Source organism: Paenibacillus sp. L3-i20 (genome assembly GCF_022180385.2).
GTDB lineage: Bacteria > Bacillota > Bacilli > Paenibacillales > Paenibacillaceae > Pristimantibacillus.
This window is the reverse complement of sequence record NZ_BQME02000002.1, coordinates 2,072,501-2,130,171: the sequence shown is the minus strand read 5'-3', so window position 1 is coordinate 2,130,171 and position 57,671 is coordinate 2,072,501. Positions and strand designations below refer to the sequence as shown.

The 57,671-nt window shown below is 41.4% G+C and carries 52 protein-coding genes, 1 pseudogene and 1 riboswitch (2 of these 54 running past the window's edge); of the genes and pseudogenes, 38 read left to right on the top strand and 15 right to left on the bottom strand.

The features are described 5' to 3' along the window. The 4 genes in view from MFF31_RS23615 to MFF31_RS23600 are tightly spaced (at most 50 nt apart) and all read left to right on the top strand, a layout consistent with a single transcriptional unit that may run on beyond the window. Window positions 1-476 carry the 3' end of a sulfate ABC transporter substrate-binding protein gene (locus MFF31_RS23615; RefSeq protein WP_238191544.1) on the top strand. 646 nt of this gene lie to the left of the window's left edge, so 476 of the gene's 1,122 nt are visible here — the last part of the coding sequence; its start codon lies off the left edge, out of view; the stop codon is at window positions 474-476. Between the two features lie 30 nt (window positions 477-506). After that, complete coding sequence (gene cysT / locus MFF31_RS23610; protein WP_238191542.1) at window positions 507-1,340, top strand: sulfate ABC transporter permease subunit CysT; 834 nt, start codon at window positions 507-509, stop codon at window positions 1,338-1,340. Between the two features lie 50 nt (window positions 1,341-1,390). Next, window positions 1,391-2,269: a sulfate ABC transporter permease subunit CysW gene (gene cysW / locus MFF31_RS23605; protein WP_238191540.1), complete on the top strand. Its 879-nt coding sequence runs from the start codon at window positions 1,391-1,393 to the stop codon at window positions 2,267-2,269. A gap of 34 nt (window positions 2,270-2,303) precedes the next feature. After that, the gene (locus MFF31_RS23600; RefSeq protein ID WP_238191539.1) at window positions 2,304-2,555 is read left to right on the top strand and encodes a YezD family protein; all 252 of its coding nucleotides are present in this window, start codon (window positions 2,304-2,306) and stop codon (window positions 2,553-2,555) included. Between the two features lie 72 nt (window positions 2,556-2,627). On the opposite strand, the gene MFF31_RS23595 is transcribed toward MFF31_RS23600, so the two are convergent. Further along, window positions 2,628-2,774 carry a YqzM family protein gene (locus tag MFF31_RS23595; RefSeq protein WP_238191537.1) on the bottom strand — a complete coding sequence of 49 codons (147 nt, stop codon included), beginning with the start codon at window positions 2,772-2,774 and terminating at the stop codon, window positions 2,628-2,630. Window positions 2,775-2,968: 194 nt separating this feature from the next. Between MFF31_RS23595 and uvrC the strand changes: the two genes are divergently transcribed. Then, on the top strand, window positions 2,969-4,816 hold the full coding sequence (uvrC, locus tag MFF31_RS23590) for an excinuclease ABC subunit UvrC (protein ID WP_238191536.1): 1,848 nt from the start codon (window positions 2,969-2,971) through the stop codon (window positions 4,814-4,816). On the opposite strand, the gene MFF31_RS23585 is transcribed toward uvrC, so the two are convergent. Then, complete coding sequence (locus MFF31_RS23585) at window positions 4,785-6,416, bottom strand: CPBP family intramembrane glutamic endopeptidase (protein ID WP_238191534.1); 1,632 nt, start codon at window positions 6,414-6,416, stop codon at window positions 4,785-4,787. The two genes, uvrC and MFF31_RS23585, sit on opposite strands and share 32 nt — an antisense overlap. 139 nt (window positions 6,417-6,555) lie before the next feature. Next, window positions 6,556-7,443 (bottom strand): LysR family transcriptional regulator, encoded by an 888-nt coding sequence (locus MFF31_RS23580; RefSeq protein WP_238191533.1) that lies wholly within the window; start codon window positions 7,441-7,443, stop codon window positions 6,556-6,558. A gap of 201 nt (window positions 7,444-7,644) precedes the next feature. On the opposite strand from MFF31_RS23580, the gene MFF31_RS23575 reads away from it, so the two are divergent. Genes MFF31_RS23575 through sdhB form a run of 3 tightly spaced genes read left to right on the top strand, consistent with a single transcriptional unit; the run spans window position 7,645 to window position 10,866 of the window. Further along, complete coding sequence (locus MFF31_RS23575; protein ID WP_238191531.1) at window positions 7,645-8,316, top strand: succinate dehydrogenase cytochrome b558 subunit; 672 nt, start codon at window positions 7,645-7,647, stop codon at window positions 8,314-8,316. A 25-nt stretch (window positions 8,317-8,341) separates the two neighbouring features. Then, entirely contained in the window at window positions 8,342-10,099 is a 1,758-nt protein-coding gene (gene sdhA / locus MFF31_RS23570) for a succinate dehydrogenase flavoprotein subunit (protein WP_238191529.1), read from the top strand. A gap of 2 nt (window positions 10,100-10,101) precedes the next feature. Further along, entirely contained in the window at window positions 10,102-10,866 is a 765-nt protein-coding gene (gene sdhB, locus MFF31_RS23565) for a succinate dehydrogenase iron-sulfur subunit (protein WP_238191527.1), read from the top strand. A gap of 457 nt (window positions 10,867-11,323) precedes the next feature. Here the strand turns inward: sdhB and MFF31_RS23560 are convergent, their stop codons facing one another. The 5 genes from MFF31_RS23560 to corA form a co-directional block, all read right to left on the bottom strand. Next, the gene (locus tag MFF31_RS23560) at window positions 11,324-11,641 is read right to left on the bottom strand and encodes a winged helix-turn-helix transcriptional regulator (RefSeq protein WP_282570577.1); all 318 of its coding nucleotides are present in this window, start codon (window positions 11,639-11,641) and stop codon (window positions 11,324-11,326) included. Window positions 11,642-11,728: 87 nt separating this feature from the next. Next, window positions 11,729-11,920, bottom strand: a complete 192-nt coding sequence (locus MFF31_RS23555; protein ID WP_238191525.1) for a hypothetical protein — start codon at window positions 11,918-11,920, stop codon at window positions 11,729-11,731. Window positions 11,921-12,144: 224 nt separating this feature from the next. Beyond that, window positions 12,145-12,954 (bottom strand): histidinol-phosphatase, encoded by an 810-nt coding sequence (locus MFF31_RS23550; RefSeq protein WP_238191523.1) that lies wholly within the window; start codon window positions 12,952-12,954, stop codon window positions 12,145-12,147. A gap of 11 nt (window positions 12,955-12,965) precedes the next feature. Then, window positions 12,966-13,868, bottom strand: a complete 903-nt coding sequence (locus MFF31_RS23545; protein ID WP_238191521.1) for a LysR family transcriptional regulator — start codon at window positions 13,866-13,868, stop codon at window positions 12,966-12,968. Between the two features lie 95 nt (window positions 13,869-13,963). Then, entirely contained in the window at window positions 13,964-14,899 is a 936-nt protein-coding gene (gene corA / locus MFF31_RS23540; protein WP_238191519.1) for a magnesium/cobalt transporter CorA, read from the bottom strand. A gap of 387 nt (window positions 14,900-15,286) precedes the next feature. After that, a riboswitch (SAM riboswitch) is annotated at window positions 15,287-15,394 on the top strand. Between the two features lie 116 nt (window positions 15,395-15,510). Between corA and metA the strand changes: the two genes are divergently transcribed. The 19 genes from metA to serC all read left to right on the top strand — a co-directional run bounded on the left by metA (window position 15,511) and on the right by serC (window position 38,000). Further along, window positions 15,511-16,428, top strand: coding sequence for a homoserine O-acetyltransferase MetA (gene metA, locus MFF31_RS23535; protein ID WP_238191517.1), 918 nt, complete (start codon window positions 15,511-15,513; stop codon window positions 16,426-16,428). 28 nt (window positions 16,429-16,456) lie between these two features. After that, a complete protein-coding gene (locus MFF31_RS23530; protein WP_238191516.1) occupies window positions 16,457-17,611 on the top strand; it encodes a PLP-dependent transferase in 1,155 nt (384 codons plus the stop codon). Between the two features lie 208 nt (window positions 17,612-17,819). Beyond that, the gene (mqnC, locus tag MFF31_RS23525) at window positions 17,820-18,956 is read left to right on the top strand and encodes a cyclic dehypoxanthinyl futalosine synthase (protein WP_238191514.1); all 1,137 of its coding nucleotides are present in this window, start codon (window positions 17,820-17,822) and stop codon (window positions 18,954-18,956) included. Window positions 18,957-19,141: 185 nt separating this feature from the next. After that, the gene (locus MFF31_RS23520; protein ID WP_238191512.1) at window positions 19,142-20,077 is read left to right on the top strand and encodes a putative sporulation protein YtxC; all 936 of its coding nucleotides are present in this window, start codon (window positions 19,142-19,144) and stop codon (window positions 20,075-20,077) included. Between the two features lie 406 nt (window positions 20,078-20,483). Next, window positions 20,484-22,412, top strand: a complete 1,929-nt coding sequence (gene thrS / locus MFF31_RS23515; RefSeq protein ID WP_238191508.1) for a threonine--tRNA ligase — start codon at window positions 20,484-20,486, stop codon at window positions 22,410-22,412. Between the two features lie 71 nt (window positions 22,413-22,483). Next, window positions 22,484-23,029: a 3D domain-containing protein gene (locus MFF31_RS23510; RefSeq protein ID WP_282570576.1), complete on the top strand. Its 546-nt coding sequence runs from the start codon at window positions 22,484-22,486 to the stop codon at window positions 23,027-23,029. Between the two features lie 59 nt (window positions 23,030-23,088). After that, complete coding sequence (locus MFF31_RS23505) at window positions 23,089-23,262, top strand: hypothetical protein (RefSeq protein WP_238191507.1); 174 nt, start codon at window positions 23,089-23,091, stop codon at window positions 23,260-23,262. A gap of 223 nt (window positions 23,263-23,485) precedes the next feature. After that, window positions 23,486-24,502 carry a cell wall-active antibiotics response protein LiaF gene (liaF, locus tag MFF31_RS23500; RefSeq protein WP_238191505.1) on the top strand — a complete coding sequence of 339 codons (1,017 nt, stop codon included), beginning with the start codon at window positions 23,486-23,488 and terminating at the stop codon, window positions 24,500-24,502. Between the two features lie 7 nt (window positions 24,503-24,509). Continuing rightward, the gene (locus MFF31_RS23495; RefSeq protein WP_238191503.1) at window positions 24,510-25,544 is read left to right on the top strand and encodes a sensor histidine kinase; all 1,035 of its coding nucleotides are present in this window, start codon (window positions 24,510-24,512) and stop codon (window positions 25,542-25,544) included. Then, window positions 25,541-26,206, top strand: coding sequence for a response regulator (locus MFF31_RS23490; protein WP_238191501.1), 666 nt, complete (start codon window positions 25,541-25,543; stop codon window positions 26,204-26,206). Before MFF31_RS23495 ends, MFF31_RS23490 begins: the two co-directional genes overlap by 4 nt. Before the next feature lie 68 nt (window positions 26,207-26,274). After that, entirely contained in the window at window positions 26,275-26,688 is a 414-nt protein-coding gene (locus MFF31_RS23485; RefSeq protein WP_238191499.1) for a YugN family protein, read from the top strand. Window positions 26,689-26,965: 277 nt separating this feature from the next. Continuing rightward, on the top strand, window positions 26,966-28,525 hold the full coding sequence (locus tag MFF31_RS23480) for an IS1182 family transposase (protein WP_238187063.1): 1,560 nt from the start codon (window positions 26,966-26,968) through the stop codon (window positions 28,523-28,525). A 299-nt stretch (window positions 28,526-28,824) separates the two neighbouring features. Next, window positions 28,825-30,417 carry a S1C family serine protease gene (locus MFF31_RS23475; protein WP_248565560.1) on the top strand — a complete coding sequence of 531 codons (1,593 nt, stop codon included), beginning with the start codon at window positions 28,825-28,827 and terminating at the stop codon, window positions 30,415-30,417. 81 nt (window positions 30,418-30,498) lie between these two features. Continuing rightward, window positions 30,499-31,191 carry a response regulator transcription factor gene (locus tag MFF31_RS23470; RefSeq protein WP_238191496.1) on the top strand — a complete coding sequence of 231 codons (693 nt, stop codon included), beginning with the start codon at window positions 30,499-30,501 and terminating at the stop codon, window positions 31,189-31,191. 3 nt (window positions 31,192-31,194) lie between these two features. Continuing rightward, window positions 31,195-32,703, top strand: a complete 1,509-nt coding sequence (locus MFF31_RS23465) for a sensor histidine kinase (protein WP_238191495.1) — start codon at window positions 31,195-31,197, stop codon at window positions 32,701-32,703. Window positions 32,704-32,744: 41 nt separating this feature from the next. Continuing rightward, entirely contained in the window at window positions 32,745-33,722 is a 978-nt protein-coding gene (locus MFF31_RS23460) for a 4-hydroxy-3-methylbut-2-enyl diphosphate reductase (RefSeq protein WP_238191494.1), read from the top strand. Window positions 33,723-33,973: 251 nt separating this feature from the next. Continuing rightward, on the top strand, window positions 33,974-35,038 hold the full coding sequence (gene aroF, locus MFF31_RS23455; RefSeq protein WP_238191493.1) for a 3-deoxy-7-phosphoheptulonate synthase: 1,065 nt from the start codon (window positions 33,974-33,976) through the stop codon (window positions 35,036-35,038). Window positions 35,039-35,286: 248 nt separating this feature from the next. Next, entirely contained in the window at window positions 35,287-36,711 is a 1,425-nt protein-coding gene (glnA, locus tag MFF31_RS23450; protein WP_238191492.1) for a type I glutamate--ammonia ligase, read from the top strand. A gap of 203 nt (window positions 36,712-36,914) precedes the next feature. After that, the gene (gene serC, locus MFF31_RS23445; RefSeq protein ID WP_238191491.1) at window positions 36,915-38,000 is read left to right on the top strand and encodes a 3-phosphoserine/phosphohydroxythreonine transaminase; all 1,086 of its coding nucleotides are present in this window, start codon (window positions 36,915-36,917) and stop codon (window positions 37,998-38,000) included. 116 nt (window positions 38,001-38,116) lie between these two features. Here serC and MFF31_RS23440 read toward each other — a convergent pair whose 3' ends face one another. Continuing rightward, window positions 38,117-38,833, bottom strand: coding sequence for a response regulator transcription factor (locus MFF31_RS23440; RefSeq protein WP_238191489.1), 717 nt, complete (start codon window positions 38,831-38,833; stop codon window positions 38,117-38,119). 118 nt (window positions 38,834-38,951) lie between these two features. On the opposite strand from MFF31_RS23440, the gene trmL reads away from it, so the two are divergent. From trmL to MFF31_RS23425, 3 genes are all read left to right on the top strand, one after another. After that, a complete protein-coding gene (gene trmL / locus MFF31_RS23435) occupies window positions 38,952-39,416 on the top strand; it encodes a tRNA (uridine(34)/cytosine(34)/5-carboxymethylaminomethyluridine(34)-2'-O)-methyltransferase TrmL (RefSeq protein WP_238191487.1) in 465 nt (154 codons plus the stop codon). 118 nt (window positions 39,417-39,534) lie between these two features. Next, the gene (locus MFF31_RS23430) at window positions 39,535-39,783 is read left to right on the top strand and encodes an AbrB/MazE/SpoVT family DNA-binding domain-containing protein (protein ID WP_197936557.1); all 249 of its coding nucleotides are present in this window, start codon (window positions 39,535-39,537) and stop codon (window positions 39,781-39,783) included. A gap of 386 nt (window positions 39,784-40,169) precedes the next feature. Then, a complete protein-coding gene (locus tag MFF31_RS23425) occupies window positions 40,170-41,366 on the top strand; it encodes an aminotransferase-like domain-containing protein (RefSeq protein ID WP_238191485.1) in 1,197 nt (398 codons plus the stop codon). Here MFF31_RS23425 and MFF31_RS23420 read toward each other — a convergent pair. Further along, window positions 41,350-42,096, bottom strand: a complete 747-nt coding sequence (locus tag MFF31_RS23420; RefSeq protein WP_309296695.1) for a DUF2161 family putative PD-(D/E)XK-type phosphodiesterase — start codon at window positions 42,094-42,096, stop codon at window positions 41,350-41,352. The two genes, MFF31_RS23425 and MFF31_RS23420, sit on opposite strands and share 17 nt — an antisense overlap. Window positions 42,097-42,317: 221 nt before the next feature. On the opposite strand from MFF31_RS23420, the gene MFF31_RS23415 reads away from it, so the two are divergent. The 3 genes from MFF31_RS23415 (at window position 42,318) to MFF31_RS23400 (ending at window position 45,991) form a co-directional block, all read left to right on the top strand. Further along, complete coding sequence (locus MFF31_RS23415) at window positions 42,318-44,213, top strand: PrkA family serine protein kinase (protein WP_238191483.1); 1,896 nt, start codon at window positions 42,318-42,320, stop codon at window positions 44,211-44,213. A 151-nt stretch (window positions 44,214-44,364) separates the two neighbouring features. Continuing rightward, complete coding sequence (locus MFF31_RS25270) at window positions 44,365-45,372, top strand: globin-coupled sensor protein (RefSeq protein ID WP_282570574.1); 1,008 nt, start codon at window positions 44,365-44,367, stop codon at window positions 45,370-45,372. A 73-nt stretch (window positions 45,373-45,445) separates the two neighbouring features. Further along, window positions 45,446-45,991, top strand: a complete 546-nt coding sequence (locus MFF31_RS23400) for a YhcN/YlaJ family sporulation lipoprotein (protein ID WP_238191482.1) — start codon at window positions 45,446-45,448, stop codon at window positions 45,989-45,991. Between the two features lie 89 nt (window positions 45,992-46,080). Here the strand turns inward: MFF31_RS23400 and MFF31_RS23395 are convergent, their stop codons facing one another. Continuing rightward, window positions 46,081-46,572, bottom strand: a complete 492-nt coding sequence (locus tag MFF31_RS23395; protein ID WP_238191480.1) for a WGxxGxxG family protein — start codon at window positions 46,570-46,572, stop codon at window positions 46,081-46,083. Between the two features lie 212 nt (window positions 46,573-46,784). Continuing rightward, window positions 46,785-47,416 (bottom strand): annotated as a pseudogene (locus MFF31_RS23390) (SpoVR family protein); the annotation flags it as partial. A 192-nt stretch (window positions 47,417-47,608) separates the two neighbouring features. Here MFF31_RS23390 and MFF31_RS23385 point away from each other — a divergent pair. Continuing rightward, entirely contained in the window at window positions 47,609-48,172 is a 564-nt protein-coding gene (locus MFF31_RS23385; protein WP_238191478.1) for a Uma2 family endonuclease, read from the top strand. 72 nt (window positions 48,173-48,244) lie between these two features. Here the strand turns inward: MFF31_RS23385 and MFF31_RS23380 are convergent, their stop codons facing one another. Beyond that, window positions 48,245-49,696 (bottom strand): SpoVR family protein, encoded by a 1,452-nt coding sequence (locus tag MFF31_RS23380; RefSeq protein WP_238191476.1) that lies wholly within the window; start codon window positions 49,694-49,696, stop codon window positions 48,245-48,247. Window positions 49,697-49,861: 165 nt separating this feature from the next. Here MFF31_RS23380 and MFF31_RS23375 point away from each other — a divergent pair, with 165 nt between their 5' ends. Then, window positions 49,862-51,169: an ATP-binding protein gene (locus tag MFF31_RS23375; RefSeq protein WP_248565559.1), complete on the top strand. Its 1,308-nt coding sequence runs from the start codon at window positions 49,862-49,864 to the stop codon at window positions 51,167-51,169. 2 nt (window positions 51,170-51,171) lie between these two features. Here the strand turns inward: MFF31_RS23375 and MFF31_RS23370 are convergent, their stop codons facing one another. Next, a complete protein-coding gene (locus MFF31_RS23370) occupies window positions 51,172-52,086 on the bottom strand; it encodes a GGDEF domain-containing protein (protein ID WP_238191473.1) in 915 nt (304 codons plus the stop codon). Window positions 52,087-52,382: 296 nt separating this feature from the next. On the opposite strand from MFF31_RS23370, the gene MFF31_RS23365 reads away from it, so the two are divergent. From MFF31_RS23365 to MFF31_RS23355, 3 genes are all read left to right on the top strand, one after another. After that, window positions 52,383-54,110 carry an ABC transporter ATP-binding protein gene (locus MFF31_RS23365; RefSeq protein WP_238191470.1) on the top strand — a complete coding sequence of 576 codons (1,728 nt, stop codon included), beginning with the start codon at window positions 52,383-52,385 and terminating at the stop codon, window positions 54,108-54,110. Then, on the top strand, window positions 54,103-55,947 hold the full coding sequence (locus MFF31_RS23360; protein WP_238191468.1) for an ABC transporter ATP-binding protein: 1,845 nt from the start codon (window positions 54,103-54,105) through the stop codon (window positions 55,945-55,947). Before MFF31_RS23365 ends, MFF31_RS23360 begins: the two co-directional genes overlap by 8 nt. Window positions 55,948-56,039: 92 nt before the next feature. Further along, entirely contained in the window at window positions 56,040-57,104 is a 1,065-nt protein-coding gene (locus MFF31_RS23355; protein WP_238191466.1) for an S-layer homology domain-containing protein, read from the top strand. A gap of 110 nt (window positions 57,105-57,214) precedes the next feature. Here MFF31_RS23355 and glsA read toward each other — a convergent pair whose 3' ends face one another. After that, a protein-coding gene (gene glsA / locus MFF31_RS23350; protein ID WP_238191464.1) for a glutaminase A crosses the window boundary here: on the bottom strand, window positions 57,215-57,671 show its end. It continues 500 nt past the right edge of the window; the window shows 457 of its 957 coding nt (coding positions 501-957); its start codon lies off the right edge, out of view; the stop codon is at window positions 57,215-57,217.

Here is a 57,671-nt window from a genome sequence, read left to right as displayed (position 1 = left end):
AAGATTTTGTAACAAAGTTATTCAAAAATGTACCGGTGCTTGATACTGGCGCACGCGGATCAACAACAACATTTGTTGAGCGTGAAATTGGTGATGTATTGCTTGCATGGGAAAATGAAGCTTACCTTTCGATTAACGAGCTAGGACCAGACAAATTTGATATCGTGTACCCTTCGCTTAGTATTTTGGCTGAGCCTCCAGTAGCAGTCGTTGATAAAGTTGTTGATGAGCGTGGAACGCGTGAAGTAGCAGAAGCTTATTTGAAATATTTGTACTCTGATGAAGGTCAAAAAATTGCCGGAAAAAATTACTATAGACCTACGAATGCAACTATTGCAGCCGAATTCAAAGATCAATTCCCTGCACTAGAGCTGCTTAGCATCGATAAGGATTTTGGCGGCTGGAAAGAAGCTCAAACGAAGCATTTTGCAGAAGGTGGAGTATTTGACCAAATTTATACACCAGGAGCCAAATAATAGATTTCGATAGAGCGGAGCTGACTTCTCATGAAAGGTTCCAAAAACCGTAGAGTGCTGCCGGGATTTGGATTGTCGCTAGGATTTACGTTGTTTTACTTAAGCTTAATCATCCTCATCCCGCTTGCAGCTATCTTTTTCAAAACATTTGAACTGACATGGGCAGAGTTCTGGAGTGCGATTACGAACCCAAGGGTTCTGGCTTCGTACCGGGTTAGCTTCAGTACTGCATTGTGGGCGGGGTTAATTAACGCAGTATTTGGTCTGCTAGTTGCATGGGTGCTAGTTCGGTATAAGTTTCCCGGGAAGAAGATTATAGACAGCCTGGTTGATATACCGTTCGCACTCCCTACAGCAGTAGCAGGTATCGCTTTAACAACTATTTATGCTAAGTCAGGCTGGGTAGGTTCAATAATTGAGCCGCTAGGTATAAAAGTTGCCTATACACAAATTGGTATTACGATCGCTTTAGTATTCATCGGTTTACCGTTTGTCGTTCGAACCGTGCAGCCTGTTTTGCAAGATATGGAGAAGGAAACGGAAGAAGCTGCAGCTATGTTAGGATCATACCGATTGCGTACGTTCCGGAAAGTGATTTTGCCAGAGCTTATGCCAGCACTACTTACCGGCTTTGCTCTTGCATTCGCTAGAGGGATTGGGGAATATGGCTCAGTTGTATTTATTTCAGGTAACATGCCCCTCAAAACAGAGATCGCGCCGCTGCTTATTATGACGAAGCTGGAACAATACGACTATGCGGGAGCAACAGCAATCGCATCCGTCATGTTAATTGTTTCGTTCCTCATGCTGCTTATTATTAATTTGCTTCAATGGCGAATGAATCGTCGTACGATAGCAGATTGAGCAGAGTAGATCGCTAAGCATTTATCTCAGGGTTAGAGGAGGAGATCAATATGGCTGGTGCTATAACTGTATATGCGCCAAAGGAAGATTCTAAACGGCCAAAGCATAATACTGAGCCTTTGTTCGTTCAATGGCTGCTCATTGGAATCGCATTATTATTTTTGGGACTCATCGTAGTAATGCCGCTTGCTTCTGTCTTTGTTGAAGCATTCAGGAAAGGTGCTTCTGTTTACTTTAAAGCATTGTCAGAACCTGATGCACTATCAGCTCTTAAGCTAACATTAATTGTTGCTTTAATTGCAGTACCCATAAATACGATTTTTGGGATTGCAGCAGCATGGGCAATCAGCAAGTTTAGTTTCAAAGGTAAAAACTTTTTGATTACGCTGATTGATCTTCCTTTCGCTGTATCACCTGTTATTGCAGGACTTATCTATGTACTATTATTTGGTGCACAAGGGTTTTTAGGTCCATGGCTAGATGATCAAGGCATCCAGATCATATTCGCAATACCGGGTATTGTACTGGCGACGATATTTGTAACGGTACCGTTTGTGGCTAGGGAGTTAATCCCGCTTATGCAAGCGCAGGGTGTACAGGAGGAAGAAGCGGCAGCGAGCCTTGGGGCACGTGGGTGGTCTATCTTCTGGCGAGTAACTCTTCCAAATATTAAGTGGGGGTTGCTGTATGGAATCATATTAAGCAATGCCCGTGCCATGGGTGAATTTGGTGCCGTGTCGGTCGTGTCAGGTCATATTCGAGGGCAAACAAATACTTTACCGCTGCATGTTGAAATTGTCTATAACGAATATCAATTTTCTGCTGCATTTGCCGTTGCCTCATTACTAGTGATGCTTGCTGTTGTAACGTTGATTGTAAAAGCGATAGTAGAGTGGAAATCTGCTGCGCATCATACAAGTTCGACATAATTCCGACTAATTTTATAATATGGAGGGGATTTATATGGCAAAGCCATTAGAAGTTGATGTAGTGTGGCAGGATAGAATTTTGAATCAAGTGAGCGGGTTACAGTATGGGCAAGTTATTATTACCGTTCATGATGGGCGGATCGTTCAAATCGATCGTACGGAAAGAACTCGTTATGATACACCGGCAGCTCAGAAGCAGTCTTCGAAAGAAGGGGCTAAGTCAACTAACACCCGCGATAAAGGACAACAATCAGCAGAAAGTGAGTCATTAAGAGCTGTGCAGTAGTTTGCGTATCCAATATAAAAAAGCTCCGAGCTTAAACGGCTAATTGCCGAAAGTTCGGAGCTTTTCCCTTTGTTAAGAGATTACAAACTTTACGATTACCGCAACTGCAAATACAACAGTCATGAAGGCAAGCATGCCTCCGAAGCCGAACACTACATCCATCAAATCATGACGGGGTTCTTCGTTATAATGTTCGCGCGGATCTCTAACGTTCTCCATCGTTGACGTCTCCCTTCAAAGCTTGCAGAGCAAACTTTTCGTCATAAGCATACGCCTAGACCTAGTACTTTCAATAGTATACCCAAACTTCTAAACAATTGTAAAGAAGCTTTCGGTCATAATTGTAAAACAAAATGGACAATGAGTATGCTAAAATGTGAACAGAAGCGAAAGGTAATCGGAGGGGAATCGATATGGACCAAATAGATGAAATGGACCCAAAGGATCAAGCGGCAGTTAAGGAGTCCATTCGGAATAAATTAGCTCTATTGCCTGACAAGTCTGGCTGTTATTTAATGAAAAATCGAGATGGCGTTATTATATATGTGGGCAAGGCGAAGGTGCTCAAAAATCGTGTCAGATCTTATTTTATTGGAAGTCACAACGCAAAGACGCAAAAGTTAGTTTCTGAAATTGTGGATTTTGAGTTTATCGTTACGGCAAGCAACATGGAGGCACTTATACTGGAGTGCAACTTGATTAAGCAGCATCAACCCCGTTATAACGTATTGCTTAAGGATGATAAGACCTTTCCATATATTAAAATTACGAATGAAGCACATCCGAAGCTTGAAGTTACGAGGAGAATTGTAAAAGATAAAGGTAAATATTTTGGTCCTTATCCGAATGCTTTTGCAGCACAACAAACGAAGAAGCTGCTTGACCGTTTGTATCCGCTGCGCAAATGCAAAACGCTGCCGGACAAAGTATGTCTGTATTATCATTTGGGACAATGCGTTGCGCCATGCGAGTACGAAGTGGAGCAGCAAACCTACGATACGATGATTAATGAAATTACTCGCTTCTTAAATGGCGGCGAAGATGTTGTAAAAGCTGAGCTGGAGCGTAAGATGGGCGAAGCAGCTGAAGCGCTTGAATTTGAGCGAGCGAAGGAATATAGAGATCAGCTCATAGCAATCGACGCTGTAATGGAGAAACAAAAAATTACGATGTCGGATGCGATGGACCGGGATATATTCGGATACGCGGTTGATAAAGGCTGGATGTGTGTACAAATTTTGTATATGAGAAAAGGTAAACTTATCGAGCGTCACGGTACAACGTTCCCTTACTACGGAGAAGAGTTTGATGATTTCATGACCTTTGTAACGCAATATTATAGTGATAATCCTGCATTGCCGAAACAAATTTTGTTACCTCGTTCGGTCGATTCCGATGAAGAACAAGAAGATGAAGTTATTGCTTCTCTTCATAGCTGGCTGAAGGTGAAAGTGCTGATGCCGCAAAGAGGGCGTAAAAACGAAGTTGTAAGTATGGCGCAGGAAAATGCAAAAGTAATGCTGGATGAAAAGTTTAGACTTATCGAGCGAGATGAGGCGCGAAGCGTAAAGGCTTCACAATCGCTTGCGGACTGGCTAGGTATGGATAGGGTACATCGAATCGAGGCTTTTGATAACTCTAATATTCAAGGGACAAATCCGGTTTCGGCTATGGTTGTATTTACAGACGGCAAGCCTGATCGTAAAGAATACCGCAAGTATAAAGTAAAGACTGTAGTTGGACCAGATGATTATGGGACGATGAGAGAGGTTATCCGCAGACGTTATGAGAGGGTGCTTAAGGAAGGCCTTACGATGCCTGATCTAATTGTTGTGGATGGAGGTAAGGGGCAGATTACAGCTGCTCTTGACGTTCTAGAAAATGAACTGGGTCTGTATATTCCAGTATGTGGTCTTGTGAAGGATGCTAAGCATAAAACTGCGCAGCTTATGGTTGGTGATCCAGCAGAAATTGTACCGCTACCGAGAGATAGTCAGGAGTTTTATTTGCTCCAAAGAATTCAAGACGAAGTGCATCGATTCGCAATTACATTCCATCGTGAAACACGAGCTAAATCTATGGTGGAATCACGCTTGGACTCCATTCCAGGCATAGGTGAGAAACGACGTAAGGCGATGTTAAAGCATTTTGGCTCCCTCAAAAAAATAAAAGAGGCCTCAGTCGAAGACTTCAGGCCTCTCTCAATCGGTGATAAGCTAGCTGCAGAAATTATTGCTGCTCTAAGGGACGATCCGTCGTAATCGGCGGGTTCGTTCCTTTTTTGTTGCTCCATATTTTAAGAACAAACGCAATTAATATCGGCAATAGAATGAAGAACACTGCTGAGACGATATCGGTCGCCGTACCGACCATAATCATCGAGGTTCCAACTGCGACGCTGTTAAAGATCGCATGGGTAAACATTGCCGTTATAAAACCGTATCTAACGAATATAAAGCTGAAAAGTAAGCCAATGATCATAAGCTCAAACAATCTAGTTGTTGATGGGTAGAAAGGATAAAGCACATGCCCAAGTGCCCAGAATAATGTTGGGAAGATTGCGGCTGCAAACGTATGGCGGAACCACTTCCGGAATAGTCCAATACCGAAAAACCGGAATACTGCTTCTTCCATAATGGCAGCTGCCCAAGCAAGTACAGGCATTAGCCACAGCACACTAATATTGTAAGGGGACATCGTCACATCACTAGCGCCCCAAGTACCGATTAACTTTTCAAGTATAAAAAACAAAATGGGTTGCAAGCCTAACAGGATGATAGCAAACAAATAGGATAATCCCATACTACGCCATACATAATTGCCATATCCCGGTTCACGGAGTCTAGGCCATAGATTACGGCCTTGAGCTTTCCATAAGCCATCTCCTGCAACAATTGAGATGTATACGGAAGCAGCTAATGGAATAGCTAGAATAACCGTCATTATTTGTGTGAACAAAATCATGCCTTCTTGCATAGGTTCTTCACCTTGCGAAGCAATAAGTCCGTCCATAACGGACAAATTCATAATTAGATAACAAATGAAGAAGAAAAGAGTCAAAACTATGCCATATTTAAAGGAAGTATGTTTGCGGTACAGGATTGCATAGATGATCGCAAGTATTCCTAACAAAATACTCGTTAGTACGTACCCTACGCCAGTAAGCCAACCAGCCAATGTATCTTGTTCTTTTACGTAATCCTTGTAATCGTCAGGAACTATAAATTCAGGCTTGTAGTTAGTAATCACATCTTGCCCGTTAATGGACTCCGCTCGAGCAGTTAATTTCAGTTTCGCTTCTCCAATCGAATAGCCATTAGGATAAGCAGTCCACTCACCGTTATTATAGAACTTTTCATCATTTAATGCAGTTCCATTGAATTGTCCTCCAAGCAAAAAGCGCTGAATAGCTTCCATTTGCTCATCTAAACCTAATTTATTTACTGGAATAACGCTAAAGTTCCAACCAACAATTTTTTCGTTGTACATGTGTATATAAACGAAACCATGTCCCATTTTGTCTGCAAAATTTACGTTGACTTGAAACGTATCCGTTGGAAATTGACTATCATATTTTTTTTCAAAAGATTCTTGAAGCTTTTCTTTAGCAATGTAGCCTGTTACCAGCTTATTAGACTGATGTACAACTTTTGCAGAACTAATTTGCAAGCCCGTTTGCTCTTTGGCAAAATCCATTGCCCTTTGCTCTGCGACAGCTTTTTCGATTGCTTTTCCGCCATATTCATGTTTGTTCATGGATACAAATGAGGGAACAATTTCCATTAAAATAAAGATTGCTGCCAATATAATAGCTGGCAAAATAAACTTTTTCCATTCTTGCGATTTGATCTGTTCTGTCATACTTCACCTCTACTATGTAAGTTTGTTTGACCTCTCACTACCTTATCACAGGCATACCTGATTTATCCAATGGTGCTTGTCAGAAAGTATGTTTTCTAATATGTATGGATTCGGTGGATCTAATATGGCAATAATTATATCAATTAAATTTTGCTGCTATTTCATTGATGCATAGACGAATGGAGGGACTTAATGCTGCAGGGTCAACATGAATAAGAGAGGTTGTCCGCTTCGCATTTTCCAGTTCACTAATCGGCACAACAATAAGATCGTTATCCTGAAGCAATTGTTCACGCATATACGATTTTGGTAGCAATGTACCAGCACGGCATGTGTGCAGTAGCCTTAGAATGGCTTCAAAGGAATCGATTTCCATTCGAACGTCTGGCGAAATTTTGTAGGAGTCGAATAACTCATCAGTCATAATACGGTACCAGGTGCCTTTTGAAAATAATATCATAGGCAATCCATTTAAATCTTCAATATGAAGCGATCCCTTTTCTGTGACAACATGATTCCGCGGTAACACCAGCAGAAGATGATCGTCGAATAATGGAATGCAGCGTAAAGAGGAATCTTCGATGCTGGAGGCGACGATCCCAATATCTACTTTATGTTCTCTCACATAGGAAATAATTTCATGCGTCTTGCCCGTTACTGCTTTAATATCAAATTCAGGGTGAGCGGATGTGAGTGATTGAATGAGATCAGGCAATGTCGTTTGCAGTGTAGTTAGGCTGGCTCCTATCGTCAATGAAGTTCGACCTGTCGCTGTAAATTCTGCTACTGTGCCCATGTAAGTCCGATGAAGTTGCCTTAGTTCTAAAGCATGTTCATAAGTAAGTTGCCCAATTCGGGTAAGTTCCAATCTTTTTCCAACGCGTCTGAACAACTCGACGCCAATCTCTCCTTCGAGCTTAGCAATTTTTCGCGAAAGCGCAGGTTGTGATAGATTAAGCAGAGCGGAAGCTTTATTCATACTTGATTGCTCGACAATTACAGTGAATACTTCAAGCTCCTCATACATGGCAATACAGGTCCCCTTATGTCATTTTGTTATAAGAAATTATAAACAATAAGCAATTCCATTATAAGCTGAAAAAGGGTAGGATGGAAGTGTGGCAAATATGTGTCGACAATTGTTGACGGGGGTAGAAGATAGCGTTACAATGTTGAATGGTTTGTTAACTACAGAATGGGAATTACAGACTTGAAAGGAGAAGGAAAAATGAAAGGAAATTCGTATTTCTCGCGCAAATTGCACTCGCTTCTCGGGATTATTCCACTGGGCGGGTTCATTGTTGTGCATGGATTGACGAACTACCAAGCACATGAGCGTGGACCTGAGGGGTTTAACAAGGGTGTTGAGCTCATCAACAGCATGCCGCTGTTGCCATTTCTAGAAATCTTCATGATTTACCTCCCGCTATTGTTTCACGGTATTTATGGTCTATACGTCGCCTATCAATCGAACTCGAATACGGGGCGCTTCCAGTATGGCCGCAACTGGGCATTTACAGCTCAGCGGGTTACAGGTGTGATTACTTTTGTATTCGTTTTCTGGCATGTGTATCAGACAAGAATGCAGGTGTACTTAGGCAATATTACTCATGAAGAGCTTGGTTCAACGATGAACCATATAGCTAGCAGCCCGGTTATGTTTACGCTTTATGTTATCGGTGTTCTAGCTGCTGTATTCCATTTCAGCAATGGTCTATGGGCATTTTTAATTAGCTGGGGTATTACGATTGGACCGAAAGCACAACGCATTTCATCATTTATTTGTATGGGCGTGTTTGTAGTACTATCTACACTTTTTATTCTTTCTCTAATTGCGTTCAGCGGCGACGAGTTTAAAGAAGCTGCAAGTGCTGTACTAGCATGGTCGAACATCGGATAGTTTTGAAGACAAGGAGCGAAGCGTAATGGCAAAAAATAAAATTATCGTAGTCGGCGGCGGACTTGCCGGTTTGATGGCGACTATTAAAGCAGCGGAAGCCGGCGTACACGTTGACTTGTTCTCCCTTGTACCGGTTAAGCGCTCTCACTCCGTATGCGCACAGGGCGGTATTAACGGTGCGGTTAATACGAAAGGTGAAGGAGATTCACCATGGGAGCATTTTGATGACACTGTTTACGGTGGAGACTTCTTAGCTAACCAGCCTCCAGTTAAAGCAATGTGTGACGCAGCACCTGGTATTATCCATTTGATGGACCGTATGGGCGTTATGTTCAGCCGTACATCTGAAGGTTTGCTTGATTTCCGTCGTTTCGGCGGTACAAAATATCACCGTACTGCATTTGCGGGAGCTACAACAGGCCAGCAATTGCTATATGCACTTGATGAGCAAGTTCGTCGTTGGGAAGCAGCTGGACTTGTTAACAAGTTCGAGCATTGGGAATTCCTTGGCGCTGTATTAGATGATGATGGCGTATGTCGCGGCATATCGGCACAAGATTTGCGTTCTATGGAAGTGTTGACAGTACGTGCAGATGCAGTTATTTTGGCATCAGGCGGTCCTGGCATTATTTTCGGAAAAACAACAAACTCAGTTATTAATACAGGTACTGCCGCAAGTGCGGTATATCAACAAGGCGTTAATTACGCAAACGGAGAGTTTATCCAAATTCACCCGACAGCTATTCCTGGGGATGACAAGCTTCGTCTAATGTCAGAATCAGCTCGTGGTGAAGGCGGTCGTGTATGGACATACAAGGACGGTAAGCCGTGGTACTTCCTAGAAGAGAAATATCCTGCATACGGAAACCTTGTACCTCGTGATATCGCGACTCGTGAAATCTTCCATGTGTGCGTAGATGAGAAGCTAGGCATCAATGGTGAGAATATGGTTTATCTTGATTTGTCTCATAAAGATCCGAAAGAGCTTGATGTTAAGCTTGGCGGTATTATCGAAATTTACGAGAAATTTATGGGCGACGATCCACGGAAAATTCCAATGAAAATTTTCCCGGCAGTTCATTATTCCATGGGCGGTATGTGGGTTGACTACAATCAAATGACCAACGTTCCTGGTTTGTTCGCAGCTGGCGAGTGTGAGTACCAGTATCATGGTGCAAATCGTCTAGGTGCCAACTCCTTGCTTTCCGCTATTTACGGCGGTATGGTTGCTGGACCAAAAGCGGTTGAGTACATTAAAGGCCTTAAGAAATCTGCTGAAGATATTTCGTCATCTGTATTTGATCGTGATACAAAGCGTCATACAGAGAAATACAACAGCATTATCGGCATGAATGGTACAGAAAATGCTTATGTCATTCATAAAGAGCTTGGCGAGTGGATGACCAACAACATGACGGTTGTACGTTTCAACGATAAGCTGGAAGCAACAATCGGCAAGATTAAGGAATTAAAACAGCGTTACCGCAACATCAACATTAATGATACAGCACAGTGGAACAATGCAGGTGTTGCATTCACTCGTCAGCTATGGAATATGATTGAACTTTCTGAAGCGATGACACTAGGTGCATTAATGCGTAACGAGAGCCGTGGAGCGCATTACAAACCTGAATTCCCTGATCGTAATGATGATCAATTCATGAAATCTACGATTGCTTCGTGGACTCCTGAAGGCCCAAAAATTTCTTATGAAGATATCGACGTAAGTCTTATCGCACCTCGTAAGCGCGATTACTCTACTGATAAGAAGAAAGGAGATTAATCATGGCTGAAACGACTGTCGCTACCAAAACCGTCAAGTTTATTATTTCTCGTCAAGATTCACCGGAATCACAGTCATATACGGAAGAATTCGAAATTCCTTATCGTCCTAATATGAACGTTATTAGCGGCTTGATGGAAATTCAGCGTAATCCGCTCAAGGCTGATGGGTCCAAAACATCACCAGTATGTTGGGATTCCAACTGCTTGGAAGAAGTATGCGGCGCCTGCTCAATGGTGATCAATGGCAAACCGCGTCAAGCGTGCAGCGCTTTGGTTGATAAACTGGAGCAGCCAATCAAGCTAGAGCCAATGCGCACATTCCCAGTCGTTCGTGACTTGGTCATCAATCGTGAGCGTATGTTCAATGCCTTGAAAAAGGTAAAAGCATGGATTCCGATTGATGGAACTTACGATCTTGGTCCTGGACCTCGTATGGCTGAGTCGAAGCGTCAATGGGCGTACGAGCTGTCGAAGTGTATGACATGTGGTGTTTGCCTAGAATCATGTCCTAACGTTAACGATCGTAACAGCTTTATCGGGCCTGCAGCGATTTCGCAAGTTCGCCTGTTCAATGCTCACCCTACGGGCGAGATGAATCAGGAAGAGCGTCTAGACGCTCTTATGACTGATGGTGGTATTGAGGGCTGTGGTAACTCTCAAAACTGTGTACGCTCTTGTCCGAAGGGCATTCCGCTTACGACATCAATTGCTGCTATGAACAAGGACACTACGAAGCATCTGTTTAAGAAATGGCTTGGTATTTAGTGCAATTACAATCGCAGTGTTGCTGCGATATTAAGAAGTCTAGCACTCGATCGCCGCGGCGCGATTGGGTGTTGGACTTTTTTTTATATATGATATTGATAATTATTATCAATGGTAATGGATTGGATGCTATTTGTCAATCGCCCGCTAATAATTGGATTATCGGCCTCTTGTCGCTTGAAAATGTGTTCATATATTATCCTGAAGCTTAATTTTGAAACTACCAGTAGCTAAACATTAGTTTTTATCCTACTAAGGGAAGAGGGGGCTAATAAAGGCCAATCGTTGTTCATTTTGTTATTGTAAGAGATTACATAACATGTGGCGGAGAAGTTTGGCTCAATTACTCCATTTATGATTCTCATGTACACTGATTTTTGAAATATAATATTTTATCGCATAATAACCTAATTCAAACAAAAAAAACCGCCGAATTGGCGGGTTTTTGTTTTGGAGATTAGCAACTAGAAATCCACTTCTCGCCCCAAGCTTGAATGGATTCAATTACAGGCTGCAGATCTCTTCCTTTTGGTGTTAGCTCATATTCAATTCGAACAGGCATTTCTGGATATACTTGACGAATGACAATGCCACACATCTCCAGTTCCTTCATTCGATCAGTTAACATTTTATCGCTCATTTCGGGAATTTGTTCCTTCATATCTTTAAATCTCTTCGGACCACCAAGGAGAACCCGAATAATTCTTCCCGTCCACTTTTTCCCTAGCAGATCAGCCGCAGCTTCATATCTTGGGCACATTGTCGAATAATCCAACCGAATCACCCCGCTTTTTGTAATTCTATTGTAGCATACTAACAAACTAAAAGTAAGTACATATAGCTCCCGAAGCCTAAAAGTACTTTATAAACGAATGAATATTAACCCAGCTAACATAAGCAACAAAATTCCAATAGCTTGCATCACACTGAGAGGTTTGTTATACCACCAAGTAGACATTGCAACAACAATCACGATATTCAAATTCGTAAGAGGAGAGGTCAGGCTTGCAAGTCCGAATAAAAGTGCGCTTGTGATAGCAGTTAATAACCACATTGCATGCCACGCTCCTAAATTTGTTACACAATTGAAATATTGCTGTTACTCCGTTATCACATAGATGGGCTATTATAATAAGCAAGACCCCCTTTTAATATAACTCTTCGGACCCGCTGCGTGCGGGTCCACTTTTTTTTTGCCCGGAAAAGTTATGACGTTAGAGGTTATTTGATTACACACAAAAAAAGGAGGAACGTAACGTCCCCCCTCATCGACTATGTTTACAATGGAACATTGACTTGTACCCGATTTCGGTAAAAAACCCAATGCTTAAAGCCTATTTCCTTGAGTCGCTCCGAAACAAGCTCTAGTTCATCCCCAACACGACTTGGAACGTGAGCATCTGACCCAAAAGTTACTTCAACCCCAAAGTGCAATGCTCGCTCCAAAATGTCATCTGAAGGATACCATCCGCCAACATCCTTTGTACTTCCCGAAGTATTGATTTCAATCGAAACGTTACATTCCGCAATCGTCTTTAATGCATCGTCAATTGCATCGTGTGCAGGAATATCGGAGAACGCCGGGTAATAGCCTTTCATTGCATCGATATGTCCCAAAACATTAAACATACCGCTGCGTGCTGATTGTTTGATAAGGTCGTAATAGTTATTTTTTTCACCGATATGTAGTGAAGGATCAAGCTTGCTCCACCGTTTGCGATTAAAGATGCTTACTCCACCAAGCTTGTGAACAGATCCGATTATATAATCGAAAGGTATCCCTTTAAACGCATTACGATAGACTTCAGCATGTTCGGGGTAGAAATCAGATTCCATGCCAAGCAGTACTTCAATATCTCCCGAGTACTTCTCCTTTAAGCGAAGTACCTCTTTCACATAATTCGCAAAATCGCTTCTTGCCATCGCAACGCCGGGAAATGGCTGGTCTTCGTTGTGATAGAAGTATGGAGAGTGGTCTGAAATTCCGATTACCTGTAAACCAGCGTCAATTCCAGCAATAATGTAATCTTCAATATTGCCGTCCGCATGACCGCATCTAAAATGATGGGTATGTAAATCAAACTTCAAACTGATCACTCCTACTCACTGCTAATGAATTGATGCTCCGGCATACCTCTCAAATCGCTAAGAAATTGCTGCATGGCTGTATTCAAATATCGTCCCGATTTGTATACGACGCCTACGGGATGACTTGTTTCCAGTTCATGAACTTTAATGTTTTTGAGTGTGCCTAACTTTAGTTCCGTTGGGATAGAAAGCTTGGAGACAATAGCAGCGCCAAGATCAATCTCAACCATCCTTTTAACTTCCTCACTGCTGGAAAGTTCCATTACAATATTCGGTTGGATATTGTTTTTCCGAAAAATTCCATCAATGAATCGTCTTCCTAACGTATCGGGAGCTAACATAATCATCGGTATATCTCTTAGCTTGTCTACTGTCGTATGTTTTAAGTTGCTCATTGGATGATCTGGTGATACAACAAGTTCGAAAGTATCGTAATAAAGGACGGATGAGGAAACGTTTGGATTTTTTTCGGTTAAATAGGTGATTCCAACATCAACGGAACCATTTTCAACACTGGTCATTACTTGAGAAGACGGCATCGTATGAATCGTCGTTTTAATAAGCGGATATTGATTTTGGAAGTAGGAAAGGACTCTTGGTAAAATTTGTATAGCTATAGATGAAGTTGTTCCGAGCAAAATATGACCTTGAGGCGTATGATTTAAATCATCGAGCTTCTGTTTCAGCTCTTCTACAATCGTTAACATTCGTTCTGCATGTTCTAGAAATACTTGGCCGTGGTCGGTCAGTGTTACGGGTTGGTTGCGGTTAATCAATACGGTCTTGAACTCATCTTCAAGGCTCTTGATCTGAGCAGATACAGCAGGCTGTGTCAAATTGAGAAGCTCACCAGCTTTTCGAAAGCTCATTGTTTTGGAAATAGTGAGCAAAGTTTCTAATTGGCTAATATTCATGTCCAGGTATTCCCCCTTTCAACATAGCGAATGTTCACTGGTCATATATCCATTATATCTAATAAATATGCACACAGCAAAAAAAGGAAAGGCAACTAGAGCCATTCCTTTTTGCGGAAGATGAAAAACATGCCAAATCCCAAGATTAACATTATGCCAAGCAAGATATAAGCTCCGAACTGATAGTGTAAACCTGGTATCCTATCAAAGTTCATTCCATATATACCGGTGAGGAAGGTCAGTGGCATGAATATTGTCGTAATTGCGGTAAACACACGCATGATTTCATTGGCGCGACTCGAAAGACTGGATTGATAAGCTTCGCGAAGGTTGCCCATTAGATCGCGGTATGTTTCGAATGATTCAGCAATCTTTAATGCATTTTCGTATACATCACTAAAATATTTCTGCAGCTGGTCATCGATCAACTTCAGTTCTTTTTTATTCAAAGTGAATACAAGTTCCCGCTGAGCGCCAAGCATCTTTTTTACCCAAAGAATTTCGCTGCGAAGTCCAATAATTTCGTTTAGATGCGACTTCTTCGTGTGAATGAGAATATCTACTTCCAGAGTTTCAATCCGAGTATCGATTCGATCTCCAACCAGGAAATAATTATCAACGACTAAATCGATTAAATAATATAGAAATTGATCAGGTCTGCTGACTTCCTGTTCCCAAAGAATAGGTTTCAGTGATCGCAGCTCATTGATCTTCTGTTTAGTTACTGTAATGATGAAGTGGCGACCCAAAAAGATGTTGAGAGCACGAAGGAAAATTTCTTCATCGTCAAATCGTATGCTGTTTGCAACGATAAAGTAATGATTTTCATATATTTCGATTTTGGGACGTTGTTCCTCTTCGTTTAAACAATCTTCAACGGCTAGATCATGCATGCCGAACAAGGGCTGAAGAATAGTTAAGTCCTCAACATCGGCATCTATCCAATAAAAGCCTTCGCTTGGTGCAACAAGTGCTTGTTCAATTTGTTCAATCTGTGTGAAAACACCATTTATTACATGTCTTATTTTCATTAGCAGTTTCTCCTCTCGCATCATACAGGAGACTGCCGGTCAGAAATGAGCTTAACTGTTATAGATTAATTTTTTCCGGGTTCAGGTCCACAACGGGAGTGTGTGGGAACGCGGGAAGAATATTGTTTGCTCCGTGCTGACAGACAGCGGCCTTCTAGAATCTGTTTCGGGCTTCGGTCGATCACCTTCCATGTCCTTGTACACTCCTTTATTGTCGATTGAATGTCCGAATTCTTGTCTAGTATACTCCTGCATTGGCAGAACATTCAAGTGTCAAATAACCGCAGAGGTTCCATTTCATTAGTATATGCAGATCCCTTCTTGACGGGAATAGAAGAATGCATTAAAGTGAAATTAATTGGAACAGCAACAATTGAATAGACTACTTTCTTATCAAGAGCAGGCGGAGGGACTAGCCCGATGAAGCCCGGCAACCGGCATAACATGCACGGTGCTAATTCTTGCGGAAACATTTATGTTTCTGAGAGATGAGAGAGGCGGATGGCTTCTTTTCCGAGCAGACGACCTTTTCTCACGCAGAAAGGGTCTTTTTTATTGCCAACTTCCGAAGTGAGTTTTGTTTTATCAAACTTTATTTAGGAGTGATTAGTATGCCCATTAAAGTACCAGATCATTTACCAGCGAAAGAAATATTAAGTAATGAAAACATTTTCGTCATGGATGAAAGCACTGCTTATCATCAAGATATTCGCCCACTTCGCATTGCTATATTGAATTTAATGCCTACTAAAGAAACGACTGAGACGCAGTTGCTTCGTCTAATTGGTAATACACCGCTGCAAGTAGAAGTTGTTTTATTGCATCCAAGAACCCATACATCCAAAAATACATCAGCGGATCATTTAGAATCCTTTTATAAAACGTTCGACGAAATTTCACACGAGTATTATGACGGTCTTGTTATAACGGGTGCGCCTGTTGAGCACATGCCTTTTGAAGAAGTGAACTATTGGGAAGAACTGCAAGAAATTATGGATTGGAGCAAAAAGTACGTAACTTCGACATTCCATATATGTTGGGCCTCACAGGCAGGACTTTATCATCATTTTGGTGTACCTAAATATAATTTAGATCAAAAAATATTTGGTGTTTATTCGCATTCAGTGGAGAAACGTAATGTCCAGTTATTAAGAGGATTTGACGAAGTTTTCTTTGTACCCCAATCGCGTCATACTGAAGTAAGACGCGAAGATATTGAACTTGTTGAAGATTTAGAAATATTGTCGGAATCTGAAGACTCTGGCATTTATATTGTAGCATCACGTGATGGGAGACAAATTTTCGTGACTGGGCACTCCGAATATGATCCTACCTCACTTAAATATGAATATGATCGTGATGTTGCCAAAGGCATGAACATTGAGTTGCCCAAAAATTATTTCCCGGGAGATAATCCCGATCGTATGCCTCTATCGACTTGGAGATCCCATGCTAATCTTCTGTTCTCTAATTGGTTGAATTATTATGTTTATCAGCAAACGCCATATGATCTCGGCGCGGGCATCTAATAATTGAAAAAGGGAGTTGCGAAACATTATGAAAATTGAAAGTCAGTTGGCACAAATCGGCTCAATAAAAGAGCCTGTAACAGGAGCTATTAGTTTTCCAATCTATCAGGCAACGGCATTTCGCCACCCCCAATTAGGACAAAGTACAGGTTTTGATTACGCTCGTACAAAAAGTCCAACAAGATCTGTGCTTGAAGAAGCCGCTGCTAAATTAGAGGGCGGAGATGCAGCTTTTGCGTGTAGTTCGGGTATGGCTGCCCTGCAAACAATTTTCGCATATTTCAGTCAAGGAGATCATCTCATCGTTTCGCTTGACTTATATGGCGGTACTTACCGACTTTTAGAGAGAATTATGTCTAGATTTGGTGTAACTGCTTCCTATGTTGATACAAATGATATAGACGCAATGTCATTATTGGTACAATCGAATACAAAAGCAGTATTGATCGAAACGCCTACTAATCCGCTTATGATGATTACAGATTTGGAAAGAGTATGCGGCTGGGCTAAATCAAAGGGATTGCTTACTATAGTAGATAACACGTTATTAACACCTTACTTGCAGCGTCCGATTGAGCTAGGGGCTGACATCGTAATTCATAGTGCTACCAAATATTTAGGCGGCCATAATGATGTATTAGCAGGACTTATCGTTACTAAAGGTGAGGAACTATCGAAGGAGATGGCAATTCTACATAACTCTATTGGCGCTGTTTTGGGTCCACAAGATTCATGGTTGCTTATGAGAGGCATGAAGACGCTTGCACTTCGTATGGAGCGTCACCAATATAATGCTACGAAACTTGCGGAATATTTGATGGAACATCCAGCTATTGAGGAAGTATATTATCCTGCGTTGCAGCATCACCCTGGTCATGAGATTCAGAATAAACAATCTTCAGGAAACACGGGTATCTTCTCATTCCGCCTAAAGGATGCTCGATATGTAGAACCAATCCTGAGGCATATTAAGCTAATCGCTTTCGCCGAAAGCTTAGGTGGCGTTGAGTCGCTCATGACCTATCCTGCTATGCAGACACATGCAGATATACCTGAGGAAATTCGTAAAGCGATTGGCGTTGACGATAAACTTCTTCGATTCTCTGTAGGTATTGAGCATATTGATGATCTAATTGCAGATTTGGGCGATGCCTTGGAAGCAGCGAGGCAAGAACTTGAATAACACGCTTATAAAGCAAAAAACTACATTAATATAGATAAGAAATGACGCGGTATGTTTCTAATGAAGCATACCGCGCTTTTTCGTAGGAGAGGCAACTTTCGTTATTTTGCCATAATGGGTCAAAGCTTGAGGATGACTAGTCAGAATGATGTATGTTAGGATTAAGTATTGCAACTAATTCGAGAACAAAGTTAAGGAGGTCTTGCGAATGAGCTCGATAGACCGAATATTGGATAAAGCCTTAAGAGGCGAGCGGATAGCGTTAGAAGAAGGTATGGAACTGCTAGCTTCCGATCAGATTGAGAAAATGGGTCATGTAGCTAATCAAATTATGTTGAAACATCATCCTGAGCCGATAACGACCTTTGTTGTTGGACGTAACGTGAACTATACAAACGTGTGCGATGTTTATTGCCGGTTTTGTGCATTTTACCGAGCGCCTGGTTCCAAGGAAGGTTATGTCCTTGATGACGATGTAATTTTAAATAAAATTCAAGAGACAGTTAACGTGGGCGGCACAGAAATATTAATGCAGGGCGGCACGAACCCGGATCTGCCATTTACTTATTATCTGGATCTGCTAAAGAAAATTAAGGCAAGATTTCCAAGTATAACAATGCATTCCTTCTCCCCTGCTGAGATTCAGAAGATGAAGGTTGTTTCGAACGGTTTATCACTTGATGAGGTAGTTTCCCAGCTTCATGAAGCTGGACTCGACTCATTGCCGGGCGGCGGTGCAGAAATATTGGATGATCGCACTAGACGCAAGATTAGTCGAATGAAAGGTTCATGGACGGATTGGATGGATGTTATGAATTCCGCTCACCGTCATGGGATGAACACAACTGCGACTATGGTATACGGCCTTGGTGAGACTGTCGAAGAACGTGCACTTCATATGCTTCGAATTCGAGATGAGCAAGATAGAGTAAAGGCGAATGGGTATCCGTCGCCTGGTTTTATGGCGTTTATTTCATGGCCTTTCCAGCCTGATAATACAAACCTCAAACTAGAAAAGGCCAAGCCTGAGGAATATTTGCGTATAGTAGCAGCTAGTCGTATTATGCTTGATAACATAAAAAACTTCCAATCATCATGGGTAACGATGGGTCCAGAGATGGGTAAGTTGTCTCTGTCATACGGCTGCAATGACTTCGGTAGTACTATGATTGAAGAGAATGTTGTATCCGCTGCTGGTACTACACATAAAGTAAATATTGAACTTATACTTGAACTCATTCGTGAAGTTGGTAAAATTCCAGCTCAGCGTGATACCAAATATAATATATTGAGAATGTATAAAGAAATGGATAAGGCTGACCTCGATTTCGTTATGCAAAACTAAAGTGAATTTCTTTTTATAAATATTTATGCGAGCTATTTGGGATGCGTCCCTGAATAGCTCGTTTTTACGTTTAGTGGAAACATACAGATAAATTGTCCATATAATTGTAAGATGAATCCCAAACTCTTCCCTGTATATACGTCGCCGTTAGGCCATATACTGTAACGGAAGGAAGGGGTGAGCGCATGGACTTGTTTACAATATCTTTACCTGTGTATCTTCAAGGATCAATTAACAAATTACGGATGTTGCTGACAGAGCAAGCAAACGTTGATTTACATATGACTGCTGGTAAAAAAAATACGGCAGTGGGCGTTGAATATCACGTTATAGAGTCACAGCATATTGGCTGCAAAGCGCAATTACCACAATTTCAACTTCATAGGGATGGACCAACGCTCTACAAATCAGCTGCTGAGGCTATTGCAGAATATGTGATCAGTGAGCTTGAATCCCAAATGTTAGCGAGCATCATTAGGAAAAAGTATCGTAAAAATCCGTCCATGGAAGCTGCAGTTATCGAGAGGTATTGTTATGAGCTTCTAAATGGGAAGGAATGGGATGGACTTGGCAATCGGTTTCATGAAGGAGACCGTAAAAGGCGGAAGGGTAAAGTATCAGAGGAGCTTGAGAAGTATTTAGCCGAACAGACAGAATTGAACATAGAAGGATTTATTACATTCCGACTCCTGTCTTATCGTACTGAACTAATCGAAATTGTTGAGTATGCACTAGATGAATATGTTCTTGACAAGCAATATCAGGAGTTTATTTCCTTGTTGAAATATTTTGTCCAATTACAGGAAACGAAGGTGCCGTTTGTTCATCTGCTTCATAAAGGTGGACATGACTTTACAATCTATAACGAAAGTTTCCAGATCATTGAGCCTAAACCACCAGCTGATCGAATTGTGGCTGAAATGCTGGAAACAGAGATGAACATTGAAGATATGGTTATTAGTTCGCTTATTTCCTTGTCTCCAAAACAGATTACAGTTCATACTCGCCATCCCGAACTAAGCGTGATACGTACCATTGAGACGATATTTGATGGAAGAGTTAAAGTATGTGTGCAATGTTCTGCTTGTACAAGTACACTTGATGAATGGGTACAGCCCTAACCTTGAAGGAACTCTTGACCTCTATAGCTATGAAGGGATATAATGATGAACATATAAGTTTGAACAGCATTGACAAGAGACATGTGCTCGTTAGTAACATTTGGAGCAGAGAGAGGAAACTAGGCTGAAATTTCCTTCCAATATGTAAGCGAGTGTACCCCTTTTGTAGCTGTACGGATGAACCCGTTTGAGTTGTTCTTAAGAGCAAGCGGCGGTTGTAAGCTGTACCGGAAATCTCCGTTATCAGATATTTACGAGGACTGTTATGCGGGTAAGTTTATTCGCGCAGTTAAAGTAGGGTGGAACCACGAGTCGGCAAGCACTCGTCCCTTTTGCGGGATGCGTGCTTTTTTTGTGCGCTTTTTGCGACTGTGCTTGTAAGAGGATAACGGGAGGATGAAAGGAAATGAATGTTAAAGTAACTTTTCCAGATGGCGCGGTTAGAGAATACGCTGCTGGAACAACAATTGAAGAAGTAGCGGGCTCCATTAGCTCAGGTTTGAAAAAAAATGCGATTGCCGGCAAAATTGACGGTAAAGTCGTTGACGTATATACACCAATCGATGCCGATGCGGCAATTGAAATAGTAACAGTGGATTCCGCTGATGGACTAGAGGTTTATCGTCATAGTACAGCGCATTTGCTTGCACAGGCGATCAAACGTATTTATGGTAACGTCAAGTTAGGTATTGGTCCTGTAATTGAGGATGGCTTCTATTATGATATCGATATGGAGCAATCGCTGACACCTGAAGATTTGACTGCAATTGAAAAAGAAATGACGAAAATTACTAACGAAAACTTAGAAATTCGTCGTCGTGTAGCAAGTCGTGATGAGGCTCTTGCCATTTTCACCGAGCTTGATGACAATCTAAAGCTGGAACTGATCCGCGATCTTCCAGAAGACTCTGTGATTACGTTATACGATCAGGGCGAGTTTTTCGATTTGTGCCGTGGACCACATCTTCCTTCCACAGGTAAAATTAAATCGTTTAAATTGCTTAGCGTTGCTGGTGCTTATTGGCGTGGAGATTCCAAAAACAAAATGTTGCAACGTATTTACGGAACTGCTTTTCCTAAAAAAGCTCAGCTTGACGAGCATTTACACTTCCTTGAGGAAGCAAAAAAGCGTGATCACCGTAAGCTAGGTCGTGAACTTAAGATGTTTACGTTCTCGCGCGAAGTTGGCCAAGGTTTGCCGCTTTGGTTGCCGAATGGTTCAAAGCTGCGTAGAACGATGGAACGCTATATCGTCGATCTGGAAGAGCGTCTTGGCTATGATCATGTGTACACGCCAGTGCTTGCGAACGTAGAGTTGTACAAAACGTCCGGACACTGGGAGCATTACAGTGAAGATATGTTCCCTAAGATGATTATGGACAACGAAGAACTTGTTCTTCGTCCGATGAACTGTCCACATCATATGATGGTATTTAAAAGCGATATGAGAAGTTACCGTGATTTGCCGGTTCGTATTGCTGAGCTTGGTACGATGCATCGATATGAAATGTCAGGGGCGTTAACAGGATTACACCGTGTACGTGCTATGACACTTAACGATGCTCATATTTTCTGTCGTCCAGATCAGATTAAAGAAGAATTTGCTCGAGTTGTTAATTTAATTCGCAAAGTTTATGAGGATTTTGGCATTAAAGATTATCGTTTCCGTTTATCATACCGTGATCCTAAAGATACAGAAAAATATTTCCAAAATGATGAAATGTGGGAAATGTCCCAGCGTATGCTTCTTGAAGTAGTAGAGGAATTGGAGTTGCCATTCTTCGAAGCTGAGGGAGAAGCTGCTTTCTACGGACCGAAACTTGATGTTCAAATTAAAACAGCACTTGGAAAAGAAGAAACGTTGTCCACTGCACAGCTTGACTTCTTGCTTCCTGAGCGCTTTGAATTGGAATATGTAGGTGAAGATGGTAAGAAGCATCGTCCAGTTGTTATCCATCGCGGTATTATAAGTACAATGGAGCGTATGACTGCTTTCTTGCTGGAAAACTTCGCTGGAGCTCTTCCACTTTGGTTGTCACCTGTACAAGCAAAAGTAATTCCAGTATCAACTGTCTATGAAGCTTATGCTCGACAAGTATCAGAGCAATTGCAAGAAGCGGGTATTCGCGTAGAAAATGATCTTCGGAATGAAAAACTTGGCTACAAAATTCGTGAGGCGCAGCTTGAGAAAGTGCCGTATATGCTTGTTGTAGGGGAAAATGAAATGCAAGCAGGAGCTGTATCCGTAAGGAAGCGCGGTGAAGGTGATATTGGTGCCCTCCCTAATGCTGAACTGATCAGCTTGATTAAGAAACAAATTGAAGATAAAGAATAGCGCTGGCTAACGCTCCGCGCATAAAGCTTGTACCATAAGGGCATTATTCTTCTGAGGAGGAGTTTGCCCACATGGTTACAAGCTTTTTTTTATATGCAAGAACATGGATCATCTCACTGCTGGCTGCTGTTGTCGTATTTGGATCTATGCCAATGATCAGTCTGGCTGAGGCTTCGACTTACAGTAATAAGCAAACGAATAAACCGGCCCCGCAGCAAATCGAAGTAGTGGCTACTGGGTATACGGCAGGTGTGGAGTCAACTGGAAAACGACCAGGTCACCCTGGATACGGAATTACGTTTTCGGGTGTCAAAGTTAGAAGAGATCAAGTCTCTACGATAGCTGCAGATCCAAAAGTATTTCCAATTGGAACACTGCTGTATATTCCTGGTTATGGATATGGGGTTGTAGCAGATACAGGATCAGCTATAAAAGGAAACCGAATAGACCTTTACTTTAAAACGATTAAGGAAGTTTATCAGCAATGGGGGAAAAAGACGGTCAGTGTTCAAGTACTCAGACGTGGTACTGGCAAGCTGACACAAGCTTGGCTTAATGATATTAACCGTGCAATTGAGGTCGGCAAGCCAATTCCACAGTCTTATTTAGAATCTTAGACCTCTGAATAAGAAAGACCAACCTCGCCATACTAAGGGTGGACGGGGAGGTGAATACAATGGCTAAAAACAAAAACAACAAGGCCGCTCAAAACAATAAATTCAATGCTGAATTCGCTGAAGAATTCAACCAGAACAACGCAGCAAACAATCAAGCAGCTAATAACCAAGCAGCGAATCAAAAAGTAAATCAAGTATCACAAAACAATCAAAACCAACAAAACCAACAGTAACATGATTTGATCAACATGAATAATGTTATAGCAAAGAAGGAGCCGAATGGCTCCTTTTTTGTTGGGATCGCTCTAAAACAACATAGTGTAAGTTCTAGGAATATTTTCCTTAACCTCGGTCTAGAGACTGAGGTGAAGTTCAATCGGTCGTCCCTTATGTCAAAGAAGGTTATTATGTATACTAGTAGTATCAAACATGCAATTGTATAAGGAGTTGTGCAGTATGGGTGGAAATTTCGCAAACAGATTTTTTACTGGAAGCATCATCATAACCGTAGGCGTAATCTTTTTGCTGAAGCAGCTTGGTATTTTAACGATGGAGATTGGCGAAATGTTTTCAACGTTCTGGCCATGTATTCTTATATACTCTGGGGCGTCACAACTTCTTATGAGCGGTCGCAAAATCGGAGCCAGGTGGTTAGGAGTCGTTTTGATTTTTATTGGCGGTATCTTTTTGGGTAATAATTTAGGATTGTTTTTTTGGTCCATCGGCGATGTAATCCCATATCTGATTCCTTTTATTATTATATTTGTAGGTCTTCGGATGATTTGGAGACCACGCTCTAAGCCGCAAGATCCTCCGTCAGATGAATGGAAGTCCTATCGTCCTTATGCAGACGAATCGGAGGTGCCGCCTGCTCCGCCATTACATCCCGATCCAAATGGAATAAGCAGCTTTCATGATGAAGATGAGGAGAGCGAAAGGGAGGGCTCAAGTTTCACAGATGAGTTTACTAAAAGTAACTCCTATGACGAGGACTTGCAGCAAGAATATGGAAAACAAAAAAGACGTAAAGTAAAGCAACGCTTAGATGAGCGTAATAAAGAGCATGTTGAGTATTGGAATTCAAATGATCCAAGTGTAATCAATCGTTCTGGTTTTATTGGTGATATCCATATGGGGCATGATCATTGGGAGCTGAAACCAATTAATATCACTCATTTTATCGGAGACACAGTACTTGATTTAACGAAGGCTCAGATTCCTTTTGGTGAGACAAAAATTAATATAACTTCTTTTCTTGGGGACGTAAAAGTGTATGTACCTAATGACTATGAGCTAGGTGTTCGTGTTGTGTCCAACGCTTTTATGGGTGATGTAAAAATATTAGGTCAAAAGGAAGGCGGCATCTTTACAAGCGTAGACACAAAGTCACCAAGATATAAGGATTCAGACAAAAAGATCAAGCTTATCGTCAGTACTTTTATCGGCGATACGCGTGTAACGAAGGTAGGGTAACAGAGCGATGATGGTTCGATTTTTGCGCAGTGGGAAATGGGAACTTATCAGTATGTTCGTTATTGCTTCCACCGTATCCGTATTACTTGCATTCGTACTATGGTATTTGATGATGGATCATGCTGGATTGCTGGAACTCAAGCTTTGGTCAGGTATGGTCGTTCTGATTGTAAGCGGTGCTTTCGGCTATTGGGCGGCACAACGGTTTGGTGGTCGGATGGACACACTTCATCTTTCGCTTAAGCAAGCTGTAAATGGAAACTTCGAAGCGCGAATAGCAGATGATGGACATCATTCCTTTGTACCTGTTTACAGGGAGTTCAATGAGCTTGCAGAGCAAATGGAAGAGAAGATGCTGACACTACAGCGAATGGGTGAACAAAATATACTACAGGAGTCGGCGTCAAATGAGGCCGCCGTATTGGAAGAGCGGAAACGGTTAGCCCGCGATTTGCACGATACGGTTAGTCAGCAATTATTCGCTATTCATATGTGTGCTTCATCTCTTCCCAAGCTGCAGCAAGTTGATCATGAGCGATCCGTCGCCGTATTGGAGCAACTCATACAAATGTCTAATCTAGCTCAGAAACAAATGCGAAATTTCATTTCTCAGCTAAGACCGATGGAGCTCGAAGGCAGGACACTGCAAGAAGCACTTGATAAGTGGTTTCCTGATTTCTGTCGTCAGAATAGCCTTCAGGGTGTTCTAGAATGGCGACTAACGGAGCAGCTCAGTGAGGCTAAGGAGCATCAGCTATTTTTAATCGTTCAAGAAGCTATGGCAAATGTAGTGAAACATGCGCGGGCAGTTAGCTGCACACTGACGCTTGCAGATACGGAGCGTCAGGTTGTGATGATGCTTGCTGATGATGGAGCGGGCTTTAGGGTTGATACAGTTAAGCCAGGATCTTACGGATTATCTACGATGCAAGAACGTGCTCAGAAGCTTGGTGGAACAGCTGATATTGTAAGTAAAGTGGGCAGTGGGACAAGAATTAAAGTAACGATACCTAAGATATATCGAGGAGAGCAGAATCGATGAGTGGACAGGGTACGATAAAAATAATGATTGTTGATGATCATGATATGGTCAGGATTGGCTTGCGCACCTACTTGATGCTAGAGCCTAAGTTTGAGGTTATAGCTGAAGCAAGCAATGGTAATGAGGCGTTGAAGTGGCTTAATGGAAGTAACGAGGAAGATCGACCTCATATTATACTTATGGATTTGATGATGCCTGAGATGGACGGCATAGAAACGACAAGAGCAATTATTGCTAAGTATGATGCAATCAAAATCGTGATGCTGACGAGTTTTCTTGAAGATGATAAAGTATATTCTGCAATTGAAGCTGGAGCAGTAAGTTATGTGCTCAAGACTGTTTCTGCAGAGGAACTTATTTACGCTATCAACGGAGCATACAAAGGTATGCCAGTAATGACGACAGATGTTTCGCAAGCCCTTACAAGAGGATTACGACAACGTACTGCTCAGTCAGGTGACGAAGGATTAACGGAGCGGGAAAAGGAAGTTTTGCTGCTAATCGCTGACGGACAGTCAAACAAAGAGATTGCAGATGAACTTCATATCAGTATTAAAACGGTAAAAACACATGTTAGCAACCTTCTAATGAAATGCGAGCTGGACGATCGGACACAACTAGCTGTACTCGCCCATCGCAAAGGTTGGGCTAATCGCACATAAGAGAGGCGTGATACGGGCATACTACCCTATAGCAGATAACATAAGCTAGGAGTAGGAGGTTTGTAACGATGATTCCCATCTCGTCCAATATAGAGGGCAAACAAAAAAGATTGACAGAAATACAAGGAGATTTGGCATTACATAAGTTCACACTTGGCGGCAATTGGGATTATAACAGAGGTTCTTTCGACCGAGCGCTAGATAATGAAAACAAAGTGTGGCTAAGAATTCCTTTTCAAGTTACGGACGGTCATTTGGATAGTGAGCAGTCAGAAAGTATTGCTCATATTCGTTTTGAGCAGCCATATGTATTAAAACATCTTTATAACGAAGGCAATGATCCCGAAGCGTCTGTAAGGGTTGTAGGAGCTATGTTTGATCAGTTCCAGTCCCCTGTAAATCCTGATGCAGATATAGAACAGCATTGGATAGAACGAGGAACAGAACTGATGCGTGAAGTTGAAACAACGATTTCTTTTTAGGGGCTATTATAAGCATTAATAATTGGTGTGGTTGACGTTACTTCTCTAATAGTCGATCCATTTCAGGTTGTAGTGTGAGGCGTGTTCGTAATTATGCAGTTCTTATGGCATTTTAGAACATTAATCATTCGACCAATATACAAAAAAATGAAGGGGCTGTCCCAAAAGGTCATAAAGTGACCTGAGGGACAGCTTTTTTTGTTCTGAATAAACAAAAAGAAATCGCTTTTTGGTAAAATGGAGGTACCACCCAACCATTCCAAAAGGAGCGATTTCTTTGTACATTCAATATACCATGGACCAACTTACCCTGCCAATGGATTTGGAGGATGACATTCCTCAAAATCACCTCGTGCGTATTGTAAATGCCGCTGTGAACCGACTTAGCGACAGGATCTTTGCCTCCGCATACCCTGGTGGCGGCCGAGATAGCTACCACCCCAAAATGCTCACCAAAGTTATTGTTTATGCCTACACCCAGCGGATCTACTCGTCTCGACAAATCGCTAAAGCGGTCCGTGAAAACGTCATGTTTATGTGGATTGCAGGCAGACAACAGCCGGACTTTCGCACCATCAACCGTTTCCGTTCTGAACGTATGAAGACGGTGCTCGAGACCGTCTTCACCGCCGTTCTACAATTTCTGGCTGAGGAGAAATACGTGCGGCTTGAACATTACTTTGTCGACGGAACCAAGATTGAAGCTAACGCCAATCGCTATACGTTTGTCTGGGGCAAAGCGGTGGTGAAACAGAAGGCGAGGCTGCAGGAGAAAGTCCAGACTTTGTTCGCTACCATTGAAGAATCTGAGCGTCAGGAAGAGCAAGAACATCACGGATGGGATCTTCCTGAACTCGGCGAGTCCACACAGATCACCAGCGAAAAGCTGGAAGAGGCTGTAAAGCAGCTAGAGGAGCAACTACAAGAGAAACCTAAGGACAAGCCATTGAAAAAAACAGTTCGGGCAATCCGCAAAGACCTCCTCCCCCGCTTGCAAAAATACGAAGTACAGCAGGAGATTCTCGGAGATCGTAATAGCTTCAGCAAGACCGATACCGACGCTACTTTCATGCGAATGAAAGAAGATCACATGCGTAATGGCCAGCTCAAACCTGGCTACAATGTACAGATCGGAACGGAAAACCAGTTCATTATCGGCTACAGTTTGCACCAGCGCCCGACAGACACACGTTGCCTCAAGCCCCACTTAGAGAAGGTAAAAGCAACTCTGGGAAATATACCGAAAACAGTTATCGCGGACGCAGGATACGGCGGGGAAGAAAATTACGCTTACTTGGAAAACGAACAACTAGAAACAGTGGTGAAGTACAGCACATACCACAAGGAAAAATCGAAGAAGTGGAAGCAAGATATCAGTAAGTTGGATAACTGGCAGTATGACGAAGCCGAAGACATATGGACGTGCGCTGCTGGGCGTAACCTACTATTTCGCTATGAAAGTAAGGAAACGACAGAAAGCGGATATGAGTTACGGAAGCGCCACTACCGAAGCGAAAACTGCGAAGGCTGTCCGCTCAAAGAGGCTTGTACAAAAGCCAAAGGAAACCGAGAAATCAGCGTGAGCCTGAAGTATCTGCGTTACAAGAAACAAATACGCGAGAAACTCAAGAGCGAGGAAGGGTATGCGCTGTCGGTTCGAAGAATGATCGAACCGGAAAGCGTATTTGGACAACTGAAAAACAACCGGGGATTCCGGCGTTTTCTGCTTCGAGGCCTGCCGAAAGTAAGCCTTGAGGTCGGGTGGCTTTCGCTCGCCCACAATCTGCTCAAGAAGGCGGCAATAGACCAAAAGCCAGAAATGGCGGTGCAGGGATAACCTCCCTAGCACCGCCATTTCCTTATTTTCTCCCATTTTTCATCATGCGAGCTGTTTCATGAAGTAAGTATTTATACTTTTGAGACAGCTCCTTCATTTTTTGCACTAATAAATTCATTAATTTTAATATATTATTGAGCTTATATTTATGTTCCATTTGCTATTTCGTTTATTTTGGGGCTGTAAAAGGTGAGTGAAAAAGTTTATAGTAGACACTTCACGAGTGTAAAATTATCTAGGATTCAGGTGTAATTAAGATTGTTTTAAGGTAGAATGTGCATGATAGAACTAACAAATAAATGTATATGCAAAGCGAATATGAATTAGCCGATTGGGGGAGAACGTATATGGATGATCAGAACAACAAAAAGGGGTATGACGACTTCTTTAATTCAGAAGATTCAAATCGTACAGATGAAACGAATGAGTCTAATAGAATAAACGAGAGTGAAACAAAACCATCTTATTATTATGCATACGGGCCAAAATCAAATGAGAATAGGGGACATGTTAGTCATCAGGAAGGCAATATGGCCTCAGGATCAACAGAGGGTTCTGTAAATGGATCGCAGCCACCGCAACTTAGAACGTTTACAACGACTCATGCAGCAGGCAACACTGGATGGAAAGTGAAGGAGAAGCGTGGCACATCATTTAAGTCCATTTTCCTCTCATTCCTTGCAGGTATGCTCGTGGTAGGGGGACTTATGTATAGTGCTGACACACGTAATTGGTTCTCATCAGGAGGAGCAGTAGAAACAACTAAATCGGGTTCTAATGGCTCAGGTTCCACTGTAACATCACCATCTAGTAATGGTGGATCAGCAACTACAGCAGTTGGACGTCCCGATAACATTGCTAAGTTATTTGAGACAGCTAGTCCAGCAGTAGTTAAAATCGAGACATTTGTGAGCACGCAGTCAAACGGTGGCGGCAGCGGCAGTATTTTAGATGATCCATTTTTCCGTCAGTTTTTCGGTGGCAACGGCCCTGAAAGAACACAACCAGAGCAAGAACAGGGAGGCCAGATGCAGCAAGTAGGCGCTGGAACTGGATTTTTCTTTGATCAGGAAGGTTACATTTTAACCAATCAGCACGTCATTGGAGATGCAGCAGAAATTAAAATTACGGTTCAGGGGTATGACAAGCCATTTACGGCTGAACTACTTGGTTCCAGCTATGAGCTTGATCTAGCTGTTGTGAAGATTAAAGGAGATAAGCCTTTCCCGACGCTTCCGTTAGGTGACTCTGACAAAATAAACATTGGCGATTGGGTAATAGCGATCGGTAATCCATACGGATTCGATCACACGATTACGGCAGGTGTGCTTAGTGCCAAGGAACGTCCAATCGATATTCAAGATGCGAATGGCGAACGGAATTACAAACATTTATTACAGACGGATGCCTCCATTAATCCAGGTAACTCCGGTGGTCCATTGCTTAATGTGAATGGTGAAGTTATTGGTATGAATACCGCTGTAAGTGCACAGGCTCAAGGTATCGGCTTTGCAATTCCAACGAGTACTATTCTTGGAGTGCTTGATAATCTTAAGTCGAACAAAGAGGTTCCGAAAGAGCCTGCACCATTTATTGGTGCTGAACTAATAAATATGACAGAGGAATATGCGAAGCAACTTGGTCTAGAGAAGGTAGAAGGGTCAATTGTGAAAAGCGTATACTATAACTCTCCAGCTTATCTCGCTGATTTAAAGGCTTATGATGTTATTCTTGGTCTTGGCGGCAAAAAGTTCACTACAAGTGAGTCACTTATTAAAGAAATTCAATCTAAAAAGGTCGGCGAGAAGGTCGAGTTTAACATTTTCCGTCAAGGAAAAGAGATAAATATTGAAGTCGAAATCGGCGACAGGAACGTGTTTGGACTTGAATAAGCTGAGTCATTAATTCATGCTTAAAAAAAGCGCAGAGTTTGTTGTCTCTGCGCTTTTTTGTAACGAAGAGGAGGATATTTGTTGAGAGCACATATCGTGGTAGTAGACGATGATGAAAAAATTATTTCAATGCTGCGCCGCAGCTTAGCTTTTGAGGGGTATGAGGTGACTACAGCCTCTAACGGTGTTGAGGGATTAAAGGTGCTGCTCAATATAGAGCCTGACTTACTAATATTAGATGTCATGATGCCTCAGATTGACGGATGGGAAGTTTGTCGTAGAGTGAGAGAGAGCGGCAGCTCCGTTCCGATTATGATGCTGACTGCCAAGGATGATGTCATTGATCGTGTGAAGGGACTTGACCTTGGTTCTGATGATTACGTCGTAAAACCTTTTGCACTAGAGGAACTGCTTGCTAGAGTACGGGCATTGCTTCGCAGAAAATCGGACAAGCTTGAAGATACAAGCAATCAATTGTCATTCGATGATTTGGTTCTGGATATGGATGCGAGGGAAGCTGTCCGCTTTGGCAGACGAATCGAGCTTACGAGCAAAGAATATGATTTGATGCTTCTATTTATGCAAAATCCTCGTCGTGTTTTGACGCGAGACGCGATTATGGAGAGAATATGGGGTTACGATTTTAGCGGAGAATCTAATGTTCTTGAGGTATATATTGCAATGTTGCGCCAGAAGCTTGAGGATGGCGGTGGCAAACGAGTCATTCAGACTGTTCGTGGTACAGGTTATGTGCTCAGAGGAGAGGCGGGATAAGGAATGTCTATTCGGCTTCGTCTAACATTATGGTATTCAGGCCTGCTTGCGGTAACGCTGCTCGTATTCGGGATAATTGTGTATTCATTTATTAATTGGACGATGTACGATGATCTTCGAGAACAAGTAAAAAGGCAAAGTGATAATCTGGGAATTAATGCACAGTACTATTTTAATACGCTAAATCTCGATATTGATCAACGAATTGAAGATAAAGATATATATATACAGTTAGTTAATTACCGGGAAGGAGATATTCGCCAATCTAGCAATTTAAAGAAGCAAGATATCGTAATTCCTTTCCCAAAGGCATCTACTAACCCCCAAGATGATTTTGTACAGATACCACTAAGTATTGGGAAGTCAAAATATTCTATGGTCACTTACCAGAGGCCACTTACAATCGAAAATGAGCTAGTTGGATTGTTACAGGTTGGGGCCATTGCATACACGGAAGAAAAGTTTTTGGGTGGACTACGCACAACACTTATTTTCTCTTCATTGGTTGTCGTTTTAATCGCCTTTACGGTTGGGCTCGTAATTGCACGTCAAGCTTTACGTCCCATTGGTCGAGTTATACGGGCAACACAACAGATCGAGAAGGGATCAGATCTTAGTGTGCGAATTCCTTTGGAAGGTCCTAAGGATGAGATCGGATTGTTAGTGAATACGCTCAACTCTATGCTCTCAAGGCTGGAAAAAGCATATAATGAGCTTGATGAAGCGTATATGGCACAGAGAAGGTTCGTATCTGATGCTTCACATGAACTGCGTACGCCACTTACGACAATTAGAGGCAACATTGATTTGCTGGAGAAGATGTGGAGCAGGGCTGAGCCATCTAACCTCCCTTCGGGCGGCACAGAAGGATTGATTCTAAATGCTGACCATTGGAATTTGTCGAACGAGGCAATGTCAGATATTTCGGCAGAAGCGAAACGAATGAGCAGCTTAGTGGGTGATTTACTTTCACTTGCTCGTGCTGATGCGGGGCATACGATGGAAAAGCAACGACTTGATCTGTATTCTTTGACAGAGGAGGTTGTGCGCAGAGCTCAATTGTTACCTCGTACCGCGGAATGGCGAGAAGGTGATTTAACTATGCTTGAAGGGTTCCATGTGAATGGAAGTCACAATTATTTACAGCAACTGCTATTTATTTTTATCGAAAATGCGTTTAAATACACGCCAAGCGGCTATGTGGAACTTAGTTCTATTCGAAATGACGATCACATTGGGTGGATTATTAAGGACACAGGCATTGGCATGGACCCAAAAGAGATTCCACATATTTTTGACCGCTTCTACAGAGCTGATGAATCACGTGGAGTAACAGTTGGCACGGGTCTTGGTTTATCGATTGCAAAGTGGATTTTGGATGAGCATAATGGGTCTGTTGAAGTCGTTACTCGGGTGAATGAAGGTTCTATATTCACGATTTGGTTACCTATAGACTTTTCTGAGAGCGGAGATTCGTCTATAATGAAAGAAACAGACTTAGTAGAGGGATAGTTTTCCTTATTCAGCGGTTTGTCAGAAAGCAGGTGCAAGAGATGGAAATAGTGAAAATATCGCCGCGAGGCTATTGCTATGGGGTTGTCGATGCAATGGTGCTTGCTTTGCAAACGGCCAAAAACTTGGAATTACCAAGACCTATTTATATTCTTGGTATGATTGTTCATAATGCACATGTGACGGATGCCTTCGAGAAAGAAGGAGTCATTACGCTAGATGGTGCTAATCGGCTCGAAATTTTGGATCAGATACAAGAAGGAACAGTTATTTTCACTGCCCATGGCGTATCACCAGAAGTTCGTCAACTTGCGAGGGCGAAGGGATTATCTGTCGTTGATGCGACATGTCCCGATGTTACGAAGACACATGATCTAATCCGTGACAAAACAGCGGAAGGTTATCATATTATTTATATCGGCAAAAAAAATCACCCTGAGCCTGAAGGTGCAGTTGGTGTTGCTCCGGACCTTGTTCATCTCATCGAGACCGAAGAGGAAATTGAACATCTTCAAGTACCGGAAGGTCGCATTATTATTACAAATCAAACGACGATGTCCCAATGGGATATTCGCATCATTATAAAAAAGCTAGTGGAGAAATATCCACACGCAGAGGTGCATAATGAGATTTGTTTGGCGACTCAAGTACGCCAAGAGGCAGTAGCTGATCAAGCAGGTACTGCACAGCTTTGTATAGTAGTTGGCGACCCGCGCAGTAATAACTCTAATCGTCTAGCACAGGTTTCAGAGGAGATCGCAGGTGTGAAGGCTTATAGAGTTTCTGATGTTAGTGAAATTGAGCAAGAATGGCTTTATGGTTTGGATCGTGTAGCAGTTACTTCAGGGGCATCTACGCCTACACCACTTACGAAGGAAGTTATTGCGTATTTGGAACAATATGACTACCGCGATCCTTCAACATGGGAAATTGTAAGAACCGTCAATATGAACAAGCTGCTTCCTAATATTCGCGTGAAATCAGCTGAGCCTAAGGAAACAGCTACTAATCCATCATAAATTTATTTGTGATAAGTGGCTTAGTTGCCTGCAAATCAGTCGTTCCAACTTGGAACGATAGATTTGCAGGCTTTTTTTTCTAGCTCAAATCAGCAAAGAAGGGGTTGACTAGTAGCTTGAAATTCGGTATATTTACTTTAGCGATTAAAAGCATAAAAGCCAAAAAGCATAAAAGCGCGAAAGTGATTTATTGGAATGAAGCAAAACCCTGATTAAATTATAAATAGTGGATAATATAAGGAGAGATAACTATGATCGCCATAACAAAATCAAATATTGAAGAGAACCGTATCCAAGAAATTGTTGCCCATATTGAAAACGCTGGCGTGCAGGCGCATGTATCAGTAGGAACGGATCGTACAGTAATCGGAATTATTGGAAATGCTGATCCGACACTTGCAGAGCAGCTGCGCCAAATGAAAGGTGTAGATAACGTGGTCAAGATTTCTAAATCCTACAAATTGGCAAGTCGTGACTTTCATCCTGACGACACAATTATAGATATTAAAGGTGTACAAATTGGTGGTAAAAACCTAGTCGTTATGGGTGGGCCATGTGCCGTAGAAACAGCAGAACAAATCGATGAGATTGCAAGACTTGTGAAGGCAGCGGGTGGACAAGTGCTGCGTGGTGGTGCATTTAAGCCAAGAACAGGACCTTACAGCTTCCAAGGTGTGGGTGTTGAAGGATTAGTGATGATGGCTGAAGCTGGCAAGAGGCACGGTCTTTTAACGATAACAGAGGTTATGACACCAGAATATGTGGATGTGTGTGCTGAGTACGCCGATATTTTGCAAGTTGGTACCCGTAATATGCAGAACTTTGATTTGCTGCGTAAATTGGGGACAATTCAAACACCAGTACTGCTTAAGAGAGGTTTCAGTTCAACCTATGATGAGTTTTTGAATGCAGCAGAATATATTTTGGCGGGGGGAAATCCTAACGTCATGCTTTGTGAGCGAGGCATCAGAACATTTGAGACATATACAAGAAATACGCTGGACCTAACGGCAATACCAGTACTGCAATCACTTAGCCATTTACCTGTTATTTCTGATCCTAGCCATGGGACGGGCCGTCGTGAACTTGTTGAGCCAATGTCAAAAGCATCTGTAGCAGCAGGAGCTAACGGGCTGATTGTCGAGATGCACACTGATCCCGACAATTCAATGACCGGTGACGGTGTGCAATCGTTATTCCCTGATCAGTTTGCAGCTTTGTTAAAAGATCTTGCGTTGCTTGCCCCAATTGTGGGCAAGGAATTTAATACTGACAAATCACCTTCTGAAGCGTTCAAGGAATGGAAAATCGTCTAGTATCAATAAATTTATCCGCCTTCCGTTCGTTAAGGGAGGCGGTTTTTTTATGAATACCCGCGAAAACGCTCTCATTTTTACTGGAATAAGATTGCTGTTAGTTTTCCTGACATGAAACAAAAAAATACCTGACATGGCTATTGACGGAGGTTGAAATCTAGTTTTATAATAACGACATGGATTAGAGAGATTTTATGAACATTGGATACTCAAACATCAAATAATGTTCGGAAATGGAGGAAGTTTAGATGTCAGTTCAAAAAGTTTTGGAGCAAATCAAAGAAAATAACATTCAGTTCGTAGATTTCCGTTTTGTAGATCTTTCCGGAGGTGCTCATCACATCACGTTGCCTGCTACAGAGGTTGACGCTGATACTTTCGTGAACGGCGTAGCATTCGACGGCTCCTCAATCCCTGGCTTCCGCGGTATCGAAGAATCCGATATGGTTATGATGCCAGATACAGATTCCGTATTCATTGATCCTTTTACGAGTCATCCAACACTAAACGTAATGTGTAACATTCATACTCCAGATGGTCAGCGTTATGATCGCGATCCGCGTAGTATCGCTCAAAGAGCTGAAGAGTATTTGCAAACAACTGGAATCGGTACGACAGCATTTTTTGCACCAGAATCCGAGTTTTTCATTTTCGACGATGTTCGCTATGAAAGCTCGATGCACACTTCTTACTACTCAGTAGATTCCGAAGAAGCAGCATGGAATACTGGCAAAAAAGAAGAAGGCGGCAACCTGGGCTTTAAAATTCCTGTAAAAGGTGGCTATGTTCCAGTAGCTCCATTCGACTCCCAACAAGATATCCGTAGCGAAATGGTTCGTTTGATGCAAGAATCCGGCCTTCGCGTAGAACGTCATCACCATGAAGTTTCTACTGCAGGTTCTGCTGAAATCAACTTCCGCTTCGATACTCTAACTAAAACAGCTGATAACCTACTAAAATATAAATACATTATCCATAACGTAGCTCGTCAATGGGGCAAAGTAGCAACATTTATGCCAAAACCATTGTTCGGTGACAACGGAAGCGGTATGCACGTTCATACTTCCATCTTCGATGGCGACACTCCATTGTTCTACGATAACAAAGAGTACGCTAACCTAAGCAAAATGGCTATGAGCTACATTGCAGGCGTTTTGTATCATGCTCCTGCATTGATCGCAATCACGAACCCAAGTACAAACTCATTCAAACGTCTAGTACCTGGCTACGAAGCACCAGTTAACCTTGTATTCTCTAAAGGTAACCGTTCTGCTGCTGTTCGTATTCCAATCGCTGCTGTAACGCCAAAAGGCTGTCGTATCGAATTCCGTACTCCGGATTCCACGGCTAACCCTTACCTAGCTTTCGCAGCAATGTTGCTTGCTGGTCTTGATGGCATTAAGAAAGGTCTTGATCCTGTTGCACTTGGATACGGACCATTCGACAAAAACATCTATGATCTTCCAGAAGAAGAGAAAAAAGAAATCCGCAGCGTACCTGCATCTCTTGAAGAAGCGCTTGACGCTCTTGAAGCAGATTCCGGTTTCCTTACAGAAAGCGGCGTATTTACTCAAGACTTCATCGATAACTATGTTGCACTTAAACGTTCTGAAGCGAAAGCAGTTGCAATCCGCATTCATCCACATGAGTTCAGCCTATACTTCGGTTGCTAATCTCAATCTAGTAAATAAAGAAACGAGTCCCATCGGGCTCGTTTCTTTTCTATATACAAGAATCTAAATCCGAATATTTGATGAAGAAAGTCAGCCGTATGTTCGACTTTTTCCATATATTATTTACTTTCTACTTGATGCAGTCGTTCAAAATTGCTATTATATCGATATCATACAAAAAGAAGAAGGGTGGAGACGTAAGGATGACACGTGCATATAACTTTAACGCAGGACCAGCTGCATTACCTTTGGAAGTGTTACAGCAAGCTCAAGAGCAATTCGTAGATTTTCAGGGTGCAGGCATGTCTATTATGGAGATGTCCCACAGAAGCCCAACGTACGAGCAAGTTAATAATGAGGCGCAGTCACTTTTACGTCAGTTATATGGCATTCCAGACAACTATCACGTTCTTTTTCTTCAAGGTGGAGCAAGCACACAATTCGCTATGTTACCAATGAACTTATTGCGTGACGGACACCCAGCTGCATATGTTCATACAGGTGCATGGGCGGATAAAGCGATTAAAGAGTCAAAATTAATTGGAGAAACAGTTGTTGCCGCTACGACAGCGTCCGACAATTTTATGCGTATGCCTAGTCTTTCAGAAATTGTAGTGCCTTCGAACGCTTCATACCTTCATTTGACTTCAAATGAAACAATCGGCGGAACTCAGTTCCATGAGTTTCCTGACACGGGGGATATACCGCTTATCGTAGATATGTCGAGCGACATTTTAAGCCGTCCGGTAGATGTAAGTAAATTTGGAGTTATCTATGCAGGTGCACAAAAAAATCTAGGTCCTTCAGGTGTGACGCTTGTTATTATTCGGGACGATTTGGCAAAAGACAGCCCGAAGTCGATTCCTGCGATGTTACGTTACGATACACATGCGAAAAGTAATTCTTTATATAATACACCGCCATCTTTTTCTGTTTATATGGTCGGTCTAATGTTGAACTGGATTAAGAGCAAGGGCGGCGTCGCACAAATTGAGCAATTCAACCGCGACAAAACGAAACTTATTTATGATGCAATTGATGGCAGCGGAGGTTTCTATCAAGGCTGTGCGCAGGAGCAAAGTCGTTCATTAATGAATATTACTTTCCGTTTAGGCAATGAAGAATTGGAAAAGAAATTTATTAAAGAATCGGAAGCAGAAGGTTTTGTTGGTTTGAAGGGACATCGAGATGTAGGTGGACTACGTGCCTCCACTTATAATGCAGTTCCGCTTGAGAGCTGCCAAGCACTTGCACAATTTATGACACATTTCCAGAAACAAAACGGTTAATGCTCAATTTATAACAAAACGCCCGATCATCGATAGACCGATGATCGGGCGTTTTTACAATGCTAAAGCGAGTGAGTACTGGGTTATAAGAGGGATCATTAGTCATTCTTTATCGTTTAAGCCATTGAAGTTTCATTAATAATAGAATTGTACATCTTGTAACCAACGTTGCGAACGGTCTTAATGTATTGTGGTGTCCGGGCATTTTTCTCTAGCTTATCCCGAAGGTGGCTAATATGCACATCAACAATTCTAGTATCGCCGAGGAAATGATAGTCCCAGACGCCGTGTAGCAATTGCTGGCGACTTAATACTTTTCCTTTATGTTGGCAAAGAAATAAGAGAAGTTCGAATTCTTTGGGTGTAAGTTCTATTGGTTTATCGTCTAAATAAACTTGTCGCTGCGCAACTTGAACCTGAAGTCCGCCGATAATGAACGAGGTGTCTTCAGTCGAACTTGGTAGCGTTTTTAATCTTCTAAAGATAGCTTGAATACGGGAAATAAGCTCATGCGGGCTAAAAGGTTTTGTCATATAATCATCTGCACCATTATCGAGACCGGCAATTTTGTCTGACACATCTTGTAATGCAGTAAGCATAATTACGGGTACTGCGTTATTTTGCCCGCGTAGTTTACGACAAACCTGCATACCATCCATTTTGTCTAACATTAGATCGAGGACGATGAGGTCCGGGCGGAAAGGCTGCAACATATCAAAAACAGCTTCTCCATCACTTACGCATCTTACCTCGAAACCTGCTAGTTTCAGGTGAAATTCGATTAATAGGGAAATGGAAGGTTCATCATCGACAATTAATATTTTTTTCTGCATTTGCTTAGCTCCTTTGCCACCTACTATATTATATAGTATGATGGTAGACAGTTCGCCAAAGATTAACGGTACGTTAAGCGAATGTTAAATCATAGTGTTTTGAGGTGAGTTTAGAGGCATGGCATTTCATATCGTCTTAGTAGAGCCAGAGATTCCAGCAAACACAGGTAATATTGCAAGAACTTGTGCTGCGACAGGAACACATCTGCATTTAGTCAGGCCGCTTGGATTTGATACGGATGATCGTACATTGAAACGGGCTGGACTTGATTATTGGCATTCCGTTCAAGTTCATTACCATGATTCATTTAATGAGGTAGTGCAAAAATATCCGGAGAGTGGGTTTTTCTTCGCAAGCACTAGAGCGACAAAACTGTATTCGGATTTCCACTATAGGGACGAAGATTTTTTTGTATTCGGAAAAGAAACAAAGGGCTTGCCGCAAGAAATCATTGAAGCTAATCTCGAAAATTGTATCCGAATGCCTATGACAGACAACGTACGTTCCTTAAACTTGTCGAATTCTGCAGCAATAGTTGTATATGAGGCTTTTAGACAAGTGGGCTTTCCGGGGTTGCGCTAATTGTGTGAATATTGGAATTTAAATTAGCGGGAAGGAATTGCTCGATTTTTGTCGAAACAGTAGTATTGCAAAGGTTTCTCTAACTGCTAACAAACTAGACATAAAAGAGGTGAAACTGATGAAACCAGCAGGTGTTGTAAGGAAAGTAGACCAGCTTGGACGTATTGTGCTTCCGAAATCATTGCGTAAACGATATTTGATGAACGAGGGCGACCCCGTTGAAATATTCGTTCAAGGCGATCACATCATTCTTGAAAGATATCGTCCGAAATGCGTATTCTGTGGTTCAATGAATGAAGTGCGTGATTTCAAAGAGCGCTATGTTTGCGGAGAATGCATGGAAGAAATGGGTTATTTGAAGCGTTAGTCAGAACTTTTGACTGAATGCTAATTCGATTGCCTTTAGAAAACGAAATGAAGCTTCCAGACCTAAGTTATACTTAGTCGGGAAGCTTCATTTGTTTTCCATGATTGGCGGTCAAAGGATTAAAGTCCTTTTGTCTTATCATCGTTATAGGAACTGGTTAGAATCGCGGTAAGAAACAATACAAGAACAGTCATTACGATCAAAAAGTTCATTCTCTTGACACCTCCAATAAACTAGTTATATTATAACCAACCATGACGAAAAAGAAAACTTTAAAAGTTGTGAACACATTGTTAACATAGAGGATATGAGTATGCTAAGACGAACTTAAGAAAGTAGCAAAAAGTTAATGAAGTAACGCGAATTGTATGAGGAGGAAGACAACCATGGAATACCGTTTTTCATCAAGAGTGTCGCAGTTAAAATCTTCCGCGGTAAGAGATATTTTGAAGCTAACTCAAGGTAAAGATATGATTTCGTTTGCTGGAGGACTGCCTGCTGAGGAGATGTTTCCCGTTCAAGCAGTTCGTGAAGCAGCCGATCGTGTTCTTTTGGCAGGGCCTAGTGCATTGCAATACGGCTTGACGGAAGGGTATATTCCGCTTAGAGAGCATCTCTGTTCAAGAATGGCTGTCAAAGGTATGGCAGTAACACCAGAAGAAATGATATTAACGACTGGTTCTCAGCAAGCGATTGATTTACTTGTTGGTGTATTAACTGAGCCGGGAGATACAATTTTGGTCGAAAAGCCGACTTACCTAGCAAGCTTGCAAGTGTTCGCGCTACACGGCTTGAATGTAATAGCTGCAGACAGCGATGAAAATGGAATTATTCCTGAGGTGGCGGAGGAGTTAATCCGGAAGCATAAACCAAGGTTATTATATGCCGTACCGACATTCGGTAATCCAACAGGACGGGTGTGGAGTCTGGAGCGTCGTAAAAGAATGCTCGCTCTTTGTAAACAATATGAGATGCTCATCATAGAAGATGATCCATACGGAGATATTAAATTTAATGCAAAAGATCACTTTCCGACCCTGTTTTCACTTGAAGGCGCAGCGAAAGATGGATCTGTAATATACACGAGTACGTTCTCCAAAACAGTTGCACCAGCACTTCGAACGGGTTGGGCAATTGGTGACAGCAGAGTAATACGAATGGTAGCGAAGGCGAAGCAAGCGGCAGATCTTCATTCCAGCACGATGGATCAGCAAATATTAAGCCAGCTGCTAAGTCACTTTGATCTGGATGCGCATATTACTTCCATTTCGAAGGAGTATGGGGATCGGATGCTTGAGATGCATGGACTGCTTCAAAAGGCAGCACTGCCAGATTTGAAATGGGTAATGCCTAAGGGGGGCATGTTCATTTGGGTAGAATTGCCTGAAGGTTTGGATGCGGAAGCATTACTTCGTAATGCCGTTCAAAAGGGTGTAGCATTTGTACCAGGTAGTTCATTCTATGCGGATAATCCTATGCGTAACACAGCTCGGCTTAACTACTCACATAATAAAGGCGAACGCACCGTTCAAGGTATCGCACGCCTGATTGAAGCAATAGGAGAATTTACGGTTCGAAGTTAATTTTTTCGATCCATTCAGTTAATACATCTTGATAGTGTAACAATGCTTCAGCGCCCTGTGGAAGCAGGGCGTATTTGCCGCGTTCAATTCGCTGAAACCATCCGTAGGCATTATTACGGAGCATATTCCCACTTTTACTGTAACCTGTAAACGAAACGACCTCTCTTGGTGCTGATGGACCCTTCTTCTGAAGGGCATAGGCGCAGCGTAAAGCCTTTTCTCGATAAGCAGTGACCAGTTTCCTGCCCGTACTTCCCCCGACGTTGTAATCGCCGCTGCGTTCCTTAAATTCCGTTAACAAGCGATCTCGTTTACGATGTCGCATACCTCTTTGTGGAGATTCTCCGGGCTCGCATAACCATTCAATGAACGGCGATTTTGTTTTAAAAAAGGTTACGGTCATTAGTCCAAGGCCAAGCATTCTGCAAAGCTCAGTTAAATCGCCGAAACGCTGATTGACTGCGCCGCTTTTTTTGCGATTGCGTTCAACAGCAAGCACAACATTATTTTCTAGGCGAAGACGCTCAATTCCTTGGAGCAGCAAGGCTAAATTGAATGTTTTTTTCATTTCGATAATGACAGTTTCATTTCTTTCAGGATGAAGGGCGACCATATCACAATGCATAACCTCGCTCTTCACAATATATCCCCGTTGTTCATAGTAGCTTTTGATTGGACTATACAATTCTTCTTCAAGCTTGACAGCCAAGTTCGCTGCCTCCTTCCTCATAAATACGCAACTCCAAAATTGTTGACCTCATTATACCAGAGGAAAAGTGCTCATTGTCGATATTTAAGGAATAGCAGAATAAAAAAGTGGTCAATTTCCTAGTGGAATAAGCATAGGTATGTAATACTTCAAAAAAAGTTAGGCCACGTGGTCATCGATTGGAATCAATCCCGAGCGGAGAAGGAATAGCGGAGAGCGGAAGCGATGGGAGGAGGCAAGGCATGGACATTTTCAAGCGAGTATCTGAATATCAGGCAGAAAGTGAACGATTGGCGTGGACAGGGACATTTAAGGAGTATACGGAGCAATTGAGGAACGATCCCTCCCCTGCAATGACTGCCCATGCGCGTGTTTATGAAATGATCGAATCATATGGGGTTGAGGAAGTAGGAGGTAATAAGTCTTATAAGTTTTTTGAGCAAGAAATATTCGGACTGGATCGTGCAGTGGAAAAGTTGGTTGAAGAATATTTTCACTCTGCTGCCAGACGACTTGAAGTGCGCAAACGGATATTGTTACTAATGGGACCAGTCAGCGGGGGGAAGTCGACAATTGTTACAATGCTCAAGAAAGGTCTCGAAAAGTTTTCAAGAACACAGCGTGGGGCAGTGTATGCTATCAAAGGTTGTCCAATGCATGAAGATCCGCTTCATCTTATTCCGCATGAGCTGAGACCTGAAATTGAAAAAGAGTTGGGTGTTCGTATAGAAGGGAATTTATGTCCATCTTGTCAAATGAGGCTGCAAACCGAATATGGTGCTGATATCGAAAATGTGCTGGTGGAGCGGGTGTTTATTTCAGAGGATAACCGAGTAGGAATCGGTACCTTTAGTCCGTCTGATCCTAAGTCACAAGATATTGCTGATCTAACGGGCAGTATCGACTTTTCGACGATTACGGAATTTGGCTCTGAATCTGATCCGAGGGCTTATCGTTTCGATGGGGAATTAAATAAAGCGAATCGTGGTCTCATGGAGTTTCAGGAGATGCTGAAATGTGATGAGAAGTTTTTGTGGAACCTGCTCTCACTTACTCAAGAAGGGAATTTTAAAGCGGGCAGATTCGCATTAATTTCAGCCGACGAGCTTATTATTGCTCATACTAACGAATCCGAGTATAAGTCATTTATTAGCAACAAAAAGAACGAAGCGCTCCAGTCACGTATGATTGTTATGCCGATTCCCTACAATCTTAAAGTTTCGGAAGAGGAGAAAATATATGCTAAGCTGATCTCGCACAGCGATATGCGTCATATCCATATCGCTCCTCATGCATTAAAAGCAGCAGCCATCTTCTCCATTCTGACTAGACTTAAAGAGACAAAGAAGCAAGGGATGGATCTGGTCAAAAAAATGCGTCTATACGATGGCCAAGAGGTTGAAGGGTTCAAAGATGCAGATCTCAAAGAAATGCAAAATGAATATGTTGAAGAAGGCATGTCAGGCATTGACCCGCGGTATGTAATTAACCGTATCTCCAGTGCGCTCATAAAGGGCGATATGCAATGTATTAATGCGCTTGATGTACTAAGAGCACTCAAAGATGGACTGGATCAGCATCCCTCTATTACAAAGGATGAACGCGAGCGTTATTTGAATTTTATTTCGATCGCACGTAAGGAGTATGATGGCTTAGCAAAAAAAGAAATTCAAAAAGCGTTTGTATACTCCTTTGAGGAATCTGCACGAACACTTTTCGAAAATTATTTGGATAACATCGAGGCTTATTGCAATTGGGCGAAAATTAAAGATCCGTTGACTGGTGAGGAAATGGATCCGGACGAAAGACTTATGCGCTCCATTGAGGAGCAGATTGGGGTATCGGAAAATGCGAAAAAAGCATTCCGTGAAGAAATTTTGATCCGGATATCCTCCTATTCGCGTAAGGGCAAGAAGTTCGATTTCACCAGTCATGAACGGCTGCGTGAAGCAGTTGAGAAAAAATTATTCACCGATCTAAAAGATATTGTGAAAATTACAACATCAACAAAAACACCTGACGAAAGTCAGTTGAAGCGAATTAATGAAGTAACTAAACGATTAATTGATGAGCATCTCTACTGCCCGGTCTGTGCAAACGAGTTGCTAAGATATGTAGGAAGTCTTCTTAACCGTTAGTGAGGGAAGAGCCTTTGTCCGAAAGCCGGGCAAAGGCTCTTTTTTTTATTTAAAATAATGAAAAGCTATGTAGGGCTTGCCTGAATCTAGTACAATGTCGATATAATAGAATACATATTATAATTTAAATTGTAGAAGGGGACGTACTCCATTGATTAACGTAACTACAGATCGTCGAAAACAACTTGATTATACCGGAATTGGTGAGCAGGATTTACAATTGCTGAAAAGCTACAGGCCTGTTTTTCAAAAAATAGTAGATGAGGTTGTAGATCGGTTTTATGACAGAATAGAAGATCAACCGGAATTAGTTGCCATCATTGCAAAGGTAAGTAATGTGGAAAGATTAAAAGAAACACAAAGAGTGTATTGGCTGTCACTTGCTGATGGCACTATAGACCATGTTTTTATCGATAATAGAATTCGAATCGGAGCGGTTCATTCCAGAATTGGCCTAACGACAGACTGGTATTTAGGTGCTTATATGTCGTATTTGGATATTGCAACTGATGTATTAAGGCGTGTTATACCTGATAAATGGCAAACAGTCGTATATGCGCTGACGAAGATGTTTAACCTGGATGCACAATTTGTACTTGAGGCGTACAATCAACATGAACAATATCGTATTCAGGAGCTGGCCGATTCACGTTCTACGATGCTAGTTACAGTGACAAATGCTGTTTCAGAGCTTGCCTCTTTGATGGTAGAGCTGGATAATGGTGCACAGGTCATTGCAGCAACCGCAATATCTACTTCGCAATCTCAAGATAAGACTCACACCTTATTAGGAGAATTGCGTGGAGAACTTGATGGTATTAACGAAATGGGAACCCTGATACGCGGGCTCTCTGACCAGACGCATCTACTTGGCTTGAATGCAGCAATTGAAGCTGCTAGGGCGGGAGAACATGGCAGAGGGTTCGAGGTTGTGGCGAATGAAGTGCGTAAGCTAGCCGCATCATCGCGAAATGCATTAGAAGGAATTCAGACGAAGTTATCGGAAATTGAGAAGAAGCTGCGAGATGTCCGTCATGAGTCTGAGCAAACATCAATAGAAGCAAGAAATCAAGCAGCTCGTTCACAAGAGCTGGCTTCATTTGTACAGATGGTGGATAAAGTAACGAAGGATTTGAAAGGGTTAAATCAATCCGAATAATAGGCGGTCTCGGCGATTATGTATATTTAAGTATCCTCTGTAAATGTTAATACATATACGGAGGTGCTTAAGGATGCAATTACATGTAAAGAGAGCTGTGTCTGCACTATTATTAGGCGGAATATTAGTTGTTTCGGGCGGCTGCGGTATGGGTGGGGCAAATAACGAAGGACAAGGCACAGTAAAGCCTAATACATTTGTGTCCCCAACTAGATTGCCTTATACTGCTCATAAGACTGTTCCAGAAGATAAAAATAAGCTGCATATGCGAAGTCAAAGCAACATGGGTGAAGGTCGCATTAACCGTGATCAGCTTGTGCGAATTGTTGAGCAAGTTCCTGGTGTGGAGAACGCCGACATCGCCATGAGTTACTCTGAAGTGTTGGTAGGAATCGGGATCGACAATATTGGCAAACGAAAAATAATCGAGAAGCAAGTGTATTCCGCACTGCAGTGGCAGTATCCGGAGTATAACTATTATGTTACTTCCGATGTGGAACTGCATGAAAAGATAAAAGCAGTAAATGTACGGGCTGCTAAAGGTTATAATGTGCAAATGTACGAACAAGACATTTCTGCACTAGCGAGAGCTATTGCTCATTCACTAACGAGAAATTAGTCTAATGAATGAAGAAACCTTCAGTCAATGACTATCGCAGTCATTGCTGAAGGTTTCTTGTTATATCATACTAATTTGAAAGTATTGGTTTATACGCGATCGCGATCCCGACTTCTCATACCAGCAAGGCCAAACAAGCCAATCAATCCAAGCCAGCCCCAACTAAAACCGCGTGTAGGTGTAGTTGTAGCTGTTGTACGATATGTTCCGTTATTCATCATTTTAGTACGATGAGTGTCAGTATTGTAAGCATCGTAATCACGTACTGATAATGGACGAGTCACTCCATTTTCAACACGATTAGCACCACGATTCAAGTTTGTTTCTGCGCGATTAGTAGCACGATTGATATCGGTACCGATTTGGTCTGTTGCACGATTGACATCATATTTCATGTTGTTGTATCCACGATTGATGTCTTGTGTAAACGTCGTGTTCATCTTGTTCGTGTTAGGGTTCACATTCGTGTCTACCGTCCCAGCTGGAGGCGAAGCATTCAAGTTATTTGCGTTAGCGGCCGGCAGTGCAAATACGAATGTAAAACATGCAAAGATAATAGTTAATATTCCTGCTTTTTTCATGTTGTGCGAACATCCCTCTCTGCGTTGAATTTGGTTTCCGGCTTATGTTTGTCTTAATCGACTGCCACTATGCAGGCCGGTAATCCAATAAGGGATGGTAAGTTTTTTTGCTTGAATTCACAGGAACTTTCGACTTGTCTTCTTTCCATCACAGCTAAATACAATGCGCTTATCCTCAACAATCGTTTCAAGATGAACATTTTTCCCCATGACTTATCTGTTATTTTCCACTCAGGTCCTTTTTTCTCAAAGATGTAAAGATCCAGCTCATCCACAAGTTCTTTTGTTAAATAATTGCGAAGAAATGAGATGTCTGAATCATTTTCCCTCACTTCAAAAATTTTCTCTTTCCCCTTGCCAGGAACACGATGGAATCGCTCTTGCTCCTCTTTCGTTGGATTGTCCCAGCGACGGATGAATTAAGTTTAGCAAACTCAATGGTCTCATCACTTGTCAAATCCATCTCGCGCAAGATGCGTTGATCTTGATTAACTGCCATATCATTCGAGATTTCCAGCAACCCAATATCATCATATGGCGTTTGTAACGTTGTTGAAGTGGAGGGTTTTTGTTTCTTCAAGGAAGACATATAAGCATATTTAGGCATTTGGTAAGGCTTCACAATCGAAGGATCTACATGCCCCTGAATGGAAGGGACGGCGTCGCTGAATTGCTCCACAGCTAAGATTTCGTAAGTAATTTCAAATTCTCGAATCCGTTCTGCGGTTGACGTCATGCTCTTGACCATGTTTCGGTTCGTTTTAGAGAAACGGGCGTTGTTTTTAAAGAAAATCCAATGGGCAAAGACATGAGCAATAATCAACTTATTTTGGATAAGGGAATCCGAAGATGTAAATTGCTTTTTATGAAAGATGGCATTGTTAAACCCTCTGTCAAAATTTGCGAGATAGATGAAACACTATTAATAATCAGATAATATTGTTTGTAATGAGCGAGTGAAAATTAGCAAACATCCGTTTGATCATGGTACAATTAGTAAAAGTTCACACGAAAAATCAGAAGGAGGTCGAACATTGTGTCAAATCCAGATGAGAAGAAAATCCATACTTATCAAGATTGGTTGACATGGGACGGAACGTGGGAGTTAATTAACGGCAAAGCCTATAACATGACTCCAGCTCCTACCTCACTGCATAAATTTATTGTAGGAGAGCTTCATTTCGCTTTGAGGACATTCCTTCAGAATCGGAGATGCTATGTGTTTGTTGCTCCTTTTGATGTGTATTTCAGTGAAAGTGAAGAGTATGAAGCACCAGAGCATGTCATTCAACCAGATCTTTCAGTTGTTTGTTCCAAGGACCAAATATCCAAGAGCGGATGTCACGGTGCGCCTACTTTAATCATTGAGGTTCTGTCTCCTTCCACTGCATTGAAAGACTTTAATGAGAAGTTTAACCTATATCAAAAGTATGGCGTTCAGGAATATTGGATCGTGGATCCTGGTAATCGAACGGTTCATGTATATACAATGAAGGAAGGCAGTTACCAGGTGAGTCATTTGTATACGGAGCAGGAATCAATCCAATCAGTTATATTCAATGATTTGAAAGTTCCAATAAATAGGTTGTTTAGTTTCTGATAATTTTACACTATATTAAAAATAAACGGAGGGTTCCATCGGAGCCCTCCGTTTATTCTGCCAAAACGAAGTTCACAGGAACTTTCGACTTGTCTTCTTTCCATCACAGGAAAATACGATCCGTTTATCCTCGACAATCGTTTCGAGATGAACATTTTTCCCCCACAACTGTACTACATAAGGAAGTGTACGTTCCACATATTTGAGGTCAAGCTCTGTTCCTTCAAATTGATGAATCAAATACATCTCGCCTACCCGGTTAAAGTCACCATCTTTGACGAGCAAGCTAGGAAAACCACCATTTACTTTGGAATATACCAATTGATCACGAATTTTTTCCCATGACTTATCTGTTATTTTCCACTCAGGTCCTTTTTTCTCAAAGATGTAAAGATCCAGCTCATCCACAAGTTCTTTTGTTAAATAATTGCGAAGAAATGAGATGTCTGAATCATTTTCCCTCACTTCAAAAATTTTCTCTTTCCCCTTGCCAGGAACACGATGGAATCGCTCTTGCTCCTCTTTCGTTGGATTGTCCCAGCGACGTTCAATATCCTCAAATATCTTTAAACCCAAATAATATGGATTAAGACTATTTCGAGATGGGACAACGACGGATGAATTAAGTTTAGCAAACTCAATGGTCTCATCGCTTGTCAAATCCATCTCGCGCAAGATGCGTTGATGCCAATAGGAAGCCCAGCCTTCATTCATAATCTTCGTCTCAATCTGTGGCCAGAAGTACAACATCTCATCGCGCAGCATCGTTAGTATGTCGCGTTGCCAGTCCTCAAGAATAGGGGAATACTCTTCTATGAACCATATAATGTCTTTCTCCGGCTTAGGAGGAAAACGTTTAGCCTCTGCCTTCTGTGTCTCCGCTAGTGCTTTTGCTTCCGCGGCAGCATCTAAATCAAGGTCCCACAAATCTTCAAAGCTGGTGTTCGGCAATTGTCCTGATGAACGATCGTTTTCTTTTTGGTTCATTTCAATGTACCGTTTTTTGTCCAGCTGATACGGTTTAATTAGTGTTGGATCAACATGTTCTTGAATTGCAAGAATAGCATCAATAAATTTCTCAACTGCCTCAGAACCGTACAGCATTTCATATTGATGGATTCGATCAGCGGTAGCGGACATACTCTCCACCATATTGCGATTAGATACACCAAAACGTGCATTGTTTTTAAAGAAATCGCAATGAGCTAATACATGCGCGACAATTAATTTATTTTGGATAAGTGAGTTTCCTTCCAGCAAAAAGGCATAACAAGGATTAGAGTTGATGACGAGTTCATAAATTTTACTTAGGCCAAAATCGTATTGCATCTTCATCTTATTAAAGGTTTTGCCGAAGCTCCAATGGCTGAAACGAGTAGGCATACCGTATGCACCGAACGTGTAAATAATGTCAGCAGGACATATTTCATAACGCATTTGATAGAAGTCAAGGCCGAAGCCTTGAGCAATTTCAGTAATCTCATCGATGGCTCGCTCTAGCTCGCGCATCTCATCTTGCTTCATCAATCATCCCTCCGAATAGGTAAATACGTTTCATACCATATGTATGATCTTTTAGATAAGGATATGAAGAACAAACAGAAACTAGAAATTTTATAGAAGGGATATTTTGATAAATGTCGAATAAATAGATAATAAATGATGAGAATAACTTCAATAGAATTACGCATGAAGGGATTGGCGTATGTGATTGAATCGTTATGGAGCCCTCTGATACATGTTTGGTTATATATTTTTGCAGCTTGTGTTACTTATCTAGTCCTTATATCCAAACTTAAACTTCAGCATCGACAACGACAATTTCTTTATGTGGCAATAGGATTTGCTTTAATCGGCATATATGCAACTACTGAAGATGTTGGTCCATTAATTTTCTCCTTACTTTTTACTCCGTTATTTTTATTAATGACCATTTTTATAAAAGGTTACATCTCCAGCGTGCTAGCCAATATTATGTTTGTAGTTTGTGGTATATATTTATTCGGAAATGAGCCGATCGGGATGATCACGAGCAGCACAATGCTAATCGTATTAGGTACTATTTTGATACGAAAGTTGCGCTGGGAATCATTTGGCCGTATGGCTTTGTTTTCACTTCTATCGGTTTCTACTTATATGGCTGTATTTATTGCGATAGAACAGTGGTTACAAAAACCACTATTGCCTTTTAATCAATTGGGATTTCTTGTTACAGCAACGTTGCTTACATCCCCACTAATACCATTCATGTACCTTTTCGTAAAAAATCAGGCTCGCCTTCGCAGGGAGCTTATTTTATCTGAAAGGAATCAATCCGTGGGTCAATTAGCAGCTTCTATTTCTCATGAGATTAGAAATCCACTGACAACAGCACGAGGTTTTCTTCAGCTAATGAATGTGGATAAGCTCTCAAAAGAAAATTTCGAGCGATATCGCAAATATGCACTGGAAGGTCTAGATCATGCGAATAAGATCATTACAGAATATTTGAATTTTTCCAAACCAAACATAGAGATTGCGAAGAGGTTAGATGTTAAGCAAGAGATAGATAGTATAGTTCAGTGGTTGCAGCCCTATTCCGTACAGATGAATATATCAATCGTTACACATCATATGTCTGAGATGGAGCCATTCATAAATGCTCAGCCAAAACAGTTTCAGCAATGTATGCTTAATATTATGAAAAATGCGATTGAGTCTATGACAAATGGCGGTTTGCTGACCGTTCACACACAAGTTATACATAATCAAGTGCAAATTCTCATAAGGGATACTGGGGTGGGAATGAGCAGTGAACAGTTGAAACGGATTGGAATGCCATATTTTACGACAAAAGAAAGCGGTACGGGCCTAGGACTTATGGTCGTTATGAGCTTAGTGAAAGCTATGGATGGGAAGATATTGTTTAGAAGTAAGCCGAATCAAGGTACTATTTGTGAAATTCATCTTAATCAATTTCAATCTTCGGAAATAAAAAAAGAACCTTTGAACGCTTAGCGTCATTGGTTCTTTTCGTTATTTTTGACTGTGTACATAGACTGGTCAGCATCAGATATAAGTTCTTGCAGTGTCGAACCGCCGCCTTGTCTGGAGCTAACACCGACACTTGCGCAAATGCTAATCAATTTACCATCAATAGAGTAGGGTTCCTTAAGGGAATGCTCTATTTTGTCTGATACAAACTTCAAATCCTGATCATCTACTAAGTGCTGGAAACAAATTAAAAATTCATCTCCACCGTATCTGATGAGAACGTCTGTTTTACGAACATTATGTTTCAGCCTACCAGCAATTTCTAGTAGCAGAGCATCGCCAGTATCATGGCCATAAATATCATTGACCTCTTTAAAATCATCAATATCGATAAACAAAACGCTGTACAGTTTGTCCGAACCGCTATTGAAGAGATGAGACAAATATCTTCGATTGTAGAGGCCTGTTAAACTGTCTGTTAAACTTGCATTTTCTAATTCGACCATATACCCAAATAATGCAGACATGGATAATAGCGTTTCATGCTGTACTTGTGATAACTGAAATGGTGCTGAATGTATGAGACTAAATGATCCGATAGGTGCATTGTTTTCAGTTTTATATATAATAAGGCTTTTAATAGCAAGTGAGCCGTATTGAATGGCGAGTTCAGACGAGACTGTTCGCTCATCTTCCAATAGGTTAGGTATGTCAATAATCGTGTTTCCATTTGGAGGTTCCATCGTTGTAGCTGCTAGCAGAGTTGGCATAGGCATACCGCTTGCGATGTACATATCTTCTCTATTATAAGCGTGAATAACGCGATTGATCATCGACTGGTCATATAGGGAGATACAGATCGTGTTGACATCAACAATATGTCTTAACGTGTTGACGAACTGTTTAGCTGCATCTTCTATAGAACGTGCACGGTTGCTCATGTTCTCAACTCCTGCAATGTAGTGAAAGAATAGGAAATATTAATAAATTGTAAATGTATATAGTCCAATAGTAGTCTAATTAGATTCGTTACTCAATACTTAAGAGGTAAAAGTAGGAATTTATCCCTATTCAATAGTAGATAGTATCCCTAGTTTCAGTTGTTGAAATCAAAGAGAGAAAATTCAATTATGGAGCGTTATAATAAAAACAGAAATCAACATATACGCATAATACCATCAATCTGGGATAGAAAGCGATTATTAGTTTATTTAAAATGAATTGGGGAGGTGCAGAGATGAGTACCGTTTTTTCACATTTAAAGAAGTATCGTATTGCCGCAGTCGCTGCTATCTTGCTCATGCTCATCGAGCTAGTTACGGAATTGCTGCAACCTTACTTGATGATAAAAATTATTGATGATGGAATTCAACAAAATCAGTTGAATGTTGTGTTTATGTGGGGAGGTGCACTCTTAGTGTGCTCCATCCTTGCATTTGTAATAGGTATATTTAGTTCATTTTACGCTGCCCATGTTAGTCAAAGCTTTGGCTTCGATCTGCGGAAAACACTTTTTGAGAAAGTTCAGACATTTTCCTATGCTAGTTTTAATCGGTTCCCTGAATCATCTATGATTACAAGACTAACGAATGATGTTATGCAATTGCAGAATACGATATTTATGGGATTAAGGATTATGCTCCGTGCACCTTTATATGTAGTTGGCAGTATTATAATGGCTTTTGTCGTAAACCCAGTACTAGCTATTTGGTTTGCTGCAGCTATTCCTTTTTTGGCTATATTTCTTGTTTGGGTACTGAAGCGGGGAAGCAACTTATTCCGTGGGGTACAACAACAGTTGGATCTATTGAACGGAGTCATGCAGCAGAGTTTAATTGGAATGAGACTTATTCGTGTATTTGTGCGAATCAAGCATGAGTCGAGCCGCTTCGGCAATGCAAGCGGAGAACTTATGAATCGGACAATAATGGCAATGAGGCTGACTGAGTTAACGATGCCGATTATTCTTCTCGTTATGAATGCAAGCGTTATTGCTGTTCTTTGGTTCGGTCGCTTAGAACTGGATGCCAATGATGCTACAGTTGGAGAAATTGTAGCTATCCTGAATTATATGACGAGAGCAACCGGAGCGTTATCTCTAATGTCTATGCTCGTAGTAAACTTTTCTAAGGCGAAAGCATCAGCACAGCGAGTAGAAGAAATTGTTTTAACAGAAATAGATTTAAAAGATACGAATAAAGATGAAAATTCAAAGCTTGAATTTGGAGAGGTAGAGTTTAGTAATGTCACATTCCGTTATTCAGAGGGAGAGATCCCTGTTTTGGAAAACATCAGCTTCAGAGCAGCTCCTTCAGAAACGATTGCGATAATGGGAGCAACGGGGTCAGGGAAGTCATCACTCCTCCAACTTATTCCCCGTCTGTATGATGTTGAAGACGGGATTGTAACGATTGATGGTGCTGATAATAGATTAATTAAGCTTGAGCGATTGCGACAACGAATTGGTTATGTCCCACAGGATATCATGCTGTTTTCAGGAACAGTTGCGGATAATATTCGATGGGGCAAGGATGACGCTACATTAGAGGAGATAATGAAGGCTGCTCGCCAGGCTCAAATTCACGATACGATAATGAAGTTGCCGATGCAATATGATTCTATGATTGGACAAAAAGGGGTAAATCTCTCGGGTGGACAGAAGCAAAGGCTGACGATAGCGAGAGCTTTAATACGACAACCGACAATATTGTTGCTAGATGATTGTACAAGCGCACTTGATGTACATACGGAGAGAGCGCTACTTGATTCATTAAAGGAAATTCAATGTACGACATTCCTAGTTACTCAAAAGGTTAGTTCGACTATAAATGCGGATGCCATTTTGCTTCTCGATGATGGCAGACTGCTAGCTTACGGGACACATGGAGAATTAATGCGCACTTCCGAGCTTTATTACAAGATTTATATATCTCAATTTGGTGGAGTGGGAGTGTCAAATGCTTAAACAATTGAAGGAGCCATTTTGTTATTCCCGTCCCAGTGCTACTGAAGGTGACTCGAGATCTAACGAGAATAGTGTTTCACCTAAGCGCAAGCCCAAAACGAAAGATGCAATCGGAACTCTGAAGAGAATATGGGGTTATTTGATCCAACATCGCTCGAAGCTTATTTTAGTCGTTGCAATGATCGTTGTTAGTACGATTTTTTCATTGCTGGGTCCTTATTTAGCTGGTACAGCAATCGATCATTTTTTTCATGAGAATAATAGTGGTTTTATCCCGTATTTGATTTGGATGGCTGTTGTTTATGCGCTTCATGCAATTACAATGTGGCTTCAGAACATATGGATGATTGAAATTTCACAGCAAACAATTACTAAGATGCGTAGAGATTTATTTAACCATATGCACAAGCTCCCTATTCCTTTTTTCGGGAAACGTCAGCATGGAGAACTAATGAGCCGTGTTACGAATGATATTGAAAATGTAAGTTCATCACTCAATAGTTCCTTCATCCAATTATTTTCAAGCGTTCTTTTATTAGTAGGTATTATTGGAGTCATGTTAACGCTTAGTCCTATTCTTACATTGATTACGTTTATTGTTGTACCACTAATGATATTGGGTATGAAGTGGATTACGAGTCAGACAGGTCAATTATTTAGGGTGCAGCAACGCAATCTTGGAGATATGAATGGTTTTGTGGAGGAGACCTTGTCGGGTCAACGTATTGTCAAAGCATTTTCACAAGAACGAACAGTTATTGAGCAATTTAGAATTCGTAATGAACGTATCCATGCCTCGGGATTTTGGGCTCAGACGATATCTGGATTCATTCCAAAGCTAATGAATGGGCTAAACAACTTAAGTTTTGCTCTTATTGCTGGTATCGGCGCATTACTAATATTGGAAGGTTCATCCATTACTATAGGCATTATCGTTATATTTGCGGAGTTTTCGAGACAATTTACGCGTCCTTTGAATGACTTAGCAAATCAGTGGAATACGTTACTATCTGCAATAGCTGGTGCTGAGCGAGTATTTCATATTTTGGATGAAGAAATTGAGGAAGCCGATGAAAAGAACACTATAAAGCTACATAATATAGAAGGAAAAGTGGAGTTTCAAAATGTATCATTTGCTTATGGTACAGAGAGTGATGCATTAAGAGATATTAGTTTCACAGCAAAAAAAGGGGAGACTGTCGCTTTCGTAGGACCTACTGGAGCGGGTAAGACAACACTAATTGGATTGCTTTGTAGGTTTTACGAGCCGCTCTCTGGGCAGATTCAAATAGATAATTACAATATTAATGAGGTACAACGAGAAAGTTTACGTAGTCATATGGCCTTTGTTTTGCAAGATCCATTTCTGTTCGAAGGGACAATTCGAGAAAATATTCGTTATGGTAGATTAGAAGCAACTGATGAAGAAGTTGAGGCAGCTGCTATTCAAGCGAATGCTCATTCTTTTATTATGCGAATGAAAGGGAGTTATGAGGCAAGATTGAAGCTGAACGGAGCGGGTATAAGCCAAGGTCAAAAACAGTTGATTGCGATTGCTCGAGCCATTCTTGCAAGCCCAACAATTCTCGTATTGGACGAAGCCACAAGCAGTATTGATACGATAACGGAAATAAAAATTCAAGAGGCACTGCAACGATTAATGAAAGGACGCACAAGCTTTGTTATAGCCCATCGATTGAATACGATAAAACAAGCAGATCAAATTATTGTTTTGCAGGATGGTCGAATTATAGAGAAAGGGTCCCATGACGAACTTGTTCGTCACAATGGGTTTTTTAGAAAATTAGTAAAATCGCAGTTCGTATTAAATGAGTAAACGTCTGTCCACATTTTACCGCTAGACAGTACTTCCTCAATTAGATATTCTACTTGAATGCAATTATTACTTTCTTAGAGGGGAACATCAAATTGAAAAAGATTTTTTCAGTAATTTTACCGTTTACGCTAGCTGTCGCACTATTATTTCCAGCACAAGCTACTACGACTTATGGGGCAGAGCCGGTTGATCTGGAAATGTACTTCCCTGTAGATATTGAGGAGCACTGGGCATACAATGAACTTGATAATTTTGTATCAGCAGATTTACTTAAAGGTTATGAGGATTATAATGGTGTTGTAACTGTAAAGCCGGAAAAAAGCGTTACAAGAGCTGAATTTGTTACTATGTTAGTTCGAGCACTATCATTGAAGAGCAATCAAGCAGGTAAGTCATTTACTGACGTTACAGAGGATGAATGGTATTACGAGTCCATTCGGATTGCAAGTTCACTCGGTGTAGTGAATGGTGTTGGAGAGTCTCAATTTGAGCCTAATAAATTCATTAATCGTGGTGATATTGCTACGATGGTTGTAAGAGCATTCCAAAATTCCGTATCTTTTAATAAAGAGTTGGGTGAGACATCCTTTATCGATGTTCCTAACTATTATGCTACAGAATCGATTGCTTCTGCGTATGAGATAGGAATTGTAAACGGGGTGACGGAGCAAGAGTTTAGACCGTTCTCAAACGCGAAACGTGCTGAGGCTGTTGTTATGTTGCAACGTGCACTCGATTTGCAAATGAGTGATTTGCCAACGGACAAAGTTCTTTTTGATAACGTTTTGAATTCACAGAAAGAGGCTATCGAAATCATTAACTCGAAGCAATTTGATCAACTGGAAAAATTGTCTGAAAAGTATTTTACAGGCTACGAATTAGCTGTAGATGCTGAGTATAATGCTGGACTCATTGGGTTAGTAAGTGAAGGGGTCAACATTGGCTTCCAAATAACTAGTGAGCAACAATTAACAGTTCTTGATAAGACAGACCGGTTTGCTATAGTAGAGTCAACAAAAGGTGCTTATTCAATATCAACTGATAAAGATGGTGAAACAAGTAAGACGGATGTATCCAACGATGGCATCTACTTGTTGAAAAAGATGAATGATGACAGCTGGAGGATCTACGCATTCTTTTTATCTGAAGAGCAATAACAATAAGTAACATATAAGTTTTTATGTATAAAGGAGCGTGAACAATTGTTCGCGCTCCTTTGTTTTTGTTATCACAAATTTAGTTGGCTATCTTAGTTTGATTATGTTGTTTAAAATAGGCTCCAATCCATTTCACGGGACATTGTCTCAAGTAAATGAACGCCAGCTATACTGTTTCCTTTAGGGTTTAATGCAGGTCCAATTATACCTATGCCATATTTCCCTGGAACCATCGTAAGAATTCCCCCGGCCACGCCACTCTTCGCGGGTAATCCTACTTCAATTGCGAACTCACCAGAAGCATTGTACATCCCACAAGTAACCATAAACGTTTTGGCGATTTGAACATATTGACGAGGAATTAAATGTATACCTGTTATTGGGTCTGTCCCGTCAAAAGCAAGTACAAGTGCCATACGCCCAAGGTCTGCGCATGTAACTTGGATTGAGCAATGATGAAAGTAGACGTCGAGTACTTCCTCAACATTTCCTTTAAGCACGCCATTATCTTTAAGAAAATAGGCCATAGAACGATTTAAATCTGCGGAATCGGCTTCTGAACGATAT

Coding starts and splice junctions, on each gene's coding strand:
- corA (WP_238191519.1), bottom strand. CDS start 14,899: ATGAAAATAAGACATGTAATAAATGGTGTTTTCACACAGATTGAACAA.
- MFF31_RS23370 (WP_238191473.1), bottom strand. CDS start 52,086: ATGAGCAACCGTGCACGTTCTATAGAAGATGCAGCTAAACAGTTCGTC.
- mqnC (WP_238191514.1), top strand. CDS start 17,820: ATGAGCTCGATAGACCGAATATTGGATAAAGCCTTAAGAGGCGAGCGG.
- MFF31_RS23490 (WP_238191501.1), top strand. CDS start 25,541: ATGAGTGGACAGGGTACGATAAAAATAATGATTGTTGATGATCATGAT.
- MFF31_RS23440 (WP_238191489.1), bottom strand. CDS start 38,833: ATGCAGAAAAAAATATTAATTGTCGATGATGAACCTTCCATTTCCCTA.
- MFF31_RS23580 (WP_238191533.1), bottom strand. CDS start 7,443: ATGTATGAGGAGCTTGAAGTATTCACTGTAATTGTCGAGCAATCAAGT.
- metA (WP_238191517.1), top strand. CDS start 15,511: ATGCCCATTAAAGTACCAGATCATTTACCAGCGAAAGAAATATTAAGT.
- MFF31_RS23485 (WP_238191499.1), top strand. CDS start 26,275: ATGATTCCCATCTCGTCCAATATAGAGGGCAAACAAAAAAGATTGACA.
- thrS (WP_238191508.1), top strand. CDS start 20,484: ATGAATGTTAAAGTAACTTTTCCAGATGGCGCGGTTAGAGAATACGCT.
- cysW (WP_238191540.1), top strand. CDS start 1,391: ATGGCTGGTGCTATAACTGTATATGCGCCAAAGGAAGATTCTAAACGG.
- MFF31_RS23395 (WP_238191480.1), bottom strand. CDS start 46,572: ATGAAAAAAGCAGGAATATTAACTATTATCTTTGCATGTTTTACATTC.
- MFF31_RS23545 (WP_238191521.1), bottom strand. CDS start 13,868: ATGAATATTAGCCAATTAGAAACTTTGCTCACTATTTCCAAAACAATG.
- MFF31_RS23400 (WP_238191482.1), top strand. CDS start 45,446: ATGCAATTACATGTAAAGAGAGCTGTGTCTGCACTATTATTAGGCGGA.
- MFF31_RS23430 (WP_197936557.1), top strand. CDS start 39,535: ATGAAACCAGCAGGTGTTGTAAGGAAAGTAGACCAGCTTGGACGTATT.
- MFF31_RS23415 (WP_238191483.1), top strand. CDS start 42,318: ATGGACATTTTCAAGCGAGTATCTGAATATCAGGCAGAAAGTGAACGA.
- liaF (WP_238191505.1), top strand. CDS start 23,486: ATGGGTGGAAATTTCGCAAACAGATTTTTTACTGGAAGCATCATCATA.
- uvrC (WP_238191536.1), top strand. CDS start 2,969: ATGGACCAAATAGATGAAATGGACCCAAAGGATCAAGCGGCAGTTAAG.
- MFF31_RS23495 (WP_238191503.1), top strand. CDS start 24,510: ATGATGGTTCGATTTTTGCGCAGTGGGAAATGGGAACTTATCAGTATG.
- sdhB (WP_238191527.1), top strand. CDS start 10,102: ATGGCTGAAACGACTGTCGCTACCAAAACCGTCAAGTTTATTATTTCT.
- MFF31_RS23530 (WP_238191516.1), top strand. CDS start 16,457: ATGAAAATTGAAAGTCAGTTGGCACAAATCGGCTCAATAAAAGAGCCT.
- MFF31_RS23420 (WP_309296695.1), bottom strand. CDS start 42,096: ATGAGGAAGGAGGCAGCGAACTTGGCTGTCAAGCTTGAAGAAGAATTG.
- MFF31_RS23555 (WP_238191525.1), bottom strand. CDS start 11,920: ATGTGGTTATTAACTGCTATCACAAGCGCACTTTTATTCGGACTTGCA.
- aroF (WP_238191493.1), top strand. CDS start 33,974: ATGATCGCCATAACAAAATCAAATATTGAAGAGAACCGTATCCAAGAA.
- MFF31_RS23475 (WP_248565560.1), top strand. CDS start 28,825: ATGTATATGCAAAGCGAATATGAATTAGCCGATTGGGGGAGAACGTAT.
- MFF31_RS23575 (WP_238191531.1), top strand. CDS start 7,645: ATGAAAGGAAATTCGTATTTCTCGCGCAAATTGCACTCGCTTCTCGGG.
- MFF31_RS23520 (WP_238191512.1), top strand. CDS start 19,142: ATGGACTTGTTTACAATATCTTTACCTGTGTATCTTCAAGGATCAATT.
- MFF31_RS23365 (WP_238191470.1), top strand. CDS start 52,383: ATGAGTACCGTTTTTTCACATTTAAAGAAGTATCGTATTGCCGCAGTC.
- glnA (WP_238191492.1), top strand. CDS start 35,287: ATGTCAGTTCAAAAAGTTTTGGAGCAAATCAAAGAAAATAACATTCAG.
- trmL (WP_238191487.1), top strand. CDS start 38,952: ATGGCATTTCATATCGTCTTAGTAGAGCCAGAGATTCCAGCAAACACA.
- sdhA (WP_238191529.1), top strand. CDS start 8,342: ATGGCAAAAAATAAAATTATCGTAGTCGGCGGCGGACTTGCCGGTTTG.
- MFF31_RS23595 (WP_238191537.1), bottom strand. CDS start 2,774: ATGGAGAACGTTAGAGATCCGCGCGAACATTATAACGAAGAACCCCGT.
- MFF31_RS23465 (WP_238191495.1), top strand. CDS start 31,195: ATGTCTATTCGGCTTCGTCTAACATTATGGTATTCAGGCCTGCTTGCG.
- serC (WP_238191491.1), top strand. CDS start 36,915: ATGACACGTGCATATAACTTTAACGCAGGACCAGCTGCATTACCTTTG.
- MFF31_RS23600 (WP_238191539.1), top strand. CDS start 2,304: ATGGCAAAGCCATTAGAAGTTGATGTAGTGTGGCAGGATAGAATTTTG.
- MFF31_RS23460 (WP_238191494.1), top strand. CDS start 32,745: ATGGAAATAGTGAAAATATCGCCGCGAGGCTATTGCTATGGGGTTGTC.
- MFF31_RS23505 (WP_238191507.1), top strand. CDS start 23,089: ATGGCTAAAAACAAAAACAACAAGGCCGCTCAAAACAATAAATTCAAT.
- cysT (WP_238191542.1), top strand. CDS start 507: ATGAAAGGTTCCAAAAACCGTAGAGTGCTGCCGGGATTTGGATTGTCG.
- MFF31_RS23375 (WP_248565559.1), top strand. CDS start 49,862: ATGAAGGGATTGGCGTATGTGATTGAATCGTTATGGAGCCCTCTGATA.
- MFF31_RS23360 (WP_238191468.1), top strand. CDS start 54,103: ATGCTTAAACAATTGAAGGAGCCATTTTGTTATTCCCGTCCCAGTGCT.
- MFF31_RS23425 (WP_238191485.1), top strand. CDS start 40,170: ATGGAATACCGTTTTTCATCAAGAGTGTCGCAGTTAAAATCTTCCGCG.
- MFF31_RS23510 (WP_282570576.1), top strand. CDS start 22,484: ATGGTTACAAGCTTTTTTTTATATGCAAGAACATGGATCATCTCACTG.
- MFF31_RS23585 (WP_238191534.1), bottom strand. CDS start 6,416: ATGACAGAACAGATCAAATCGCAAGAATGGAAAAAGTTTATTTTGCCA.
- MFF31_RS23380 (WP_238191476.1), bottom strand. CDS start 49,696: ATGAAGCAAGATGAGATGCGCGAGCTAGAGCGAGCCATCGATGAGATT.